The following is a 56390-nucleotide window of genomic DNA, read 5'->3' as shown; positions in this document are numbered from 1 at the left end:
GACCGGCTCGACACCTATGTCCCCATCGGCAATGCCGCGATGGACGATCGCACCTTCATCGAATGGGACAAGGACGACGTCGATGCGCTTCATATGATGAAGGTCGACGTGCTCGCCCTGGGCATGCTGACCTGCATCAGGAAATGTTTTGACTTGATCGACCAGCACAAGGGCAAGCGCTACGTGCTGGCGGATATCAAGGGGGAGGATGACGACGAAGTTTATCAAATGCTGCAACGAGGCGAGTCGCTCGGCGTGTTCCAGGTCGAGAGCCGCGCCCAGATGAACATGCTGCCGCGCCTGAAGCCGCGGACCTTCTACGATCTCGTCATCGAGGTCGCGATCGTGCGTCCGGGGCCGATCCAGGGCGACATGGTGCATCCTTACTTGAGGCGGCGAAACGGTCTGGAGAAGGTGACCTATCCCTCGCCATCCCCAGAGCATGGTCCTGCGGACGAGCTCTACAAGGTGCTGCACAAGACCAAGGGCGTGCCCCTGTTTCAGGAGCAGGCGATGCGCATCGCGATCGAGGCGGCGAAATTCACCTCCGAGGAAGCCAATGGCCTGCGCCGCTCGATGGCGACCTTCCGCAATGTCGGCACCATCGGCCAGTACGAGGAGAAGCTGATCGGCAACATGGTGGCGCGCGGCTACGATGCCAATTTCGCCAGAAGCTGTTTTGACCAGATCAAGGGCTTCGGCTCCTACGGCTTTCCGGAGAGCCATGCCGCGAGCTTCGCGCAACTCGTCTATATCTCGTCATGGCTGAAGCATCACCACCCCGACGCGTTCTGCTGCGGCCTGTTGAACTCGCAGCCGATGGGCTTTTACGCCCCGGCACAGATCGTCGGCGATGCCCGCAAGAATGGCGTCGAGGTGCGTGACATCGACGTGTCCCACAGCTTTGCGCAGAACACGCTGGAGAACACCGGCAAAAGATATTGCGCCGTGCGCCTCGGCTTCCGCCAGATCGACGGTTTCCACTGGCTCGATGAAGATGAGGAGAGGCTGAAAAGGAGCCAGGCGTTGCGCAAGCGAAGCGTGGATGAACAGGAGTCAGGGACGCACGAACGGATGGGTTCCCTCCCCCCTTGTGGGGGAGGGGTAGGGAGAGGGGTGAGCCGCACGGACGGTGGTCGTGGCTTACCCCTCTCTCCAACTCTCCCCCACAAGGGGGGAGAGAGCCCTACCACTTCCCGTGCGGCCTTAAGTGAGGTGGAGCAAGACTGGGCCGACCGCATCGTCGCCGCCCGCAACCGCCGTGCCTTCACCTCGCTCGAAGACTTCGCCCGTGACACCGGCCTGCCCAAGCCCGCGCTGATCCTGCTGGCGGATGCCGACGCGTTCCGCTCGCTCGGGCTCGACCGCCGCGAGGCGCTGTGGCAGGTGCGGCGATTGCCCGACGACGTGCCGCTGCCGCTGTTCGAGGCGGCGACCGCGCGCGAGCAGCCGGACGAGCACGCAAAGCCGCTGCCCGAGATGCCGCTCCCCGAGCAGGTTGTCGCGGACTACCAGACCATCCGGCTCTCGCTGAAGGGCCATCCGATGGAGTTTCTGCGCGAGATGTTTTCGCGCGAGCGCATCGTCGCCTGCAGGGAGATCAACCACGAGAACGAGCGGCGCCGCGTCCGCTGCGCCGGCGTGGTGCTGGTGCGGCAGCGGCCGGGCAGCGCCAGCGGCGTCGTCTTCATGACACTGGAGGACGAGACCGGCATCGCCAATGTCGTGGTGTGGCCCAAGGTCATGGAGCAGTATCGCAAGGAGGTGATGGGCGCGCGCCTCATCGAGGTCCAGGGCTATATCCAGAGCAGCCCCGAGAAGGTGACGCATCTGATCGCCCAGCGCATGATCGACCGCTCGCACGATCTGGTCAGCCTTGCCAACGACGCGCTGAGCCGCAAGCATCCGGTGCCGGCAGGCGCCACATTGGTCGAGCCGCTCAACGAAGACCCCCGCTCGCTCGCGGACATGCCCGCGCAAAAAATCCGCCACCCCCGCAACGTCCGCATCCTGCCGCCGTCGCGGGACTTTCATTGAGACCTGTTCAACGGGCGAAAATCTCTCACCGTCACCCTGAGGTGGCCGCTTCTTTAGCGGCCCTCGAAGGGCGACGGCCCGGCTGCATCGGGGCCGTGCATCTTTCGAGGCTCAGCCTGCGATGCCTCGCATCGCAAGCTTCGCACCTCAGGATGACGGGTGGGTTACGAACGTTGTCGCACCTCAAAAATTCACCCGGTTCGAGATCGCGCCGTCCACGACGAGATTGGACCCCGTCGTGAACCCCGAGACCGGGCTCGCCAGAAACACCGCGGCATTGGCGATGTCCTGCGGCGTTGCCATGCGTCCGGTCGGATTGCGCCTCATCGCGTCGTTGTAGCGGTCGGGCATGTTCTTCTCGATCATCTCCCAGACGCCGCCCTTGAAATAGACGGTGCCGGGCGAGACAACGTTCACGCGGATCTTCTTCCTGGCGTATTGCCGCGCCAGTCCCTTGGCCATGTGGATCAGCGCGGCCTTGATCGGGCCGTAGGAGCTTGCGGTGTCGGCCTGCGCCGCCGAGATCGACGAGATGATGACGAAGGCGGCATCGCCGCTTCCAGCGCCGCTCACTTCGAGAAATGGCCGCGCGGCATCGAACGCGTGCACGGCGCCGAGAACGTCGAGCTGGAAATTCTGCTGCCAGGATGCGGGATCGTGACCCTGCGCCATCGCGCCGGCATTGGAGAACAGCAGGTCGACGCCGCCAAGCTCCTTTGCGGCACCCTCGATCCAGGACTTCAGCGCCGCGCCGTCGGTGACGTCGACTGCGCCGCCGGTCGCCTTGATGCCGCTCGCCCTCAATTCAGCGACGGTGGTTGCGACCTGATCGGCATTGCGCGCGCACACCGCGACATTGGCGCCTTCGCCGGCGAGCGTTGCCGCGATCGCCCGCCCGATGCCGCGCGTGCCGCCGAGCACGATGGCGTTCTTTCCTTTGAGACCGAGATCCATTGTTGGCTTTCCTTTTTGTTGGTGCGGAGATTGTAGCTGTTTCGGGTGAGACACAGTAGTCTCCACGCCGTCATTGCGAGCGCAGCGAAGCAATCCAGAAATTCATCCGCGGAGGGATGCTGGATTGCTTCGTCGCAAAGGCTCCTCGCAATGACGTGGAGAGAGACTGGCATCACTCCGGCGCCGCCCCCACCGGCGGGCCGCCGGGCGGGCGGTGCAGGAAGGTCAGCGAGGCATAGGCGCCGGCCCAGGAGCCGATCGCGGCGAAGGCGACGTAGAAGGCGTTTTCGGTGTAGCTGATCACGGCGTAGGAGGAGAGCAGGTACCAGATCGCACTCCAGTTTGCCGCCGGCACGCGTCTTCGCGCGATGACGGCCGAGGTGAACATGACGTAGACGGCGTCGGTCGCGGCCGTTGCGACGAACACGGCACCGGCGATGAGGGGATCGATGGTGGCCATTGCATTCCTTTCTGCGATCATGACATGGTCGAGAAAAGTACAGCAAACGACGAGGGAGAGAAGCGGTCATGCAAAGCCCCGCCGATATTCTCAGCGATGTCTGGACCTCAGCCGGCGGCGATACGGCCGCGCTCGAACGCGTGCGGCTGACCGGCGAGGAGCCGCAGCTTCCGTCCTCGTTCCGTGTGGCCGTCGCCGGACAGACGACCATTGCCGCCGCGGGCCTTGCCGCTGCCGAGATCTGGCGGCTGCGCAGCGGGCAGGTACAAGACGTCTCCGTCGACATGCGCCACGCCGTCGCCGAGTGCCGCTCCGAACGCTATTTGCGCCTCGACGACAAGCCTCCGCCGCCGGCATGGGATGCGATTGCCGGCGTCTACAGGACCGGCGATGGCCGCTTTGTTCGCTGCCACACCAATTTCCCACACCATCGCGACGCCGTCTGCAGCGTTCTGGCCTGCGAACCCGAGCGCGAGAAGGTGCAGGCGGCGCTGATGCAATGGCGAGGTGAAGATTTCGAGACTGCGGCTTATGCCGCGGGCGGCGTGGTCGCGCTGATGCGCTCTTACGACGAATGGTCCGCGCTGCCGCAGGCGCACGCGCTCGCGCAATTGCCGCTGATCTCGATCGAGAAGATCGGCGAGGCCGCGCCGAAGCCGTGGCCGCAAGGAAACTCGAAGGACGATCGTCCGCTCGCAGGTCTTCGCGTGCTCGATCTCTCCCGCGTCATTGCCGGCCCCGTCGCCGGCCGTACGCTTGCCGCGCACGGAGCGGATGTGCTGCTGGTGTCGGGTCCGGAGCTGCCCGCCATTCCCTGGCTCACCATCGACACCGGCCGCGGCAAGCTCACCACCTTCATCGAGCTGAAGAGCGAGACGGGCAGGGCTCAATTGCGCGAACTGTTGAAAGACGCCGACATCTTCTCGCAAGGCTATCGCCCGCGTGCGCTCGCGGCGCTCGGCTTTTCGCCGCAGGATGCAGCGAGCCTCAATCCCGGCATCGTCTACGTCACGCTGTCCGCGTATGGCCATGCCGGCCCCTGGGCCGAGCGGCGCGGCTTCGATTCCCTCGTGCAGACCACGACGGGATTCAATCACGCCGAGGGGCGCGCTGCCGGCCTCGATGGTCCCAAGGAATTGCCGGCGCAGATGCTCGACCATGCCACCGGCTATCTGATGGCGTTCGGCGCGATGATGGCCAAGCTGCGCCAGGCTCGCGAAGGCGGCAGCTGGCACGTGCGCGTGTCACTGGCGCAGACCGGGCGCTGGTTGTGGAATCTCGGCCGGCTCGACGATGGACTGAACACCCCGGATCTTACGGGCGAGGCTGTACATGCTGCGTTCATCGAGAGCATGTCATCTGGCTTCGGCATGTTGAAGGCAGTTCGTCATTCGGCGATGCTGTCGACAACGCCGGCACATTGGTCGCGTCGGGCGATGCCACTCGGCAGTCATCCGGCACAGTGGCCGGCGCGAAGCTGACGTGAAGCTGACACGTCGCAAAAATTTAACGCAAACCGAAAGGCGTCCAGCGTTTTTTAGGTTGTTTGAAATCCCAATTCGGCACTATTAGCGCAACCGATAAGGCAGGGACCTGCCGAGATCGTCGCAGACACGACCGGGCTCCATGGTAGTTGAAAATACCAAGCGATTGCAGGTGTTTACAAAACAACGGGTGATCACGTCCGTAGTTCTACTAGTTCTTGCCGGCGCCGGTGCCTATGGCTTCCTCTCTTTGGGACCCAAGGAAAAGAAGCACTCCGAGATTTCCAGCCAATCGCGCAGGAATGCGCAGAACTTCACGCCGACAGCGTCCGAATGGGCGACGCTGACGATCGAGCCGGTCAAGGCCAGGGCCTTCCGCGCCGAATATGTCACCGAAGGCAAGGTCGCCGTCGACGAGGATCGTTCGACGCCGGTGTTCTCGCCCTATGCCGGCCGCGTCACCAAGCTGCTGGCCAAGCCGGGTGAGATGCTGAAGCAAGGTCAACCGCTGTTCACAATCGAGGCCGCCGACACCGTGCAGGCCCAGAACGACTTCATCGCGGCGATGACCTCGCAAAACAAGGCGAGGTCGGCGCTCGAGCTCTCCGACATCCAGTTCAAGCGTGCCAAGGACCTCTACGAGGGCCACGCCATTCCGCTGAAGGACTACCAGCAGGCGGAAGCGACCCAGGTGCAGGCGCGCAACGACATGCGCTCCTCCGGGACCGCGCTGGAAGCCGCGCGCAACAAGCTGCGCATTCTCGGCTTCACCGACGAGACCATCAAGACGTTCCAGGACAAGGGCGCCATCAATCCGGAAGTCACGATCTATTCGCCGATCGCCGGCACGGTCGTACAGCGCAAGATCGGTCCCGGCCAGTACGTCAATTCCGGCGCCAGCGATCCGGTGTTCGTGATCGGCGACCTCTCCACCGTCTGGCTCACCGCCTTCGTGCGCGAGAGCGACGCGGCCGCGGTGTGCATCGGTCAGGACATCACCGTCAACGTGATGGCGCTGCCGGGCCGCCCCCTGACGGCCAAGATCAACTACGTCGCCGCCGCGATCGATCCCACCACCCGCCGCCTGCTGGTCCGCGCCACCATCGACAACAAGGACGGCCTGCTCAAGCCGGAAATGTTCGCCAACGTCACGATCTACTCGGCCGGCGACCGCGCCGCGCCGGCCGTGCCGAAGCAGGCCCTGATCTATGAGGCCGACAAGGTCCGCATCTGGGTCGCGCGCGACGACAAGTCGGTCGAACTGCGCGAGATCAAGATCGGCCTCGTCAACGGCAACCTCGTCGAGGTCACCAGCAATCTCCGACCCGGCGAGCAGATCGTGGTCAAGGGCAGCCTGTTCATCGACCGCGCGGCGTCCGGTAGCTGATCGACGACCCAATAAACTCAAGACAAACCGAAGCTTGAATGGATCGTCTCGTCGCCCTTGCCGTCAACCGGCGCTTTCTGATGGTTGGAATGTTCGTCGCCGTGCTGATCGGCGGCGTGATCGCATTCAACCAGCTCAACATCGAAGCCTATCCCGATCCGACCCCGCCCATGGTCGACATCGTGACGCAGTCGCCGGGTCTGTCGGCGGAGGAGATCGAGCGCTACATCACGATCCCGATCGAGACCCAGGTCGCGGGCCTGAAGAACATCACGACCATCCGCACCATCTCGCTCTACGGTCTGTCCGACGTCAAAATCCAGTTCTCCTTCGCCTACACCTATGACGAGGCGTTGCAGCAGGTGTTGAACCGCCTGGCGCAGCTCGCGCCGCTGCCCGGCAACGTGCAGCCGCAGATCTCGCCGCTCAGTCCGATCGGCGAGATCTTCCGCTACCGTCTGGTCGGTCCGCCGAACTACAGCGTGCTCGATCTCAAGACCATCCAGGACTGGATCCTGCAACGCCGCTTCCGTGCCGTGCCCGGCGTGATCGACGTCACCGGCTGGGGTGGCAAGAGCAAGACCTATGAGATCCAGGTCGATTTCAACAAGCTCGTTGCCAACGGCCTGACGCTGCCGCAACTGCTGCAGGCGGTCGGCAATGCGAACGTCAATGTCGGCGGCAACACCGTCAATATCGGCCAGCAATCGGCCGTGGTCCGCGGCGTCGGCCTGATCCGTTCCATCGACGATGTCGCCAACACCATGGTCTCGCAGACGGGCGGAAATCCGGTGCTGGTCAAGGACGTCGCCACCGTCACCGTCGGGCAGAAGCCGCGCCTCGGCATTGCCGGCCTCGACGAGGCCGACGACATCGTGCAGGGCATCGTCCTGATGCGACGCGGTGAGCAGAGTTCGCCGACCATCAAGCGGGTCCACCACCTCGTCCAGGTCATCAACAATTCCAGCATCCTGCCGCCCGGCGTGCGCATCGAGCGCATCTACGACCGCGGCGATCTGATCGCGCTCACCACTCACACCGTGCTGCACAACATGGTGGTCGGCATCCTGCTGATCGTGCTGCTGCAGTGGATCTTCCTCGGCGACCTCCGCAGCGCGCTGATCGTCGGCGCCACGATTCCGTTTGCGCTGTTCTTCGCCGTCATCATTCTCGTGCTGCGCGGGGAATCGGCCAATCTGCTGTCGGTCGGTGCGATCGATTTCGGCCTGATCGTCGATGCCACCGTCATCATGGTGGAGGCGATCTTCCGTCGCCTGACGCAGACGACGCCGATGTCTGAATCCGAGCACATGTCCAACGAGACGCTGTTCGGCATGAAGAGCCACGCCATCCTCAGCGCGGCCGCCGACGTCTCGCGCTCGATCTTCTTTGCCGCGGCGATCATCATCGCGGCCTTCCTGCCGCTGTTCACGCTGTCCGGCGTCGAGGGCAACATCTTCGGGCCGATGGCCCGCACCTATGCCTATGCGCTCGCCGGCGGACTGCTTGCGACGTTCACGGTCACGCCTGCATTGTCCGCGATCATCCTGCCCGCGCATGTCGAGGAAACCGAGACCAGGGTCATGCGGATCCTGCATCGCCTGTACTCGCCGCTGCTGCAATGGGCGGTCGCCCATCGCGCCATCGTGCTCGGCGGCGCGGTCGGGCTCGTGCTGATGACGGTGGCGCTCGCCCGGCTGCTCGGCCTCGAATTCCTGCCGAAGCTGGAGGAGGGCAATCTCTGGATTCGCGCCACGCTGCCGCCGACCATCTCGCTTCAGGAAGGCAACAGCTACGTCAACGAGATGCGCAAGCTGATCCGCGCCCGGCCAGAGGTCGAGTCCGTCGTGTCGCAGCACGGCCGTCCTGACGACGGCACCGACGCCGCCGGCTTCTTCAACGCCGAGTTCTTCGCGCCGCTGAAGCCGATCAGCCAGTGGCCCGGCACCCGTGACAAGGAAGAGCTCACCGCGCAGCTGCTCAAGCAGCTCGACGGCCGCTTCCCCGGCGTCGAGTTCAACTTCTCGCAATATCTCCAGGACAACGTCTCCGAGGCCGTCTCCGGCGTGAAGGGCGAGAACTCGATCAAGCTGTTCGGCAGCGACCTTCAGGCGCTCACCGACACCGCCAACAAGATCAAGCAGGTGCTGTCGACCGTGCAGGGCGTCACCGACCTTGCCGTGTTCACCTCGCTCGGGCAGCCGACCGTCCAGATCGACATCAATCGCGCCAAGGCCGCGCGCTATGGCCTCTCGCCGGGCGACATCAACGCCACAATCAAGGTCGCGATCGGCGGTGACACGGCCGGCGATCTCTACGAGCCCGGTTCCGACCGTCACTTCCCGATCATCGTTCGCCTCGCGCCGGAATACCGCCGCAGTGCCGAGGCGATCCAGAATTTGCGCATCGGCGCACCCGGGCCGAACGGGACCGTCACCCAGATTCCCCTCAGCGAGGTCGCCACGATCAGCCTGGTCTCGGGCGCTGCCTACATCTATCGCGAGCAGCAGGAACGCTATCTGCCGATCAAGTTCTCGGTGCGCGAGCGCGACCTCGGCAGTGCGATCCGCGAGGCCCAGGACAAGATCGCCGAGCAGGTGCAACTGCCGCCGGGCTCGCACATGGAATGGGTCGGCGAATTCGGCAATCTCCAGGACGCGATCCGCCGCCTGTCGATCGTGGTGCCGATCTCGCTGGCGCTGATCGGCGTGCTGCTCTGGTTCAATTTCGGCTCGATGGCTGACACGCTGCTGGCGATGAGCGTGATCCCGATGGCGATCTTCGGCGGCGTGCTGGGCCTCCTGATCTCCGGCACCGCGTTCAGCGTCTCCGCGGCGATCGGCTTCATTGCGCTGTTCGGCATCGCCGTGATGGACGGCATCATCATCCTGTCGCAGTTCAACCAGCTCATCGAAGAAGGCATGGATCGCATGAGCGCGGTGGTGCGCACCGGCGAGCTGCAGCTCCGGCCGGTGCTGATGACCTGCGTCGTCGCCGGCGTCGGCCTGCTGCCGGCGGCGCTGTCGGAGGGCATCGGCTCGCAGGTGCAGAAGCCGCTCGCCGTCGTCGTCGTGACCGGCATGATGCTGGCGCCGGTCGTGATCCTCGTGACCTTGCCGGTCCTGATCTCGTTCTTCTCGCGCCGCGCGCGCTGACGTCAGAAGCCGTAAAGTCGCGCCGGGTTGTCGACCAGGATCTTCTTGCGCACGGCGGCATCGGGTGCCCACACCGGCAACTGGTTGAGCAGACGCCCGTCGTCGATCTGATAGAGTGGCGCGATGTCGGTGGCCTTGCGTCCTTCGACGCGACTGGAATCCGGATGCGGCCAGTCGGTGCCCCAGACGATGCGGTCCGCATTTGCCGCGATCAGCGCCTGTGCGTAAGGCACCATGTCCTGAAAATCGGGCGCGAGTTTCGAGGAGCAATAGGCACCCGAGATCTTCACATAGGCCTTGCCGGACTTCACCAGCGCGACGAGATCGGAAAAGCCCGGCTGCTCGAGGCCGCGCTCGGCTTCGAGGCCGCCGAAATGGTCGAACGCGACCGGCACCGGCGCGGCCTCGACGAGATCCTTGATCGCCGAGATCATGCCGAGCGTGGTGTAGAGCTGCACGTGCCAGCCGCGCGCCTTCATGCGCTCGACAGCGGCCGTGAAGCGCGGCCGGCCGACATTGGGATCGTTGACGCCCCCGGTCGCGAGATTGAGGCGGATGCCGCGGAAGCCTTCCTGCTGCATCGTGTCGAGCTGCGCTTCGGTGGTCTTGTCGTCGATCACGGCGACGCCGCACGCGGTCGCGCCGCGTGCCTTCATGCCGAACAGGGTGGAGGAGTTGTCGGTGCCGTAGACGCTCGGGGTGACGATCACCACGCGCTCGATATGCAGCGCCTTGTGCAGCGCCGCCATTTCCTCCGGGCTCGCCGGCTCCGGCGTATAGACGCGTCCTGCGAAGAACGGAAACTTTTCGGGATCGCCATGGATATGGGTGTGGCAGTCGCAGGCATGCGGCGGAACGTCGAAATTGATCGGTGTCGCGGGCTGCGCCGCGCGCGCGTGGGCTCTGTTGGTCATGGCTACTCCGGCGGCGAGGGAGGCGAGCAGAACACTGCGTCGATCGAGCACGGTTTCTCTCCCCGATTTTTTTTGGTCGCACGGGACGGTATCACATCGGCCCGACAGCCGCCGCCGCGCTTCGCTGCATGGCTGCTCGACAAACACCGCAAGCGGAGCTCGATGTATTGAAACTACTGCCCCGATGGCGTGCGCAGGCCGTGCCAGGCATCGCGGACCTGGTGGTAGTGAACCTCGGGCAGGTAATCCGGCGTGTTCAGGTTCAGCGTCTTGACGTCGAGATGGCCGATGGCGCTGAGCAGCGTGTAGGAGGCAATCACGCGATCGCGTTGCGCACCGATCAGGCGGGCCTTGGCCTGGATCAAATCGGCCTGCGAGTTCAAGACGTCGACTGTCGTGCGTTGCCCGCCGGCGGCCTCGCGCTGCACGCCCTGCAGCGCGACGGTCGCCGCCTTCACCTCTGACTCCGAGGCCGAGACCGCGACCTTGGCGCCTTCATTGGCAACCCAGGCGCTGACCGCCGCAGTGCGCGCCTGGTTGCGTATCTGGTCGAGCACGAGGCGGCTCTGCGCCGTGATCTCCTTGGCCTGCCGGGTCTGCGCGGCGGCCTGGCCGCCGTCATAGATCGGCGCGGTGACGCTGGCGACGATGGAAGCCTGGTCCTCGGCGAAGGTGCCGAGCGTCGGGTCGTTGTTGCGGCTCTTGCTGGCGCTGCCCTGGATGGTGGCGCTCGGCAGCAACGCGCCTTCGGCGATGCGGATGTTGGTGGAGGCGACGTCGACGTCGAAGCCGGCGGCCATCACCGCCGGGTGCTGGCGGATCGCCATCGTCATGGCGTCTTCGCGGCTCTTCGGCAGGTAGCGGTCGACGACGTCGGCGGGCCGCAGCTGCGACGGCGAATTGCCGATCACTTGCGCATAGGTCGCCTGGCTGACGGCGAGAGCGACTTCGGCGGCGTTGAGGTCGGAAAGGCCGCGGTTGAGGCGCGCCTCGGCCTGCGCGCTGTCGGTCGGCGTGACGTCGCCGGCGTTGAGGCGGCGCTGGGTGACCGAAAGCGTTTCGCGCAGGAAGGCGACGTTGGAACGCTGCGCTTCGACCAGCGACTGGTTGGCGAGCACGTTGGTGTAGGCAGTGACCGCGTCGAGCAGCACGCCCTGGCCGACATTGCGCAACGCCTCGCGGCCCGACTGCACCTGAAGTTCCGCGGCCCGTACGTTGTTCGCGGTGCGGAAGCCGTTGAACAGGGTCTGCGTCACGGTGACGCCGATGATCCAGGGCTTGAGGTTGCCGGTCTGGATCGTGTTGTCGGGCAAGAGATTGCGAACCGTTTGCAGCCCGGCGCTGAGGCTCGCCACGATCTGCGGCCGGTAGCCGGCGAGGGCCGCCGGCACGTTCTCGTCCGTGGCGCGTTGCCGCGCACGTTCGGCATTGAGCTGTGGATTGGTCTGATAGGCCTTGGCGAGCGCGTCCGGCAGGGCTTCGGCCCGGGCGGCGGAGGGCAGGGCGCAACAGAGCGCCAGCGTGGTCCATGTCGCAAGCACGGGACCCACGCCCGATCGGCGTCGCGTCATCACGCGACCAGCTCTGGCGGTACGCCCAATCATGTAATCCCGCTTAACCCCGGCTGTCCGCCCCCGCCGACGGGGCCTCTTAACTGTTTAACCAGCCGAGGTCCCGCAGGCAAACTGCCGCGGGGGAAACCCCCATGAAATCCGTGCTTGTTGCAGCTTCGTCACAGGGATCGTGCGGGAACGCGGCCGAGCCTTACACAAGCCTGACCGTCCGCCGAATTTACCGGTTCTTGTTCACCGGCTTGCGCTTCTCGATGAACGCCGCCATGCCCTCGGAGCGGTCCTCCAAAGCGAAGGTGGCGTGGAACAGGTTGCGCTCGACACTCATGCCCTCGGCAAGCGTGGTCTCGAAGGCGCGGTTCACGGCTTCCTTCGCCATCGCGACCGCGGGGCGCGACATCGACGCGATCTTCTCGGCTGCCGCCATCACTTCGTCCATCAGCTTGTCGGCGGGCACGATGCGGCTGACGAGGCCGGAACGCTCGGCTTCCGCCGCATCCATCATGCGGCCGGTGAGGCAGAGGTCCATCGCCTTGGACTTGCCGATCGCACGCGTCAGGCGCTGGGTACCGCCAATGCCGGGAATGGTGCCGAGCGTGATCTCGGGCTGGCCGAACTTGGCAGTGTCGGCGGCGATGATGAAATCGCACATCATGGCGAGCTCGCAGCCGCCGCCGAGCGCGTAACCCGCAACTGCCGCGATCGTCGGCTTGCGGCAACGCGCGATCCGGTCGCCGCCGATCGCGGCAAAATCCTCGGAGAACATGTCGATGAAGCCCTTCGGCTGCATCTCCTTGATGTCGGCGCCGGCGGCAAAGGCCTTCTCGCTGCCCGTCACGACGATGCAGCCGATGGCGTCATCGGCCTCGAGATCCTCGACGGCCGCAGCGATCTCGCGGAAGACGCCGAAGGAGAGCGCGTTGAGCATCTTCGGCCGGTTCAGCTTGATGATACCGACCGCGCCTTTGCTTTCGACGATGATGTGTTCGAACGTGCTCATGCTTCACCCACGCTTTTGATTGAGCGGGCAATGTGCCCGCTGGCGCGGATGCCTTCAAGAGGGGCCGGGAACGCAGGACGCGCCGGCCGCGCGTCCTGGTCCAACCGGCAATCAGGCCATGAATCAGGCCATGAACATGCGTGCGGCGGACGCCAGCGTCAGCAGCGTGCCGACGCCGATGAAGATCTTGCCGATCAGGGAGCTCTGGTCCCAGGCCGAGCTCTGCTGGCTGCTCGCCATCACCGGTGCCGGCCGGAGCTGGGCCTCGGTTGCGGCAAGGACCGTCTTCTGCGCCGGCGGGGTATCCTGTTGCAGGGCGCGATCGATGTCGTTGAGCTGATCGGGGGCGACGACCTGATTCTCGGCGTTCGGCGCGCTGGTATTGTCGGCGGCCGCCTGGACGTTGTCGTTGGCGCGATCCGTCATCGCGGAGGCCGCAGCCGCGGTCGGTGTATCGGTCGCGGCGAGCTGCGCGTTGGCGTTGGCGATTGCCGGCGGCATCTGGCTCGACGCCGGCAAGTCATTGTCGGCCTTGTTGTCAGCCGTCCTGCCATCAGCCGTCTTGCCATCGGGCTTGTTGCCATCAGACTTGTTGCCATCAGACTTGGCCTCGTCGGCCTTCGCCGGGGCTTCGGTCTTGTCGTCCGACTTCTGCGCCGTCTTCCTGCTGTTGGTGCGGCGTGACTCGTGGCGCCGGTGCTTGCTGGGCTTGGCCGTGTCGACCTGCTGGCCCGCGCTGTCCGATTTGCCGGTGGCTGAGCTTGGGGCCGCCTGTGCAAGGCCTCCGAACAGCAACAAAAGCCCGGCCAGAACGATCAGGGCCGCGCGCCCGCTGGCTTTCATCATGGCGATGATCTCCCCAATTCCGCCCGTCCCGGGATCGAACAGAGACCCTGGGGCGTGACGACAGCGGGGCAGAAAATGGGAATCTTCGGGTTACACCGGGCAAAAACGGGGCAAACCGATCCCGGACCGCCGGCCGCCGGATGCGGGACGAGCCGATCGGTGTTATGAGCCGTCGCGGAGAGTGACGGCCTAACGGTCGCGAGGTCCGGCGTTGATCACGAATTTGTGATCTCGTCCCGATCCGCGTAACAAATTGACCGAACGGCCGAATTGCATGGTGAGGGGCGCGCGTGCGCGGACGTGAGGACGAATGGACCGGCCTGATGCGGTCGGCCATGGCAGGCGATGATGCGGCATATCATCGCCTGTTGAAGGCGGTCACGCCGGTGCTGCGCGCCGCGGCGAGGCGCGGCCTGGCGCGGGCCGGGCAACCCCCTGATCAGGCCGAGGATATCGTGCAGGAGATTTTGTTGGCGGTGCACCTGAAGCGGCACACTTGGGACAGCGAAGCCCCCTTCGCGCCCTGGCTGTTCGCGATCGCCCGCAACAAGCTGATCGATGCGCTCAGGCGGCGCGGCAGGCGGGTCTTCGTCAATATCGACGATTTCGCCGAGACGCTGCCGGGCGAAGCGCCGCAGGAAACCGCTTCGGCGGGAGAGGTCGCGGCGCAACTGGGCACGCTGCCGCAGCGCCAGCGCGACGTGCTGCAGTCGATCGCGGTCGAGAGCGCCTCGATCAAGGACACGGCGGCGAAGTTTTCGATGAGCGAAGGCGCGGTGCGGGTCGCACTGCATCGCGGACTTGCCGCCCTGACGGCCAAACTGCGGGACCACTAGTCATGGATACCGATCAACTCATCCGCTCGCTCGCCGCCGACAACGCCCACCGCGCGCCGCGCGTCGGCGCCATGCTGACCATGGCGCTGCTGGTCGCCGCGCCCTTGTCGATCCTGATTTTCGCGACCTTTCTCGGCGTGCGGCCCGACGTGATGACGGCCATGCGCAACCCGTTCTTCGACATGAAGTTCGCGGTCACGCTGTCGCTCGCGATCCCCGCGATCATCGTCAGCCTGCATCTGTCACGTCCCGAAGCCTTGATGCGCGGCTGGGGCTGGCTGCTGCTGCTCCCCGTCGGGCTGCTTGCGGTTGCGATCGGGAGCGAGGCGATGATGGCGCCGGCCATGCCGATGACGATGCGGCTGGTGGGCAAGAATTCCAGGGTGTGCCTGATCGCGATCCCTGTGATGTCGCTGCCGCTGCTCGCAGGCGCGCTTTTCGGCCTGCGCCATGGCGCGCCCGCGCACCCCGCGCTGGCCGGTGCGCTCGCGGGCCTGGTGTCGGCCGGCCTTGCCGCGACGCTCTATGCCTCGCACTGCACCGACGATTCGCCTCTGTTCGTCGCGACCTGGTACACGCTGGCGGCGGCGCTCGTCGCGGCGGTCGGCGCGTTGGTGGGCTCGAAGGTCCTGAGATACTAGACTCTGCGGCCTCACGCCGCCGGCGTGGTGGTCTGCTGCATGCGGTGGAAGCGCAGCACCTGCTGCGCGGTCGATGAGCGCAGCGCCTCGTAAGTGTCGCGCAGCGTCAGCATGTCGGTCTGCGAGCCGCCCGAGAGCTTCTCGCGCATGGCGATGATGGCGCGTACGCTCGGCCAGGACATGCCCGCGACCTTGGCGAGGATCATGACGCCCTCGGTGCGGCTTTCGATCATCATGGTCTCGGCGGTCTCGACGGCAACGCCGGCGAGCGCGGCGAGCCCCGCATTGGTTTCGTCGAACTTGCCCTGCTCGGCAAAGGTGGTGACCTGGAATTCGGTGAGACGGCCGTCCTGGTGCAGCGACTTCACCAGCGCCCGCGCCATTTCGGTCTGCTTCGACATGGCGGCGGCGCGCACCCGCTGGGCCACTTCCTGGACCACGCTCGACACCTCGTCCGCGAGATCCGGATGCGCCGCCTCGAGCTTCCTGCGCACGCTCAGGGAGGCTTTCGCGACCAGCTTCAAATAGTGATGACGCGGCAGGTCCTTGCGCAGGCCGATGCAGGCGGCGAGGTCGTCGTCGCGTTCGGCGCGGGTGACGAGGTCGGACAGGCTTCCCTCGGAGAGCCGCGCGCCCGGATTGCCGACGGTCGATTGCACCACATCCTCATTGCCGCGGCTGACCAGCACGTCGGTCAGTGCTTCCGACAGCGTCCGCCGCAGCGAGATCGCCTTGAGATGCGCCTGGCCCCTCGTGCGCGCGATCTCGATCAAGGTCGTCTCGTCCAGCCGTTCCGATTTCGACAGCACGGGGCCGGAGACCTCGATGACCTCGTCGAGCGCGAGCGTGCGGATGATGTTCGGCGGCGCTGCCGCGATCGGTGCGAGGCGGTCGGCGAGCAGCGCCCTGGCCGAAACCTCGATCTGCTCGATCAGGCACTGGAACACGTCGTCGAACACGCGGATATGGTCGTCGGAATAGTCCACCGCATTGCCCACGAAGAGATCGGTGACACGGCGCAGCGTCTCGACCCGGCGCGCGACGGTGCCGTGCGACAGCGCAGCCTGCAATTCCTCGAGCAGATTCTCGGATGATTTTGCGGATTTGGATCTCATTGCCCTGTCCTGGAGCGTTCGGTCCGGCGTCGGCTTTCGTCGCACCGGGGAAAAATGGATTGGTCAGCTCGTTGCAATACGGTTGCGCCCTTGCGCCTTGGCGGAATAGAGCGCGCGGTCGGCGCGCGCGAGAAACGTGTCGGCAGTATCAGTCTCGCGCAGCGTCACGACGCCCGCGGAAATGGTCACGCGCATGCTGAGCGAGAAGGCGCTCCAGTCGAGATCGGCGACGATGCTGCGCAGGCGTTCGAGCATGCGCTGCGCGGCATCGCCCGACGTGTCCGGCAGCAGCAGCAGGAATTCCTCGCCGCCGTAGCGGCCGAAGCTGTCGGCCGGGCGGATGTTGGCGAAAATCGTGATCGCGAAGGTGCGCAGCACCTCGTCGCCGACGGGATGGCCGTGGGCGTCGTTGATGCGCTTGAACCAGTCGAGATCGATCAGTGCGATCGCGATCGGCGTCAACGTCTGCCGCGATTTTTCGATCTCGACGTCGAGAAGGCGCATGATGCAGCGGCGGTTGTAGGAGCCGGTGAGCTCGTCGAGCTCGGCCAGTTCCTCGATGCGCTGATAGGCGGCCTTCAGCTCGATGCTGCGCCGGTACAGGATCTTGCGCAGGGTGGCGCCGAACAGGCCGAGGAAGGCGCACTGGCCGATCACCAGCACGAAGCACAGCATCGAGGCGGTTCGCTCCAGGCGGGTCCTGACCGGCAGTCCGATTGGCAGGTCCGAGCCCAGGAAGACGATGGCGAGCCCGCAGGTGGCAAGGCCCCAGGTGACCACCGCCTGGCTCGAGGTCATCCGCAGCGTGCCGAACGCGAAGATCAGGAACAGCACGGCGATGAACGCGACCCCGACCGTCGGCACGGCGAGCAGGAACACCAGTTGCAGCGCCATATGCGCCGAGATCTGGAAAACGGTGAGATAATGATCTTCAAAGCGGTCACCGAAGCCGGCTTCCGACAGCACGGTAAACGTGCCGATGATCAGGAGCCCGCCAAGCCAGAACAGCGATGGAACGGCCATGGAGACCACGCCGCCATAGGCGTAGAGCAGCAGGACGGAGGCGCCCAGCGAATAGCTCGCGACCTGGCCGATATACATCTGGCGGCGCTGCCGGGCCCGGCGCGCCAGGACCTGGGGGGCCGCCGCCTCGGGCGTGAGGACGAGATCCGCGACCTCAGCGGCATTCCTCTCGGGAAAGGACGTCGCGGCCGTGCTCATGGTCCCGCCAATGGTGGATGTCAGCGGAAAAATCTACGTGGCAAGCCTTTAGGTTTGGTATCCTTTGAAATCGAATCCGAACCGTGCAGCGCGGAACAAGGTAATGGGCCGGCGGAAGAAATTTGCCGGCGACCGGGCATCAGTTTGCGATGCGATCGAGCCTAATGCGGGCTTGGCGAGACATATGTCGTGCAGGGCTGCTATGGAACCGGACGAGGCCGGGCCGCCTGTGCCGGACAGGCATTCCGCAGGGAAGTATCGCAGTATTATGTTACCGATCTGGATGATGGCGGCCGACCGCCGCGAGTGCGACAACAAAAGCGCGCGTATGTGGGGTGGATCACACAGAGGCCCGTATGACTGCGGTAGGCTGAACAATTTTGCACCCCCTGTCGAACCGTCCGCCGCGCCGACCCGACCAACTTTGCGAGACGGGCATTGAGCGTGACACAGGCGGCTTCGGACGAGGTCCTCATCGCCAGGATCGCTCAAGGTGACCGGCTCGCCATGCAGGTGCTGTACGGGCGGCACCATGTCAGGGTGTATCGTTTCGGGCTGAGGCTCGTGCGGGACGAGCAGGCGGCGGAGGACCTCATCAGCGAGGTGTTTCTGGACGTCTGGCGTCAAGCCGGCAAGTTCGAGGGCCGATCCGCTGTTTCCACCTGGCTGCTGGCAATCACCCGGTTCAAGGCCCTGTCTGCGCTCCGGCGCAGGAAGGATTTTGAACTGGACGAAGAAGCCGCCAACGCGATCGAGGATACGTCCGACGATCCGGAAACGGTGGTGCAGAAGAAGGATACCAGTGAAGCGTTGCGGGAGTGTCTGACGGGACTCTCGCCGGACCACCGGGAAATCGTCGATCTCGTCTACTACCACGAGAAGTCCGTGGAAGAGGTGGCTGAAATCGTCGGCATCCCGGAGAACACTGTGAAGACGCGCTTGTTTTATGCGCGCAAGAAATTGGCCGAACTGCTGAAGGCAGCCGGCGTTGAGCGAGGCTGGCCATGATGGCTTTGAGCAAGAAGATGCTGGAGCAAGAGCCCAGTGAAATTGAACTCCTGCTGCCGTGGCACGCCGCCGGCACCCTGAACGCGCGCGATGCGCGCCGGGTCGAGGAAGCGCTGGCGCGCGATCCCGAGCTTGCCAGGCAATATGCCGCGATCCGCGGCGAGTACGAAGAGACCATCCATCTGAACGAGAGCCTCGGGGCTCCGTCGGCGCGCGCGATGCAGAAGCTGTTCGCCGCGATCGACGCCGAGCCGGCGCGGGCGAGCGGTTCGCTGCCGCTGTCGGCGCGCATCGCGACCTTCTTCGCGAGCCTGTCGCCGCGCACGCTGGCCTGGTCGGCCAGCCTTGGCGCGGTCGCGCTGGTGCTGCAGGCCGGTATCATCGGCGCCGTGCTGATGAAGAAGCAGCCCGCGACCTTCCAGACCGCCTCGCTCTCGACCAGCGCGCCGATCACGCGCGAGCTCGGGTCATCCGCCGCACCGGCGCGCGCACTGGTGCGTTTCACGCCCGAGGCGCGCGTCGCCGACATCACTGCGCTGCTCGACAGCTATCAGGCTTCGATCATCGGAGATGCCAAGGGCGGTATGTTCCGCCTCCAGTTCGACAGGGCCTTGAGCCAGGACGAGCTTGCCTCGCTGCTTGGCAGGATGCAGCGCGAGAAGTTCGTCAACCTCGCCGTCGCGGCGCCGTAGGCGCGCCGCTGAGCCGATGACGGGCAAGTCCAAGAGCGGGTGCAAGAGCAGGTTGCGCGCCGGGGCCCACGCTTCATCGGTCGGCGCCGCGCTTCTGATCGCCGCCTGTCTCGGCGTCGAGATCGCGCAGGCGCAGGCGATCATGCGCACGCCCACGATCAGCTTGCCCTCGCGAACGCCGACCATCTCGTCGAACATCACCCCGCGCGTCAGTCCCAACCTCGCCGCGCGCGGGGTCAGTGTCGACCGCGGCCCGCGCACCATCGCGGCCATCCCCCATACCACGACCTCGCGCATCCGGCCGACCACGGTACTGCCCTATGCGCGCTACTCGCCGAACCTGTATCCGGCCTGCACCGCGCCCTATCGCGCTGCCGATGGCGAATGCCTTGCGCAGCCGAATGCCGGCGGCGAGGGCACCGGAAAATCCGGCAAGAAGAGCGCCGGCAAGGGGCGCGGCAGCAATACGCCGGCCGCGATGATTTCGACCAGCTTCGCCCATGAATTCGTCGCCGAGATCGACGGTGCACTGTCGCCGGCCGAGGCCGACGATCTGGCGCGCCGGCACGGCCTGACGCGCATTTCCTCGGAAAACTTCCCGCTGATCGGTGCCACGTTCGGCCTGTTCCGGATCACCGACGGCCGCCCGACCGAGACGGTGCGGCGGGAATTCGCGGCCGACGGCAGCGTGCGCGCGGTCCAGCCGAACTTCCGCTACCTGCTCCAGGACCAGAAATCGACGACCTTGAGCGAGGGCGATCCCGCGCAATACGCGCTGGCCAAGCTTCGCCTGCCGCAGGCCCATACGCTGGCGCACGGCGCCAACGTCACGGTGGCCGTGATCGACTCCGGCATCGACGCCGGACATCCCGAGCTTGCCAATTCGGTCTCCGACAATTTCGATGCGCTCGGCAGCGCCGAGGGACCGCACGTCCACGGCACCGGCATCGCCGGTGCGATCGTGGCGCATTCCCGGCTGATGGGCAGTGCGCCCGAGGCCCGCATCATCGCGATCCGTGCCTTCGGCGGCGCCAATGGCGGCGCCGAGAGCTCGTCCTACATCATCCTGCGCGCGCTGAATTATGCCGCCGAGCACGGCGCGCAGATCGTCAATATGAGCTTTGCCGGTCCCAAGGACGCCGTGATCGAGCGCGCCATCGCGGCGACCGCCGCGCGCGGCCTCGTGCTGATTGCCGCGGCCGGCAATGCCGGCGCGAAATCGCCGCCGCTCTACCCGGCCGCCAATCCGAACGTGATCGCGGTCAGCGCGACCGACCAGCAGGACCGGTTGTTCAGCGCGTCCAACCGCGGCAATTACATCGCCGTCGCCGCACCTGGCGTCGACATCTTCCTGCCGGCGCCTGACGGCAAGTACCAGATGACGTCGGGAACCTCGTTCTCAGCCGCCTATGTCTCCGGCATCGCGGCGTTGCTGCTCGAGCGCAACTACGCCTTGAAGCCGGAAGCGCTGCGCATGACGCTGACGAAGACCGCGCGCGACCTCGGCTCGCCCGGCCGCGACGAGCTCTTCGGCGACGGCCAGACCGATGCGTTTGCCGCGGTCATGGCTATTCCCGCCGACAGCGCGACGCCGGTTGCGGCTGCGTCCGGTACAACAAAACGTGAAGATGCCGCGAGGCGTCGCGATGAGCCCAATAGCCGCGCGATCGAACAACCCTCGCTGTCGAGCGCGGACGATAAATCCACGATTTCTCAGGCGGATAGGCCGGCGGCGCGATAGCCGCTGCGCCGAGGATGCGCGCGGGATCGCAGGTCAAAAAAGCGCCCCCCGCGTTGAACGTTCAGCTGGCTGCCACGACCAAATTATGTGGGAGCGGTCATCCCTCCCCATCAGTCATATCAGGCGCGAGCGCCCATCCACCCCAAGCGCCCATATGGCTCGACCCGTCCGGTTGTCCCCCCGGACGGGTCTTTTCTTTTCAGCGCGTTTTCGAGCGAAGTGGATTCCGACTCGCGGGGAGAAACCGCGCCGGATTCTTTGAAACTTCGCATGCGCTCAGCTTTCGGTTGAAAGGTCGCGCCGGCGTCGACGACCGTCGCTCGGGCAACACGCGGCACGTCCGCTATGCTTGTGCGAAGCTTGACTCGAAAACACAGCAAATCTCCGCACGACTACGGTGTTTGACGACGCGCGCCGTGTCGTTGCTGGACAAGTCAAAACTTTTCCACAAAATATTCATGTCGCGTCTAAATTGATTCGTGTGCGTTGCGTCCCCCGCGTCCGTGTTTTCTCCTGACGGGCTGGTTTATGACACTTCGCCAAGAATCTGACTGCACGTCCGTTCGTGCCGTGGCTGTTGGTCGCGACGTTGCGGCGCGCTGGTGCGCCCTTGCCGAGCAGCGGCTGCAGCATCTCTCCGAAATGTTCGAGACGGGTCGCTGGCGCCGTTATCATTCCGAGATCGCGTTCCTCGAAAACATCCAGGAAGCCAAGCGCGCCGTCCAGACCTGGCGCGCGCTCGCAACCGGCGCTGACGTTGCCGAGGCGGCTGCAAGCGTGACGCCCGCCTTCGGCTGGTCGCCGGCGACCATGCCCCGCGTGTTTCCGCGTGAGCCGCAGGCGCAGACCCTGCAGCCCAAGACTCTGCAGCCCAAGACACTGCAGCCAAAGGCCGTCCACATCGCCCCCGAGACCGCCGTCCCGGTCAGTCTCGATCCGATGCCGGACGTTCTCGCCGAGGTCACCGAAGCCCCGATCGCGCCGCTCGCCGTACCGGCGCCTGCGGCAATCGCGTCTTTCATCGCGCCCGCCGAGATGCCGCCGCTGAAGGCTCCCGCCGCGCGGGCGCCGTTCATTGCACCCGTTGTGAGGCCGCCGCTGGCGCCTAGCGCACTGGCGCCATTCACCGGGCCGGAAGTGAGGCCGCCCGCCGCGGTGGCTGCCGCTACGCCGCCGAAGGCCGCGCCTGCCGTGATGGCGGCGCTCCTGCCGCAGTTCGCCCCGCCGGCCGAGGAGATCGTCGCTGCCCCCGAGCGCGTCGTCGAATTCACCTTCAGCCTCGACGGCCTCGAAGCCAAGTACCCGCTGCTGAGGAACGCGTTCTAGCGTCGGGCAGACAGAGGCGAGGGGCGGACCTTAGCGCCGCACCGCATTCCCGCCGAGCACCACCTGGGCAAATCGTTGCGCGCCATCGGCCGACAGGTCTGGGGTCACGGCACGGGCGTGATCGAGCCCGACGACGGCGCCGCGCGGGGTTTCCGAGATCATGTTGTTGTTGACCAGCGCGATACCGGCGCCCGGCACGACGGAGACGCCGACGCCGGCCAGCGCCTTGCGGATCACGTTGCCGGTGATGGCGACGTCGCGCAGGTATTTGCCCCAGCCGGCGACGATGCCGTAGGAAGGCGCGTTCTCGATCACATTGCCGGTCACTGACGTGTCGGCCTCGATATAGATGCCGACGCCGGCATCGTCGTCGGGCGCGGTGCCTATGGGGCGCTTCGGGATCAGATTGCGGATGATATTGCCTTGAACGACCGCAATACGTCCGCCTTCGTTGAAATTGCAGACGGAGACGCCGACCGCGGCGCCGTCGACCGTGTTGTTGGCGATCACCGCGGCCTCGAACGAGAACTCCGAATAGAGCGCGACCTCGCGCACGTCGCTGACGCTGTTGCCCGATATCTGGATGTTCGAGGCGGAGTTGCCGCGTACCGCGGAGTAATCGCAGTTCCGGATGCGGTTGCCGCGCACGATCACATTGCCGGCGCGGAAGGCGTTGATGGCGTTGCCGTACTGGCCGGAGCCGCCGGGACCGGCCTTGATGTTCTCGATGCGGTTGTCGGCGACCAGCGTGCCGTCGTCACCGATCGCCGTGCGCAGGATCTCGATGCCATTGTCGTTGGTGCCGAGAATCGTGTTGCGGCAGACGCTGAGGCCTTTGGCGTCGAACGAGACTACCGCCGTCGCGGCGATGTCCGTGAAGATGTTGCCGGAGATGTCGCCCGAGACCTGTTCGAGCCAGATGCCGCTGCCGCCGGAGTTCGCGATCTCGCAATCGGTGATGCGGACGTCGCGCCCGCCGAGGACATGGATCAGCCCGCGCCGCGCGGCCAATGGAATGCTGCCGCCGTCGAAGGTGATGCCGGAAAGTCCGATGGAGTCCGCAGCATCGCTCTGGATCGCCGAGGCGCCGCCGGTGAAGATGAATTTGGTCGCGCCGCGGACGCCGATCAGTTGCGCACCGTTCGGCAGCCGCAGCAATCCGCTGCGGTAGACGCCGGGCGGCAACGCCAGCGGCATCTGCATTCGCGCGGCCTCGTCGATCGCACGTTGCAGCGCGCGGGTCTGGTCCTCGCTGCTGCCGGGTCGCACGCCAAATTGCGTGGCATCGCGGCCGAGCAGCGACGTCAGCGGCGCCCCGCGCGCAGCGTCAGCCGGCATGGCAAGCGCGCCGGCGATGCCAGCGGTGGAAGCTCCGATGAGATGGCGGCGATTGAGGTCCATGACGCGTCCTCCGGCGGACGCGGGGGTCCGCGAGGACTAGGTAGCGCAGGGCAGGCGAGGGTGCGGGGATTGTTCGCGGTAGGGTTAAATGTTTACCCCAGCGGAGGTGCCGTAGGGTGGGCAAAGCGCTAGCGTGCCCACGTTATCGCAAATCGGAACGAGATGGTGGGCACGGCGCAAGGGCGCCTTTGTCCACCCTACGAAACCTGTGTGTTCCGCCGCTTTCTTGCCAACCCCACCATCTCCATCAGCATCGCTTCCCCCGCATCCACCAGTTCTTCCAGCGTGATCCGGGGCGCGCCCTTGCGGCGCACGGCGCCGCTGCGTGCCAGCAGGGGAATATGGATGAACGCCGCAAGCTGCGGCCCGCCGGACCGCACGTTCTCGATCGCGCGCCAGCTTAAGTAGTTGCACAGATAAGCGCCGGCATCGCGCGAGGCGCGCGCGTCGATGCCCGTGAGGCGGGCGGCGCGCAGCAGCCTTGCCGTGTGCGGGCCGAATGTCATGGCGTCGGCATGGCCTGCGATGCCGCGCTTGCTGGAGCGGGTGTTGGCGGCGTCGGGCCAGAGCATGGTGACGGCGTTGCGGGCGCGGGTCTCGATGCGCAGGTAAGGCGTGCGTGCGGCGAGGCCGAACATCAGCACTGCGTCCGGCTTCACCTTCTTGAGCACGTCAGGCAATTGCCGGTCGACCGCGGCATAGGTGACCGGAAAGATGTGGCTGGACAGCTCGACGTCATCGAGCGCTGGCCGCCGCAATTGCGTCAGCCGCGCCACCAGCGGCTGGGTCGGATTATAGGGCGCGCCGGGGAAGGAGCCGAAGCCGGTGAGGAGGATGCGGAGCTTCTTGCTCATTGCAGCAACTCCAGGATCTGCTCGGCGGCGAGCGCCGGCGTGAGATGACCGTCAGCCACTTCGGCTTCGATCTTCCGGACCTTCGTGCGCACCGATGCCTCGCTACGGAGCCGCGCCAGCATGCGCTGCTCCAGCATCGACCACATCCACTTCACCTGCTGTTCGCGCCGCCGCGCCGCGAACTCGCCGGATGCGTTCATGGCCTTGCGATGGTCGAGGACCTTCTGCCAGAGCTCGGCGATGCCGGTGCCGGCCAGCGCCGAATAGGTCTCGACCGGCGGATGCCAATGCTCGGATCGGGGCGCCAAAATGTGCAGCGCGCCGCGATAGTCGGCCGCCGTGATCTTGGCGCGCTTGAGGTTGTCGCCATCCGCCTTGTTGATCGCGATCATGTCGGCGAGTTCGACGAGCCCCTTCTTGATGCCCTGCAATTCGTCGCCGCCGCCCGGCAGCATCAGGGCAAGAAAGAAATCGGTCATGTCGCAGACCGCGGTCTCGGACTGACCGATGCCGACGGTCTCGACCAGCACGACGCCGAAGCCGGCGGCCTCACACAGCAGCATCGCCTCGCGCGTCTTGGCCGCGACGCCGCCGAGCGTGCCCGAGGACGGCGAGGGGCGGATGAAAGCGTCGTTCGAGGCTGACAACCGGGCCATCCGCGTCTTGTCGCCGAGGATCGAGCCACCGCTGCGCGCCGAGGACGGATCGACCGCGAGCACCGCGATCTTATGGCCTTGCTCGATGAGGTAGGTCCCGAGCGCGTCGATGGTGGTGGACTTGCCGACCCCGGGCGAGCCGGTGATGCCGACGCGGAACGCCTTGCCAGTGTCGGGCAGCAGCGTCTGCACCAGCTCGCGCGCCAGCGCCTGGTGGTCGGCGCGGCGGCTCTCCACCAGCGTGATGGCGCGGGCAAGTGCTGCGCGGCTGCCGGCGCGCAAGTCACGGGCGAGGGTCTTGATGTCCAGCGGGGCCTTCTTCTCAGTCATGCCCCTGCTTTACAACGCCGAGCCGGAGCATGCGAGAGCTGCCCGCCCGATATCACCGGCTCGTGGCCGCCGCAGCTTGCGGCGGTTTCACCTTGCGCCAGACCCACACCATCACCGGCCACAGCAGCGCGCCGATCGCCATGGCGGCGAGGATGGCGGCGACCGGGCGCTCGAAGAACGGCAGGATACTGCCGTCCGACTTGATCAGCGAGGTGACGAAGGCCTGCTCGACCATGGTGCCCATGACGATGCCGAGTACCATGGCGGCGACGGGATAGCCGTTCGCCTCCATCACGTAGCCGATCACGCCGAAGGCGGCGACGGTGACGACGCCGAACATGTTGTTGCCGATCGCGAACGAGCCGACCGCGCAGCACAGCATGATGATCGGCATGATGGCCGAGCGCGGCGCCAGCAGGATGTAGGCGGCGATCCGGATCATGGCGATGCCGAGCGGGATCATCAGGATGTTCGCGATGATGAACATCAGGTAGATCGCGTACATGCTCGACGCCTTCTCGGTGAACAGCGTCGGGCCGGGATTGAGGCCCTTCATGTAGAGCACGCCGATCGCGATCGCGGCGATGGTGTCGCCGGGGATGCCGAACAGCAGCGAGGGCACCCAGCCCGAGGCGATGCTGGCATTGTTGCTGGCGCCCGCCTCGACCAGGCCCTCGACATGCCCGGTGCCGAACTTTTCCGGCTCCTTGGAGAAGCGCTTCGACATCGCGTAGGACACCCAGGCGGCCATGTCGGCACCTGCGCCCGGCAGCACCCCGATGATGATGCCGACGATATTTCCGCGCGTCATCTGCCAGTGATACATCTTGGTCAGCTTCCACTGGCCAGCCATGATGCTTCCGAACTTGCGCCGCGGCAGCGGCGGCGGCTCGGGCGTCAGCATCGCGCGCATCACCTGCGCGACCGCGAAGACGCCGACCAGCGCCGGGATCGGCTCGATGCCGCCGAAGAGATCGGTGAGGCCGAAGGTGAAGCGCGGCACGCCGCCGGGATTCTCGATGCCGACGCAGGACACCAGCAGGCCGATGAACATGCCGGCGATCGCCTTCACCGGCGAGGAGCGCGCGACCAGGGTGGCGCACATCAGGCCGAGCAGCGCCAGCCAGAAATATTCGAAGGTCGAGAACGACAGCGCGATCTCGGCGAGCGGCGGCGCCAGGATCATCAGCGACAGCACGCCGGCAATGCCGCCAACGGCGGAGAACCAGACGCCGGCACCCAGCGCCAGCTCGGCCTGGCCCTTGCGCGTCATGGCGTAGGCTTCATCCGCATACGCCGCGGAGGCGGGCGTGCCGGGAATGCGCAGCAGCGCGCCGGGGATGTCGCCCGAGAAGATCGCCATCGAGGACGCCGCGACGATGGTCGCGATCGCCGCGATCGGCGACAGATAGAAGGTGACGGGGACGAGCAGGGCGGTCGCCATCGTCGCCGACAGGCCCGGCAGTGAGCCGATCACGAGGCCGTACACGGAGGCTGCGAACATCGCGACGATGACCTCCCAGGTGGAGATCAGCGCGAACGCGTCAAGCAAGGTTTTGAGCATGGGATTACCAGGGCGTCGGCAGCAGGCCGGCAGGCAACGGCACGCGCAGCAGCTTGCCGAAGATGAGGTGAATGGCGAAGGGCGAGAGCGCCGCGAGCGGCAGCGCCAGCTTCCACTTGGCGCCGAGCGCGGTCGAGGTGACGTAGACCATGATCGCTGCGGTGATGATGAAGCCGAGCCGGTCGGCCGCAAGCACGTAGAACAGCAACAGCGCCGGCGGCAGCAGCGCGCGCAGACCGTAGAGCTTTCCTTGCGGCGGCGGGGCTGCGGCCTGGCCGTCCTCCAGCGGGATCAGCTCTTCCTCCTCCTCGAAGGAGTGTCCGATCCCGAACACGATCGCGAGCCCGCACAGCGCAAGCCCCGTGCCGATCACCAGCGGAAACACGTTGGGGCCGACCGGCTGGCCCGGCACCGGCGGCAGCAGCCAGCCGCCATAGGCGGCCGCAGCACCGAGCACGACGAGAAATGATCCCGTGACGGAGTCGGGAAGACGCATGGGAGGGTCCTAGCCTTCTCCCTCTCCCCGCCTGCGGGGAGAGGGTATAGGCGGCCTTGGCCGCCGTGGTTAAAGAACGTCGATGCGTAGCATCGGCTTTGGTGAGGGGGAGTCTCCGCGGGGACGGAGATGGTTGGATTCGCGGAGAGTCTCCCTCACCCGAATTCGAGCTTTGCTCGAATTCGACCTCTCCCCGCAGGCGCGGAGAGGTGAAGGAGAGCTCGGAGCTGCGACCGGCATCATCTCAGCCAGAGCAGGGACGTCACGCCTTGCTCAGGCCGGCCGCCTTCATCGCCCCGCCCATCTGGGCGTCGCCCTTGTCCATGAAGCCGGCGAACTGGCCGGCATCGCCCCAGACGGTGCCGAAGCCGCGGTTGCTCATGAAGTCCTTGAACTCGGCGGAGTCGTAGACCTTCTTCAGCGCCGCGGTGAGCTTGGTTGCGATCTCCGGCGGCAGGCCCTTCGGCGCGCCGATGCCGCGCCAGGCGCCGGTCGCGTAGTCGATGCCCATCGCTTCCTTCAGCGTCGGCACGTCCTTGAAGACCGGATTGCGCGCGGGCGCCATGATGGCGAGGCTCTTGGCCTTGCCTGCCTCGATGATCGCGCGCGCCTCCGGCACCGAGCACGTCGTGAGGTCGAGGCCGCCGGCGGCGAGATCCTGCATCGCGGGCGCGGCGCCGTTCGACGGCACCCAGGCGACCTGGTTGGCGGGCAGGCCCATCGCCTGCATCCAGCCGACCAGAGCCAGATGCCAGATGCCGCCCTGACCGGTGCCCGACGCCTTGAACTTGCCGGGAGGCGCCGCCTTGATCGCTTCTGCGAGCTCCTTGACCGTCTTGTAGGGCGAGGAGGAGGAGACCTGGATGCCCGGGGGATCCTCGTTCATCAGGGCCAGCGGCGTATAGCTCTTCGGCGTCAGCTCGGTGAGTCCCTGCCAATGCATCATCGAGATTTCGACGGTGAGCATGCCGATGGTGTAGCCGTCGGGCTGCGCGGTCGCGATCGCGCTATGGCCGACCACGCCGGAGCCGCCGGTGCGGTTGACCACGTTGAAGGGCTGGCCGAGGTCCTTTTCCAGCAGCGCCGCGACAATGCGCGCGGTCGCGTCGGTTCCGCCGCCTGCGCCCCAGGGCACGATCACGGTGACCGGCCGGGCCGGATAGGCCTGAGCGAGTGCGGGCTTGAAGCCGAATGCGGCGGATGCCGCAACAGCGGCGGTTGAAGCCGCAAAGGTGCGGCGCGAAATTTTGGACATTGAATGCCTCCCAGCGGCGCCCGTGACGTCGGGCGCTCTTGTCAATGGCGACATTCTAGTCGGCTTTGCAGCGCCGCCGCAAGGTAGCGCTACCAAGGAGATCGACATGTTGTGTGAAAACTGCATGCCCATCAGACGGGCAGTCGGAAACCGGGTGGGTTTTGCCCGCGCGCTTCGCCAACCTGCACGCGTAACGAAAGCCAAAGGCAAGCCATCGATGACCCAAGCCTATTACAGCGCCGTGCTGGATCGCCCCATGGACGAAGTCTGGTCGCTGATCCGCGATTTCAACAACTATCCCGCCTATATCGATGGCGTGAGCGAGAGCGTGATCGAAGACGACAGGCGCGGCGATGAAGTCGGCGCCATCAGACGCTTCTGCTATCTCGGAAACTGGATCCGCCAGCGCCTGGTCGATCACTCGGACGGGCAGCACACCCTGACCTATGCCGGTCTCGAAGCGCTGCCGTATCCGCAAGACGACGGAAGCCGGACGCCGGCGCCGACGCGCTATCAAGGCACCATGCATCTGCGCCCGATCGTTGAAGGCGACCGCACCCTGATCGAATGGTCGGTCGCCCTCGAGACCGAACCTGCAGACGCCGATCGCTGGCAAGCCCTGTTTGCGTCCTGGATTCCGGACTGGACGGATTCACTGGCGCGAACGTTGGCGCGATCCGGCTAGCGATCGTTCACGGCTGCTCCGCGTCGCCCTTCGGCCGCGCGCCGCCGAAGATGCGGGCGCCTTCCGCAGTGAGATAAGGCTTCAGCGTCTCCCACGGCACGAAGGCGACATACTCGCCCTCGGCATAGGGGCCGACGGCGTAGGGCGGATAGTGGAAGGTGAGGCCGGAGCTCTTGCCGGCTTCGGTTGACGGCGCCAGCGTCACCGCGCCGACCTTGAGCAGGCTCGGCGCGACGCTCTTGAACCATTCCTCGGTTGCGGTCTCGCTGGCGTCGCGCTTCTTCTTCTCCGCCTTGAGCGAGGCGATGATGGCCTTCACCATCGCCTTCATGGTCACGCCGTTGTCGGCGGTCTCGGTGAAGAACGGGCGGATCGAGATGCGCTTGTTGTCGGCCTTGTCCCACAGGATCGTGTTGACGTCTGAATTGGGATGCGCGCCCCGGGTGTTCATGTAGTCGTTGCGGAGGACGCTGACATAGCGGTCGGCAACGACGGCGCGGATTTCGTATTTGCGCTCGAACTCCCAGCCGCCGTCCTTGAAAAACTGCGGATCGGCCTTGCGCGCGGCGGCAGCCTCCGCCGCATTCTTGTCGAGCCATTTCTTGCCCTCCGCGAGGCAATCGGCCGCCAGCGCCGCGTCCGCCTTGATCCTGTCGTCGAGGAACACGCGCGCCTCGATGCTCTTGGTCTTGACGACGGCGTCGGGCTTGGGGTCGGCGGCGTGGGCGGAAAATGCGCATGTTGCGCTCAGCGCCAGGGCGACGCTCAAACGGGTCATGAATTTCAAGGATGGTGCTCCTGCGTGAGCGTCAGAATATTTCGACAATGTCATCTGCGCTGTGCGGCGCAAAGCGGGGGTCCATCGAGCGGCGAACGGTTGCCTGCGCCTGCAGGCCGGTCGCGTCCTCGATGATGTGTTCGACATCGATCAGGTTGAGTAGCGAGAAGGTGGTGTCCGGTTCGACCTCGACCAGGATGTCGATATCGCTGTCGGCGCGATAGTCTTCACCGGCTCGCGAGCCGAGGATGGCGAGCTTCGACACGCCCTTGCCTTTGATGGCATCTTCGTTCTTGCGGATCGCCGCGATGATCTCGTCACGTGTCATGGACGCAATCTGGCCGGTTGCGCGGCCAGTGTATCATCTACTCCGCCGCCTCGCTATGTCCGAGCCGGGTGTTCAGCTTGCGGATCAGCTCCTCGGCCGCGTCCGCGATCACGGTGCCCGGCGGGAAGATCGCTTCGGCGCCCGAAGCGTAGAGCGCGTCGTAATCCTGCGGCGGGACGACGCCGCCGACGATGATCATGATGTCGTCGCGACCCTGCTTCTTCAGCGCGGCCTTCAGCTCCGGCACGGCAGTGAGGTGGGCGGCGGCAAGCGAGGAGACGCCGAGGATGTGCACGTCGTTCTCGACCGCCTGCCGCGCCGCTTCGTCCGCGGTCGCGAACAGCGGTCCGATGTCGACGTCGAAGCCGATGTCGGCGAAGGCGGACGCAATCACCTTCTGGCCGCGGTCGTGGCCGTCCTGGCCGATCTTGGCGACCAGGATGCGCGGGCGGCGGCCCTCCGCCTCCTCGAAGGCGTCGATCAGCGCCTGAACCTTCTCGACCTGGTTGCCCATGCTGGACGCCTCCCGCTTGTAAACGCCGGTGATGGACTTGATCTCGGCGCGGTGCCGGCCGAACACCTTCTCCATGGCGTCGGAGATCTCGCCGACGGTCGCCTTGGCGCGCGCCGCATCGATGGCGAGCGCGAGCAGATTGCCATTGCCTTCGCCGGCCGAACGCGTGATCGCCGCGAGCGCGGCATCGACGTCCTTCTGGTTGCGCTCGCACTTCAGCCGCGTCAGCTTGTCGATCTGCAGGCGGCGGACATTGGTGTTGTCGACCTTGAGGATGTCGATGGGCACCTCGTCGGTCGGCTTGTACTTGTTGACGCCGATCACGGCCTGCTTGCCGGCATCGATGCGCGCTTGCGTCTTGGCCGAGGCCTCCTCGATGCGCAGCTTGGGCACGCCGGCCTCGATGGCTTTTGCCATGCCGCCGAGCTCCTCGACCTCCTGGATGTGGCCCCAGGCCTTGGCCGCGAGGTCACGCGTCAGCCGTTCGACATAATACGAGCCGCCCCAGGGATCGATGATGCGCGTGGTGCCGCTCTCCTGCTGCAGGAACAGCTGGGTGTTGCGGGCGATGCGCGCCGAGAAGTCGGTCGGCAGCGCCAGCGCCTCGTCGAGCGCGTTGGTGTGCAGCGACTGGGTGTGGCCTTGCGTCGCCGCCATCGCCTCGACCGTGGTGCGCATCACGTTGTTGAAGACGTCCTGCGCGGTCAGCGACCAGCCCGAGGTCTGGCTATGCGTGCGCAGCGAGAGCGAGCGCGGGTCTTTCGGGTTGAACGGCTTCAGGAGCTTCGCCCAGAGCAGGCGCGCGGCGCGCAGCTTGGCGACTTCCATGAAGAAGTTCATGCCGATTGCCCAGAAGAACGACAGCCGCGGCGCGAAGCGATCGACGTCGAGGCCGGCGGCAAGGCCGGCACGCAAATATTCGACGCCGTCGGCGAGCGTATAGGCGAGCTCGAGGTCCTGCGTCGCGCCGGCCTCCTGCATGTGATAGCCGGAGATCGAGATCGAATTGTATTTCGGCATCTTTTGCGAAGTGTAGGCGAAGATGTCCGAGATGATCCGCATCGAGGGCGCGGGCGGATAGATGTAGGTGTTGCGCACCATGAACTCTTTCAGAATGTCGTTCTGAATGGTGCCCGACAGCTTCTCCGGCGGTACGCCCTGTTCTTCGGCCGCGGCGACATAGAGCGCGAGGATCGGCAGCACCGCGCCGTTCATGGTCATGGACACGCTCATCTGGTCGAGCGGAATCCCCGCGAACAGCGTGCGCATATCGTAGATGGAATCGATGGCAACACCGGCCATGCCGACGTCGCCGCCGACCCGCGGATGGTCGCTGTCGTAGCCGCGATGGGTGGCAAGGTCGAAGGCGACCGAGAGGCCCTTCTGTCCGGCAGCCAGGTTGCGGCGATAGAACGCGTTGGAATCCTCCGCCGTGGAGAAGCCGGCATATTGCCGGACGGTCCAGGGCTGGTTGACATACATGGTCGGGTAGGGGCCACGCAGATAGGGCGCGATGCCCGGATAGGTCTCGAGGAAATCGAGCCCGGCCAGATCAGCCTCGCCATAGGCCGGCTTTACGAGAATGCCCTCGGGCGTCAGCCAGGGCTCGGCGCTGCCTGACGGTGCGGCGGTGGTTGCTCGCGCGAAGGCGACGTCTGCAAAGTTCGGAATGCGGCTCATGGCTTCAACCATATCATCAATCATGATCCGGATGCTGATGGCTGACGATGGTCGCCATCTTCTCCGGTCCGTAATTCTGTTGCGTGGTCTGGCTCGGCAGATTGGCGATGCCGACCACCCAGCCGAGGCGGGACTCGGTGCCGAACTGCCGGGTCGGGATCACCCGGTCGGGGCGGTCGAAGGCGCCGGTCATGATCTCGATCCGGTCGCCGTCGATACGGCCGAAGCTCAGCGGCGTGCCGCAGGCGGGGCAGAAGCCGCGCTCGGCGATAGTGGAGGAGCGGAAGAACGACGGCTGCCCCTTGGTCCAGGCGAAGTCGGTCTTGTTGATGTCGGCAAAGGACGCAAAGGGCGCGCCGGCCGCCTTCTGGCACATCCGGCAGTGGCAGATCGAGACCCTGTTCGGCGCCATCGAGACGCCGAAGCGCACCGCCCCGCATTGGCAGCCGCCGGTGAGAACGGGCTTGCTGGTGTCGGTCATGGCTGCTCCATCCGTCCGTAGGCGTCTTGCAGCGTGGCAAGCGCATCGCCTCCGGCGAAGACAAAACCCGTGACGCCGGCGGCCCGCAGCGCCGCCTCGGCTTCCGTCGGGCGGCCTGCCAGATAGATATGTCGGCCGCCTGCGGTTTGCAGGGCCTTCGCGGCAGGTTCCGCCTGATCGGCGTAGACCTTGTCGCTGGAACAGAGGCAGGCGAGCTCGGCGCCGGAGGCCTTGAAGGCCGCAGCCAGCTTCGCCGGGTCGGCAAAACCTTCGCTGTCGAGGGCCTGAATGCCGCCGGCTTCGAAGAAGCTCTTGGCGAAGGTCGCGCGCGCCGTGAAATCGGCGGGCGTGCCGAGATTGGCCAGGAAGACTTTGGGCCGCGACCTGCGCGCCTTCAGCATCGCATCGGATTTGTCGCGCAGCGCCTCGAACGGTTCCGCGAGCCGGATCGGCGGCAGCGGCTCGAACTTGTATTTCTGCTCGCCATAGGGGGCGAGCGTGACCGGCGTCGCCGTCAGCACGGTGGCTTCGCGCTCGTGCAGGTTCGGAAACTCGCTGGCGCCGGTCAGAACGTCGCGACGCTTGGCGATGTTGGCGTCACGCGCCTTGCGTGCTGCCGCGACCTTGCCCTGGAACAGGCCTTGCTGAAGCGCGGCAAAGGCGCCGCCGGCTTTTTCGCTCTCCTGGAACAGCGCCCAGGCGGCCTCGCAAAGCTGCGCGGTCAGCGTCTCGATGCCGCCGGCGCCCGCCGCGGGATCGCTGACCTTGGCGAGGTTGCTTTCCTCCAGCAGCAGAAGTTGCGTGTTGCGCGCCACGCGGCGCGCGAACGCATCGGGCAGGCCGAGCGCCAGCGTGTGCGGCAGCACGGTGATCGCGTTGGCACCGGCGAGTCCCGCCGAGAATGTCGCGATGGTCGCGCGCAGCATGTTCACATAGGGGTCGCGCTGCGTCAGCATGCGCCAGGCCGTGTCGGCGGCGATGAACAGCGGTTTGGGCGTGAGCCCGCAGGCGGTCTCGATCCGCGCCCACAACAGCCGCAGTGCGCGGAATTTGGCCATGGTCAGGAACTGGTCGGCATCGGCGGCAAGCCGCGCATAGACCATGCCTTGCGCGGCTTCCAGCGGAATGCCGGCGCCTTCGATCGCGCGCAAGTAGGCGACGCCGCAGGCGAGGACGAAGGAAAGCTCTTGCACCTCGGAGCCGCCGGCATCGTGGATCACGCGTCCGTCGGCGGAAGCGAACGGCCCCTTGAAGCCGAGCCCGGCAAGGCCCTTGATGGCGCCTGTGATCGCGGGGGCGATTTCGTCCCAGGTATAGGGGCTGTGGCCCCACACCGCGCCGGCCGCGAGCGGATCGAGGCCGAAGCGGATGTTGCAGGCGGCGGGATCGAGACCCTTGCTCTTCACATATTCCGCGACGTGGATCGCGGCCATCCGCGACTGCGGACCGATCTCGAGCTCGATGCCGATGTCGGCGTCGAGATGGATGTCCTTCAGGACTTTTGCGACCGCCTCGGCCGAAGGTTCCAGGCCGAAACCGCGCGCGCCATTGGCACCGGCGAACACCAGCGCGAGCCCGGTCGCGCCGTTCTCCAGATCCTGCAACGCCTGCGCATTCGCGAGCGCCGCATCGGGATGGTCGATCCGCTGCACGATTTGCCACGGCGCCGCGGCCGCTCGCCCCACCACGGGCGCGACAGCCTTGGCGCGCGGATAGAGCGGATCGATCTTGAGCCCGTCATAAGTCTTGCCGACCAGCTTCTCGAACGGCGCGCCCTTGAGCACGCCGTCGACCAGCTTGCGCCAGTCCTCGACGGTTGCTTGGGGAAAATCGGCCGCCAGCTTCGGGTCGTCAGTCACGGAGGTCATACGGCCAAGGGCTCCCAAACGTATCGTTATTCGCGGGGCGAATTTGCCACGGCGGGCCGTCCCTGCAAACGGTCGATTTTGGTTAACCGGTATCCGGAAGCCGCTCAATGCCTTGCGTCGAGACGCTGGCGAGCCCGTCACGCACACGAATGCCGGAAATGACGCGGTCGGGCGCTATTTCTGCCAGCGGCACCAGCACGAAGGCGCGCTCGAACAGGCGCGGATGCGGCAAGGTCAGGTCCGGCTTCTGCAAGGAGACGTCGTCATAGGCGATCATGTCGAGGTCGAGCGTGCGCGGCCCCCAGCGCCGATCCTTGTGCCTTGTGCGGCCGAATTTCTGCTCGACCTTCTGCAGCACGAACAGCAGCGCGTGCGGATCGAGGTCGGTCTCGATCTCGATGCAGGCATTGATGAAGGGATCCTGGTCCTCGTCGCCCCAGGGCGGTGTGGCATAGTCCGAGGAGCGCGCGATCAGGGCGCCTTGCGCCATGCCGCAGATATGGGCGATCGCCTTGCGGAACGTCGTGCGGACATCGCCGACATTGCCGCCGAGTGCGATCAGCACGCTCGCCATCAGGGATGCCGCGAGCGCGTCAGCATGATGCCGACGTCGTCGAAGATCGCCGCGATCGGCGCATGCGGCTTGTGTACGGTGATCTTCACGGCGCGGATGCGCGGAAAGTGCGACAGGATGGCGTCGGCGACCGCGCCGGCCGCGCGCTCCAGCAGCTTGTAATTGGTGTTCTTGAACGCGGCCGTCGTGGTCGCCACGACGTCGGCATAGGACACGGTGTCGGAGAGGCGGTCGCTGCGCGAGGGCTCCGACAAATCGGTATAGAGCTCGAGGTCGATGACGAAGCGCTGGCCGACTTCGGTCTCGTGATCCATCACGCCGTGGCGGGCGTGGATCGACAGGCCGGTGACGAAGATCGTATCGGTCATTGCTTGCCCTCGATTGCGTTCGCCACAAGCAGCGCCTGCAGGGTCTCGGCGACGTCATGGGTCCGGATGATCCTGGCGCCGCGCTGCGCGGCGATCAGGTGCGCGGCGATCGAGCCGGCGAGCCGCTCCTTCGGCTCCGACGGCGACACCGAGGCGATGAAGCGCTTTCGCGAGGCGCCGACCAGGATCGGCAGGCCGAACATCTCGAATTCGCGCAGGCGCGCCAGCGCGGTCATGCTCTGCTCGGCGGTCTTGCCGAAGCCGATGCCGGGATCGAGCACGATCCTGTCGCGCGCGATGCCGGCCTTTGCGGCGATATCCAGCGAGCGCAGGAAGAACGTCTTCATGTCCGTGATGATGTCGATGGCAGGATCTGCATCGTCGCGGTTGTGCATGACGATGACGGGGACGCCTCTTGCGGCCACCAGCGGCGCCATCGCGGGGTCGCGTTGCAGGCCCCAGACATCATTGGCGATCGCCGCGCCCTGGTCGAGCGCGTAGGCCACCACCTCCGCCTTCATGCTGTCGATCGAGACCGGCACGCCGAGGGCCACCACGCCTGCGAGCACCGGCTTCAGCCGGGCAAGCTCGTCGCCCGCCGTCACAGGCTTTGCGCCCTTGTAGGGCCGGGTTGATTCCGCGCCGATGTCGATGATGTCGACGCCGGCCTCGACCATCGCCCGCGCCCGCGCGAGCGCCTGCTCGGGCGCGATGAACTCGCCGCCATCGGAAAAGGAGTCCGGGGTGATGTTGAGCACGCCCATCACCGCGGGAAGCGGCCGTTCCAGCAATGTCCGCAGCGCATCCGGCCTGGCCGAGCCGGCCGGCGGGACGGTTTTGGAGGGCGAGGCATTCATGCGGGTGGCTTTAGCGGTCGGGGAGGGCGAGTTCAAGGCCAACGCCCCGCTGTCATTGCCCGCGAAAGCGGGCAATGTCGATATTATGGCCGTTCGTGCGGCACCCCAGCTGTCGTCCCGGCCTAGTGCGCAATTGCGCACGGGGCGCCGGGACCCATACCGCGGAATCCATCGATGCGGAAAGTTGCGGTACCGAACGACTGGTCTTCGCCAAACCACTCTCTGTGGCTATGGGTCCCGGCGTTCGCCGGGACGACACCCAGGGTGGCGTGGCTGAATCCGTATGCGGAAAGCGCAATCTAATACGTGATCTTCGGCTGCAGCTTCTTCGCCTTGGCGATGATGTCGCCGACCGACTTCTCGGTGGGCAGGATGCGCAGCAGCTTCTTCTTCTCGTTGGCGTCGCGCATGCTCTGGGCGAGCCTTGCCGGATTCCGATAGGCGAGCTCGCGCACGGTGGTGACGCCGGCGGCGCGGACCAGGCCGACCTTGGCGCGGCCCATGCCGGGGATGCGCATGTAGTCGGACACGTTGGCCCATTCCAGCAGCAATTGCTCGCTGATGCCGGTCTTTGCGGAGAGCGCCTTGCGGCCCTTCACCGTGCCGGCCGCCTCGAGCAGCGCATCGGTGGTGCGGATGCCCTGCGCCTTCAACTTGTTGGCGGCAAAGACCGACAGGCCCTCAATCTCGGAGATGGGATATGTCATGGTACTCGATGTGAAATGCGACAGCTTCAGGCGAACTGGCTGAGGCCCGGCGTCCCCGCAATGATCTTGCCCATCTGATCTGCTCCGATTTTGTCTCGGCCGTAGCGGAAAAGTTCACGGGCGACGTTTTGAATCTCGGACATGCCGAGCCCGAGACCCATCAGGCGCGTGCCGACCGCCATCAGGCCGCCGCCCATCAGCCGCGACAGTCCGCCGCCGCTCCTGGATGCCTCGATTGCGGCTTCCGCTCCGGGAATCTGATCGATCAGGGCCTGCACGCTGTCGGAGGGACCCTCATTGCGGAGGAAGCCCAGGATAATGCCGACGGTCTTTTCAGCGACAGCACTATCTATGCTGGCGTTTGTCGCCAGCCGCCCGATCAGCTCGTCCATAAAGCCCGCCCCTCAGCCGGTTTGCATGCCGGAGTATTTCTTTCGAAAATGATCTTGAGCCGGTGTGATGTGAAATTCAAGCGATGAACGCAATCGTCGTCGCGATTCATCTTCGAACACGCAAAAAGTGTTGCAGCGGTGCAAGAGCGGAGATGGAATCGGCGAAAAATTGCCGCGTTGCGAACAGCTCGTTCCTACTTTCGGCTGATACCGTCCGTCTGTTTCCGACAATGTCGCATGCGCGGAAGCGCGTTGAACCGTTTTAATCGGTAGGCGACATGCGTTAAACTACGGAACTGGAGCATTCGAGTTTCGGTAACCGAAACCCGGCAAGAAGAGATCAGAGAGAATAATGACCGCACAGGACAGCAAGCTCGGCGATACCGATGACAAGATCTTCGTCGGCAAGGGAGACGAGCAGGCCTGGCTGACGCTGGCGCTCGCCAATCGCCATGGTCTCGTCACGGGTGCAACCGGAACCGGCAAGACCGTGACGCTGCAGGTGATGGCGGAAGGATTTGCGCGCGCCGGTGTTCCGGTCTTCGCCGCAGACATCAAGGGCGACCTCTCCGGCATCTCCGAGGTCGGCGAAGCCAAAGACTTCATCGTCAAGCGCGCCACCGCGATGGGGCTGAATTTCCAGCCTGACCAGTTCTCGACGGTGTTCTGGGACGTGTTCGGCGAGCAGGGTCATCCGGTGCGCGCGACCGTCACGGAAATGGGGCCGCTTCTGCTCGCGCGCATGCTCGACCTGAACGATGTGCAGGAAGGCGTGCTCAACGTCGCTTTCCGCGTCGCCGACGACGCCGGCTTGACCCTCATCGATATGAAGGATTTGCGCGCGCTGCTCGATGCCATCGTCCCCGATAGCGGGAAGAAGGGGGCGGATGCGGAGGAGGATCCGCTCGCCGCCATCCGCAAGGCTGCGCAAGGGTTCGGCAACGTCACCAAGGCCACCGTCGGCACCATCCAGCGCCAGCTTCTGGTGCTGGAGAACCAGGGCGCCACCAAATTCTTCGGCGAGCCGGCGCTGACGCTGAAGGACTTCATGAAGACCGACCGCGATGGCCGCGGCATGGTCAACATCCTGGTCGCCGACAAGCTGCTGCAGAGTCCTAGGCTTTACGCGACATTCCTGCTCTGGATGCTGTCGGAGCTGTTCGAGGAGCTGCCCGAGGCCGGCGACCTGCCCAAGCCGAAGCTGGTGTTCTTCTTCGACGAGGCGCATCTGCTGTTCAACGACGCGCCCAAGGCGCTGATGGACAAGATCGAGCAGGTGGTTCGCCTGATCCGCTCCAAGGGCGTCGGCGTCTATTTCGTGACGCAGAACCCGATCGACGTGCCCGATCGCGTGCTCGGCCAGCTCGGCAACCGGGTGCAGCACGCGCTGCGCGCCTTCACGCCGCGCGACCAGAAGGCGGTCGCGGCTGCGGCCCAGACCTTCCGGCCCAACCCGAAACTCGACACCGCCAAGGTGATCATGGAGCTCGGCAAGGGCGAGGCGCTGGTGTCCTTCCTCGAAGGCAACGGCACGCCGGCCATGGTCGAGCGCGTGATGATCCGACCGCCATCGGCGCGCATCGGGCCGATCACGCCGGACGAGCGCAAGGCGATCTTGGCTGCGAGCCCGGTGAAGGGCAAATACGACACCGCGGTCGATGCCGAGTCCGCCTACGAGATGATCCAGAAGCGCATCGCCGGCACGGCGGCGACCGCCGACGGCTCAGGGGACGGAAGCGGCGGCGGCCTTCTCGGCCAGATCGGCTCGATCGTCGGCACCGTGTTCGGCACCAACGTCAAACGCGGCCGCCTGTCGACCGGACAGGTCATTGCGCGCGACGTGACGCGATCGGTCACCAACCAGGTGATCGGCGGCATGGCGGCCAATATCGGCAAATCGCTCGGCGGCCAGCTCGGCGGCTCGATCGGCCGCACCCTGGTGCGCGGTGCGCTCGGCGGTCTGCTGCGGCGGTAGGCAGGCCACCACCGCTACAATTTCGGGTGAGGGGCTCTCCAAGCCTGCGCCGGTCTGCTACGTCCTGTTCGTCGCCGAACAGGACCCGTCCGTGACCTCGCTCGCCCCGCTCGCCAAGCCTGACGCGCCAAGACGCCTGTCGTTGCGCGCGCCGCTGGACCTGCTGTTTCTGTTCTGCTGCGTCCTGCTCACCGCCGACGTGCTCGTCCCCGAGATCTTCGGCAGCGGCAAGACCAAGGACTACCCCCTGTGGTACTGGGCCGGGCAGCAGGTCCTGCACGGACAGCCGCTCTATCCCGCCACGGCCGTCGAATATTTCGACTACATCTATCCGCCGCCTCCGGCGATCCTGCTGGCGATCCCGAGCTGGTTCGGCAAGATCCCGCTTTACGTCGTCCTGTCGATCCTGAATGCCCTGGCGTGGTGGTACACCGGAACGCTCTCCCACGTCATGACCGGCTCGGACCGCAAGCCGGGTCCCTGGCTGGAAGCGCTGCCCGCTGTCGTCACCGTGCCCTTGGTGTTCGACATGTTCGACCTCGGCCAGCCCAACCTCGTCCTGCTGGCGATGGTGCTGTTCGCCTTCTGGAGCCTGCGGCATCAACGGTCATGGCTCGCCGGCTTCGTGTTCGCGCTCGCCACGGCTATCAAAGTGTTTCCCATCGCGGTGCTGCCCTATCTGCTCTGGCGTCGGAAGTGGACGGCTGCCGCCAGCATGATCGCTTTCACCGGCATCCTTCTCTACCTCGTGCCGGCGCCGATCCGCGGCTTCGAGCGCAACGCGGCCGAACTGGCGGTCTGGTATCAGGGCATGGTCGGAACGAGCTCGGAAAAAGGCTTCGGCCAGCGCGACGAGCAGAACTGGTCGTGGGTCAACCAATCCCTGATCGCCGTCACGCACCGACTGGTTCGTCCGATAAACTACAATCAGGACAACCCCAAGAAGCCGCCGCGCACGATGAATGTCATCGCCGTCGACTACGGCACGGCGAACTGGATCGTGCTGGCGGTGTCGGCCTTGCTCGGGCTCGGCTTCCTCGCGGTCATGCCGCGGCAAGCGCGGCGAACGGCGCGCTCCGATGCCGAGGAGCTCGGCATCCTGCTCTGCCTGATCACCGTGGCCTCGCCCCTGGCACGGCAATACTACTTCATGTGGCTGTTCTTCCCGATGACGGTGCTGATGCATCGCGCCGCCTTCGACGAGCGGGCGAAGGTGCGCCTCGGAACCTGGCTCGCACTCGGCGCGGCCGGCATTCTCCTGCTGCTGGCGCTGCCGTGGTTTCCGACGGTCCTCCAGGCGTGGGGCAATAATTTGCTCGCGACCGCCGTGCTTGCAGGTTGCCTTGCATGGCACATCCGCCATCCGCCGGTTGCGGCTGGTACCCAGCCTGCGACGGGGTTAAAACCCGCAGATCTCGAGAAGCCGACTTAAGTCTCAAACGTCAGGAATCCGACCATGGCCAATGCGCAGCTTCAATCCGTGCTCGATCACATCGACAAGGATTTCGACAACAGCCTGGAGCGCCTGTTCGCGCTGCTGCGGATCAAGTCGATCTCCGCGGATCCAGCCTTTGCCGGAGATTGCAAGGCGGCGGCGGAGCATCTTGCCAAGGACATCGCAAGCCTCGGTGTCACAACCGAGGTGAGGCCGACCGCGGGCCATCCCGCCATCGTCGGCAAGACCGGCGCCGGCGGACGGCCGCATGTGATCTTCTACGGCCACTACGACGTGCAGCCGGTCGATCCGCTCGATCTCTGGCACCGTCCCCCGTTCGAGCCCGTGGTGACCGACCATGCCGACGGCCGCAAGATCATCGTCGCGCGCGGCGCCGAGGACGACAAGGGCCAGGTGATGACCTTCGTCGAGGCCTGCCGCGCCTGGAAGAAGGTGACGGGCTCGCTGCCGATCGACGTCACCTTCCTGATCGAAGGCGAGGAGGAGGTCGGTTCGAAGAATTTCGTGCCCTTCATCGAGGCCAACAAGGACGAGTTCAGGGCGGACTACGTGCTGGTCTGCGACACCGGCATGTGGGACCGCAACACGCCGGCGATCACGACCTCGCTGCGTGGCCTGCTCTATGAAGAGCTGAAGATCACCGCCGCCAACCGCGATCTGCATTCCGGCGTGTTCGGCGGCAGCGCGATCAACCCGATCCGGGTGCTGACGAAGATTCTGGGCGGCCTGTTCGACGACGACAACCGCATCACCATTCCTGGCTTCTACGACGGGGTGAAGGATCTGCCGCCCGACATCCTCGAGCAGTGGAAGAAGCTCAATCTGACGCCGGAGATGTTCCTGAAGCCGATCGGCCTGTCGATCCCCGCCGGCGAGAAGGGGCGGCTCCTGATCGAGCAGGCTTCGTCGCGCCCGACCTGCGACGTCAACGGCATCTGGGGCGGCTATATCGGCGAGGGCTCCAAGACCGTGATCCCCTCGCATGCTTCCGCCAAGGTCTCGTTCCGCCTGGTCGAAGGGCAGGACCCACAGAAGATCCGCAAGGCGTTCCGCGACTACGTGACCGCGCGCCTTCCCGGCGACTGCAAGGTCGAGTTCGGCGACCACTCCGCCGCGCCCGCGGTCGCGCTCGACTGGAACATGAAGCCGCTCGCCGCCGCCAGCAAAGCGCTCACGGAGGAATGGGGCAAGGAGACCGTGCTGATGGGCTCCGGCGCCTCGATCCCGATCGTCGCCGACTTCAAGCGCACGCTCGGTCTGGACTCGCTGCTGGTCGGCTTCGGCCTCGACGACGACAACATCCATTCGCCGAACGAGAAGTATGACCTGCGCAGTTTCCAGAAGGGCATCCGCTCCTGGGCGCGCATCCTCGCGGCGCTGGCGGAGGTGAAGTAGCCACAGTGCCGTAAGGTGGGCAAAGGCGCAAAGCGCCGTGCCCACCACTTCTCAATGATTGCGGAAGAACGTGGGCACGTTTCGCTTTGCCCGCCCTACGAGACCTATGCCCGTCATTGCGAGCGTAGCGAAGCAATCCAGGAATCTCGCCGCGGAATCAGTCTGGATTGCTTCGTCGCCTGCGCAAATTGCTTCGCAATTTGTCGCGAGCTCCTCGCAATGACGAGCGGAGAGACCGGCGGCCCAAATAAAAACGCCGCCCGGAATTGGGCGGCGTTTCATTCCATGACGTGCAGAGGTAGTTGGCATCTACCTTACACGAAACCCCGAAAATCTCAAGACCGGTAGCCCGGCAGCTCGCGGTCGAGCTTGCGTAGCAAGGGGGGCCAGACGAGGTTGGTGGCGCGCAGCTCGGCGCGGTCGCGGTTGGCGAGCAGCTCGGTGTTCTTCTCGATCGCGATCTCCTCCACCGGATAGACTGGCGTGCCGAGCGCGCGCGTGCGGACCTGCATCGAGCAGGCGCGCTCCAGATGGTACATGCGCTCGAAGGCGGAGGCGACCGAGCGGCCGACCGTCAGCGTGCCGTGATTGCGCAGCAGCATGTGGTTGTGGTCGCCGAGATCCTTCTGCAGGCGCGGCCGCTCGTCGTGGTCCAGAGCGATGCCTTCATAGTCGTGATAGGCAAGATCGTGGGTGACGAGCTGGGCGGTCTGGTTCAGCGGCAACAGGCCCTCGGCTGAGCTCGACACCGCGGTGCCGTCGAGCGTGTGGAGATGCAGCACGCAGATCGCATCCTCGCGCACCTCGTGGATCGCCGAGTGAATGGTGAAGCCGGCCGGGTTGATGCTGTACTCGCTCTCGGAGAGCTGGTTGCCGTGCAGGTCGACCTTGACGAGGCTGGATGCGGTGATCTCGTCGAACATCAGCCCATAGGGGTTGATCAGGAAGTGATGATCTGGGCCGGGGACGCGCGCGGAGATGTGGGTGTCGACCAGATCGTCCCAGCCATACAGCGCGACCAAGCGATAGCAGGCGGCGAGATCGACCCGTTGCTGCCACTCGGCCTCCGTCATGTCAGACGGCACTTCCTTCAGGCGCGCTTCCGCTGGCGACATGGCTTGTCTCTCCGAACATCGTTGTTGCGGGGAGGGAGCCTAGTACCGCTCACCGCGAGCGGCAAGGCGCGTCAGGAGCGCGGCAGTTCAGCGTAGCCTGCATGGAGCCAACGGGTCGGCGCGAAGCGCTGCCCGATGACAGACTCCGCGGAATGCGGGGCCGCTGTCCCCGGATTTCGCTGCGCTCCATCCGGGCTACAAGGCGGGCGGATCTTACGGCGCAGGGATCGACAGCAGGCTGGAAATGCTGCGGCCGCGGATGTCGTAGACGCGGGCAAACACCACGTCGTCGCGCTTGATCTCGACCATGACGGGCGCGGTCAGGCCCTTGCAGTAGAATTCGCCGAGCGTCATGGCGAAATCAGCCGCGTTGGAATCCCAGCCGATGGTGAAATCGGGGCCGAGCGCGACCTGTGCCGGACGCTGCGGACCGCACACCGCGACCTTCCATTTGCGGCCAGCCGGCGGCACTTCCTGGCGTTCGACCAGCTGCTCGCGCAGCTCATCGGAGGCCTGCTTCAGCGCGAGGCCCCAATAGTCCAGCATGAAACGGTCGTCGGCGCCGCGCACGGTGCCGGCGATGTGGTTGAAGTGCGTGTATTGATAGGGATGCAGGCGGATCATCTCGGCGAGCGAGAGCGCAAGGCCGAAGCAGAAGGTGGCGAGCACGACCGGCTGCCAGGTGCGGTGATTGGCGCGCAGGCGCTCCATGGCCCAGGCGAACGCGACGCCACCGAGCACCGCCATCGGCGGAATCACGAAGACGAAATGGCGGATGCCGTTGTACAGCGCCGGCCGCTTCACCATCGCGATCGCCAGCGGCAGGGTCGCCGCCAGCGTCAGCATCAGCATGATGGTCTTGCGCCGTGCGGGAACCTCGCTTCGCGGCAGCATGGCGAAGGTGCTGAACACCGCGCCGCCCATCAGCACCAGCAGCACCTCGGGCAGCTGCAGTGCGAACAGCGTCGGCAGATAGGACCAGGGCATGTCCGGCACCGACACGATCGCGCCGTCGAACATCTCCTTCCACGGCTTCTCGAAGAAATGCGAGAAGTAGGTGAGCGCCTCGAACGGATTGCCGGGCTCCATGATCGACCAGGGCCAGATCAGGCCCATCACGAGGTAGCCGAACACGAGGCCGGGCAGCAGCACATAGACGACGTGGGCGAAGCGGCGCACCGACTCGCGAAGACCCTCGGTGCGCAGCTCCTCCAGGAACAGCGGGATGAAGCCGAGCATGGCGTAGACCAGCGCGAGCCCGCCGAGAACGCGGCAGCCGAGCGAAAGACCGGCCCCCAAGCCGACGATGAGGATCGTGCGCGGCGACGGCTGCGGATATTCCTCGGCGAGGCGGACGAGGCCGAGCATCAGGATGATCATGGCTACCGCGAAGGGTGCGTCCTTCGGGTTCATGAACATGTGGCCGTAGAAGATCGGGCACAGCGCGAGCAGCAGGAGCGCGGCAAGACCGGCCAGCGGCCCGCCGATGCGGCGTGCGAGGCGCCAGGTCACTGCAAGTCCGATCACGCCGACAATGGCGCCGAGCAAACGTCTCGTTTCGAACAATTCGAGCGGAATGATCTTGTGCAGGAGGGCCGCGACCATGTCGAAGCCGCCGCCATACATGTAGAGATTTGCGAAGGAGAGCGCCGCGGTGTCCTTGAAGCCGGAACCGAACATGCGCAGCAGCAGATCGGCATATTCGGCGTGGGTGTAGTCGTCCCAACCAAGGCCGTAATCGCGGAACGTCAGGCCTGCAACGACGGTGACCGCAGCCAGCACCAGCATGGCGAGATCGTCGCAAGTCCGTTCGACCGAGCGCCGCTGAGGCGTGTCGATCGCCGAAGTCGTGATGGATGTCATGGCTATCGGTGCCCCGGAATCCCCTCTTGGCCCCGCTGGTGCGCGCGGGCCTGCTCCCCGGACTCCCTATAGCGCAGTTCCATTACCAAGTAATTGGGCATTATGGCTAAATTCCTGATGCGACGCAGCAATTCCGGATTTCGAGCACGAACCAGCAGTAGCGGGCCGTAGCTGAAGGGAATGTGAATAAGTCCCTGATTTCCTTCCTCTTAGGAACGCTGCCTGCAATTGGCCGTTGGCGTGGAACACCGTATGACGGTATCGTGTGTGACGGGTCGCGTGTGGATGTGCGGCCGGGGGTGAGTTCGATGACCTTGGCACTGTTGATCGCAGGGGTTTTCGCCGTCGTGGCGGGCTTCCTTTCGATCCTGTTTGGCTTCTCCGTCAGGGAGTTCAGCCTCGGCAGCCCCCTCATAATCTCAGGCACCATCGGCGTCTGCTCCGGGATGTTACTGGTCGGCCTCCGTGTCGTGGTCATGGAGCTGAAGGCCATTGCGGGCCGGCTGGCGGGCGCGCCCTCCGAAGTGCGGGTCAGGCCCGTGTTGCCGGGGCTTGCTGGATCAGGCGCTGCTGCGCCTGAGCTGATGCCGTCCGCAGCGGCAAGGAGCGAGACCAGGATGGAGCCGGCGCCGCCGCCACCACCACCGGCCGGAGGTCCGCCGCCATGGCAGGGTGAAGCTGCTGCGCGCGAGCGTCCGCGTGTCGAGGTGCCGCCGGAGCCGGAGGCTCCGACGCCGCCGGCAGCACCTGACGCGCCGCGCCGGCGCAATTTGCTGTTCGCTTCGACCTCGCGCAAGGAGCGCGAGCGCGCGGAGGCGAAGGCCACCGAGGGTGCGCCGCCACAGCTACCTGCGGAGCCGAGTGAAGTCCTGGACGCTCCGCCTGCAAGCTTTGACGATGCGTGGCCGAAGCCGGACCGCATGCGCACGCCGGAACCGCCGGCCGCCTTGCGTCGCCCGTCGGCGCCGCCGCGCTCGCCATCGACCTTTGCGGAGGCCGCACCGCCGCCTGCTCCCGAACCTCCGCCGCCGCCTGGACCTCCGCCGCCCCCGCCGCCCCAGGCCGAGCAGCCGCCCGTGACCGTGCTCAAATCAGGCGTCGTCGACGGCATGGCCTATTCGCTCTATTCCGACGGCTCGATCGAAGCGCAGATGCCGGAGGGCATGATGCGCTTTGCCTCGATCGACGAGCTGCGCACCCATCTCGACCAGCGGGGTTGAGCCCGCGCGTTGGCGCGCGGTCATGACTTGTTTCGTCGATGTCCACTCGTATTCGCTGGCCGTCTTATTTCAGCCGAACGTATTGTTGACACGGAATAGTTGAGCGTCGTCTATCCCGAGAGGCGCAAGGTGGAGCGAGGGGCGGGCCCATGTCGGACGCGGGGGCTAAGAATTTCATCGAGCTGACGGCGGGCATCGTGTCGGCTTATCTCAGCAACAATCCGACGCCGGCCGCGGAGATTCCGAACCTGATCAGCCAGGTGCATGGCGCCCTGGTGCGGGTGTCCTCGGGCCGCACGGAGTCCGCGCCGCTCGAGCCGGCGAAGCCGGCGGTGTCGCTGAAGAAGTCGATCGCGCCCGATTATCTGGTCTGTCTGGAAGACGGCAAACGCTTCAAGTCGCTGAAGCGGCATCTGCGCACGCAGTACAACATGACGCCGGAGCAGTACCGCGAGAAATGGGGCCTGCCGGCCGACTATCCCATGGTCGCGCCGAACTATGCGGTGGCGCGCTCGCAGCTCGCCAAGCAGATGGGTTTGGGTCAGCAGCAGCGGAAGAAGGGGAAGTAGAGCCGCGCGCTGGATCTCGTAGGGTGGGCAAAGGCGCTCTTGCGCCGTGCCCACGAATATTCTCCGATCACTCAGAACGTGGGCACGCTGCGCTTTGCCCACCCTACCGCGGTCGACTGCTTGGCTGGATGCGCGCGCTCCCCACCCGAGAAGCGTTTTCTACGACGCTTCCGCGAGCGCCTCTTTCGCGTCGGTCTTGATGCGCTCGATCATAGAGCGCAGGCCGTTGGAGCGCTGCGGCGTCAGGTGATCGCGAAAGCCGAACTCGTTGAACACGGCGATCGCGTCGGTATCGAGAATCTCCTGCGGCGTGCGGCCCGAATAGAGCGAGAGCACGATGGCCACCAGCCCACGCACGATATGTGCGTCGCTGTCGCCGCGATAGCTCAGGATCGGTGCGCCCTTGCTGCGGTCGACCAGCTTCTGCAGCCAGACCTGGCTGACGCAGCCGTTGACCTTGTTCTCAGCGGAGTGCTCGGCCTCGGGCATCGGTTCCAGGGTACGACCGAGCTCGATGACGTACCGGTAGCGGTCGTCCCACTCGTCCAGAAGCTCGAAATTGTCCCTGATTTCGTCGATCGTCGTCATGTCGGCCCAAGGTTCCCGCTTCCCGCTAATATAGGGATGCGAGGCGCCGAAATCGATAGGGTTTGGGGGCTAATTCGCCGGCTGCGGGCCGCGCCATTCCAGCGCGAGGTCGTCCTGGCTCAGCGTGTCACGCGGCGCTTCGCTCGAAATGGCCTCGCCTTCGCCGACCATCGCGATCGAGCCGGTATGGTCGGGCGCCTTCTTGTCGGGCTTGTCGTTCTTCTCGTTTCCGATCTGCTCTTTCTTGTCGTTGATGATCTGGTAGATCTTGCGCGCGCCGTCCTGGGCGCGCTGGCCGATGATGGTCGCGGCCTGTCCGCCGACCTCGCAGGCCGCCGGCTGGCGTTTGCAGAACTGGGTCATGTCGGAGACGGCCGCGGTCGCAGCCTGCACCGCGTCGGCGGCGCCGATCTGCGGCAGCTTCTCCGATTCGGGTGTCTTGTCCCTGGGCAGGAGCACCAGCACCAGCCCGAGCCAGAATGTGATGCGGAGCAGAAAGCGCATCTTCGCGACCTGTACGTTCGATCCCGTCCGCGGCGATCTCCGCGGAAGTCGGACCTAGCAACTCTCGATAAATCGCAAGTGATTGCCTTGAGCTTAATTCGCGGAAAACTTACGCAAAAATCTTCGCGATCGAAGGTGTCGTAAATTTTCGATTGACGCCGGCTCCCGTGATTCTGCTGGCATGCATGTCCACCAATTCGAAACCATGAAAAGGACGGTGAAACCCTGTGTTCACCATCCTCGCCGAAGACGCCGTCAAATCGTCTAAAAAGCCCCGCGATGTCCCGGCGTCCGGCCGCACGCCGCGCCGCCTTAGCACTCGTTTAAGGTCGCTCTGACACGGTGGCTCAACGACAAGGAGGCGTTCCGGCGCGTCTTCATCAAGACGATTGAGCCGAAGCGCGAGACCCGTGACAGTTTTGAGTATCATCCGCGATTGTCTCGATGCGCTGCTGCATCCCTCCGCGCGTTACGATGCGCTGATGCGAGCGCGCCATCGTGCCTTCATGGCGCCGCGGCTGCTCGGCAGCCTGGCCGCCTTTGCCGCATTCCCGGTCTATCTCGCCATGCGCGGCGCGCCGAATGCGGTCGAGGTCGCCGCTTTCGCATGGCTGATCGCCCCGATCCTGTTGTCCTGGTTCCTGTCACGCACCGGCCGCTATGAAGGCGCGCATGTGCTGTCGTCGCTGGCGCTGGCCGGCCTGATCATGGCGGTCGCGGGTTCCACGGGCGGCATCGACTCATTCGCTGCGGTCTGGCTGGTCGTGGTTCCCCTCGAGGCCGCGCTGTCGGCCTCGCGCCGCGTCGCCGCCTTCGCGTCCTTGCTCGCGTTGTCCTGCGCGGGACTGCTGATTCTCGGCAGCCAGCTCGGCTGGCTCCCCTCCGCAGACACCAGCGCCGCAGAACGCGGCGTGCTGATGGCATTCGGCGTCGCCTCGGCAACGCTCTATGCCGCGGGCCTCGCCTTCGGCGCGGAATCGCTCGCGCGCACCAGCGTGGGGCTGCTGTCGCGCGAGGAGGAGCGTTACCGCCTGCTGGCGCGCAACATGAGCGACGTCGTCTCGCGGCATCAGCGCAACGGTGCGGTCCAGTTCATCTCGCCGGCGGCGGAAGCCATGCTCGGCATATCAGTGGCGCAACTGCTCGGTCATGGCCTGTTCGACCGCGTCCATGTCGCCGATCGCCCGGCCTATCTCACCGCGCTGTCCGATGCCGCACGCGGAGACGTGCGCAGCGTCGAGTTCCGGCTGCGGCGTGAGCCTGACGGTTCCGAGCGCAGTCAGATCGATTTTCTCTGGGTCGAGATGCGCTGCCGGCCGCTCGATCCGCAGACGGGACGCGACGTCTCGGGCGAGGCCGAAGTCGTCGCCGTGATGCGCGACGTCACCGACCACAAGCTGTCCGAGCAGGCGCTGGAGCAGGCACGCAGCGCCGCTGAAGCCGCCGACGCCGCCAAGACGCGCTTCCTCGCCACCATGAGCCACGAGCTGCGGACGCCGCTCAACGCCATCATCGGCTTCTCCGAGATGATCGCGCAGGAGCAGACCTTGATGCTGGGTGCGGCCCAGCGCAAGGAATATGCGGAGCTCATCAACGCATCCGGCCAGCATCTGCTGTCGGTCGTCAACGGCATCCTGGACATGTCGAAGATGGAATCGGGCAATTTCGAGATCGCGTCCGAGCCGTTCGCGCCGCGCGCCTCGCTCTTGCATTGCTGCAATCTGCTGGCGTTGAAGGCGCGGGAGAACGGCATCGACCTCATCACCGACGCGCCGCAGGACTTGCCGGTCATGACCGGCGATCCCAGGGCCTTCAAGCAGATCGTGCTCAATCTCGTCGCCAACGCCATCAAGTTCACCGAGCGCGGCGGCCAGGTTTCCGTTTCCGCTGCGGTGACCGGATCGCAGCTGACGCTGCGCATCAGCGACACCGGCGTCGGCATTGCGCCCGACGACCTCAAGCGCATCGGTGCGCCGTTCTTCCAGGCGGGCAAGACCTATCAGCGCCGTCACGAAGGCACCGGCCTCGGACTTTCGATCGTGAAGAGCCTCGTGGCGTTGCATCTCGGCGAATTGACGGTACAAAGCAAGCTGGGCGAGGGCACCGCCGTCACGGTCAGGCTGCCGCTCGTCTACACGCCGCCGCAAGTCAAGCCGGCCGATGAGAAGGCGAGCGAGAGCAAGATCGCGACCCTGACGCCGGTGTTGCGCCAGGAGACTCAGGACCAAACTCAGGACCAACCCGCTCTGGTGAAGAAAAGTGCCTAGGAAGTCGAACAAGGACGGAGCCGCTCCGCGCCGCCGTGGTGCCAAGGCCGCGGTTGTCGATGTCGAGACCGAGCGCAACCTCGTGATGCGCGTGCTGCTGCACAGCCCCAAGGATACGCTGGCCGGCCTCGTCGCCGTCGCCGCGATCGGTGCGATCGTCGCCAACGCGCTGTTCCTGCAGACCGGGCGGCATCCGGCGCCGATGTTCGGCACCGTGATCAATCTTCCCGCGCCGTCGTCCGTGTCGCTGCCCAATCCTCTCCCGCGTCCGCGCCCCGTCGGCGCCGACACCTCGCCGCTCGAGCCGCGCGCGACCGAGTTCCGCGCCGAGCCCAAACCTGCTGAACGAGCGGCCGAGAAGCCCGTGGAGAAACCGGTCGAGGCGACCGCATCGACGCGCGCCAACGATCCCATGACCAATCTGGTCAAGGCGACGACCTCGACGCCGCAATCCGCCATGCGCCCGCCGGCCCCGATTCCCCTACCGCAGAGCCCCGCCGCACGGCGCATCGCCGGCGTGCAGCGTGCGCTGTCCGAATATGGCTACGGCAATCTGAAGATCACGGGCACGATGAGCGGCGAAACCCAGTCCGCGATCCAGAAGTTCGAGCGCGAGCACAAGATGCAGGTCACGGGTCAGCTGTCCGACCGACTGCTGCGCGAGCTCGGCGCTGCGATCGGCCATCCCGTCGAATAGCCGCGCCGTCCGCTGTCATTGAGGCGGATCAATCTTCAGGCTCTCGCGCCGGCAGATCAGGCCGCGTCCCGCAGGCGCGATTTGCTCGGGATCAATGACGGCCGCCAGCTTCGGGGATCATGATCGCCCATCTTCAACGAAGAAGAGAGGGTGTCATGTTCAAGGTCTCGGTCCTGGTCTGGATCATGCTGGGTACAGTGCTGGCAGGCGTCAGTTTGATCGTCGTGCTGATGGTGCCGAGTTTCGCCGCCGACGCCATCAGGAACATCCCTTACGCCGTGGCTGTGGGATTTGCGCTCGCGATTCCGCTGTCATACCTCGTCGCACGCCAGATCCGCGGAGGGCAGGGCCTGCGCAACGTCTGACGGGTACGAGCTGAGACTGGCGGCGCGCGCCACGCTGGCCTATCGTCCGACTCATGCGTTTGAAATCCAACATATGGGTCGCGGCCTATCTGCGCCGCTGCCAGGCCGAAGGCGTGTTCGGCGCGGTGCGCCGTCGTGGCGCCGAGGAGGCGGGGGCGGTCTTCGTGAAGGTCTCGCTGCTCGACGGTCAGGCCATGCTCTACGCGCCGGCGCCGCAGACCTCCTACGACGACGGCCGGCCCGTCGATCGCTTCTTCGTGCCGGTCGCGCCGCAACCCTTGCCGGAGCACACCGTTGAGGAACGGCTGACCAAGGAGATCCGCTTCGATCCGGACGCCTGGATCGTCGAGACCGAGGACCGCGCCGGGCGGCATTTCCTGGAATTGGCGAAGACGTAGTTGCTGCCTCGCTGTGTCCCGGACAAGCGGCGAGGCGTCAGCGTTGCCGCGCAGAGCCGGGACCCAGAAAGCGGCATGAACGGATGCGGTGAGATGGGCGCCGGCTCAGCAGCGCATCACTATGTGCTGCGCTGCGTCCGGGGCACGAGCGGAAGCTGCCCCAGGGCTGGCGCTACCGCTCCGACGATCCGTCGGTGCCGGTGCGGCGCGGCATCGCGCCGGGCTGTACGCCCGGCCGCGTCTGGCTCGCGCCGGCGCGGGCGCGCTGGCGTTCGCCGTCGTGCAGTGCCGACTGGTACTTGGCGCGGGTGACGGCGAGCGTCGAGCCGCGCCAGGCGGCCAGCAACACCAGCGCCGAGCGGTCGCTGAGACGGTCGTAGAGCCGCGACAGCCGGTACACCTCGTTCACGGAGGTGCCGATCGCCGGTTTGAAGAACAGCAAAATGCGCTGGAAGTTCGGGCTCGGCATGTCGAGCGCGCGCGCGGCGACGGCGAGCGCTTCGCCGCCGGGATCGTCGACGATCTGGGCTGCAACGCGCGATGGCAGAATCAGGCTGTCGCCGAGCTCGAGGGCGAAGTTCTCGACGTCGCCCGCGATCGCCGCCATCTCCAGGATCTGGATCGCGCGCTTGGCACGCACGGTCGGAATGCGCGGCGCGGCCTTCAGCGGGGTTTGCGCCAGATTGTGCAGGATCAGCGCGCGCTCGGAAGGACCGGCGCGGAAGAACATGTCGTGGATCTCGGCGGCGTCCTTCGGCTGCATCGCCATGTTGGCGGCCATGCGCTGCTCGGCCTCGGTCGGCGCGCGGACCGGCGCAGGGGCAGGGGCGGGCACCGGGATCTCGCGCGCGAGCGGAATCCTGCGGCCTTCCTGGGCGGCGACCAGCCCGAGCTTCTGCAGCACCGGAACGGGCGTTTGCGGATAGATCGCGAGCTTGGCCTTGACGGAAGCGCGCGTGGCATCGTCGACCTGGTCGATCAGCCGCGTCGCAAGCTCGATGAACTGGCGCTGTTCGTCGTCGCTGTGGACGCGCGTCTGGACATAGAGGTCGGTCAGCACGCGCAGCAGCGTCGGCCGAACATCGACGCCTTCGCGACGGGAGAGGCTCATCAGCCCGTCGAATCCGGGAAACAGCGACTTGGTCATGGAGGCGTACGCAACTCGGAAAAGATACTCGGGGCGAGCCTAGCGCAGGTTCCTTTAAAGGCTCGTTAAGGAAAACGAGGCGTGAAGCGGATCCTTAAATTTGAGGCCTTTTCGTGCCGCAACGGGACGGCGGGGCCGGCCCGTGCGGCTACGGTCCGAGGGGCACGTTTACACCCCGTTAACCATGAGCTGATCTTAATGATCGCCATGTTGCAGGAGCGTATTTGATCGCGCGGCAATTGAGAGAGCTGACATGGGGACCATCATCGAATTTCCGGCCGGTCGCCGGGTAGGCTCGTCGGAGGACGTCACACCGCGCGCGGACATGGGAACGATTCTGATCCTCCCGGTGATCCGCATCGAGCGCGAGAGCGACGAAACCAGCGGCGATCGCGGACCGGAGCAGGGCACAGCGCCGGGGCGCCGTCGTCGCCGTCGCTGACATCCGGCTTCGTGCAATGCCGGACACCATCCGCCAGATCCGGCCCGTTCTATCGGCCGTCGTGCTCGCACTGCTCGCTGCGACCCTTGGCGCGTGCAGCGGTGGCGATTTCGGCCGCACCCGCGCCGACATGCGCAGCGACGACATGCATCGCTGGCTCGGCACCGAGGTTACCGGCAGCGTCGGCCTGAAGCCTTCGCAATTCCAGCTGACCGACGAGGAACGCCAGCTGCGCGACCTCGCCTATCCCATGATCGAGCCGCCGCTGTCGCGTCCCGCCTGGAAGAGCGTGTTCGGCGACTACAAGGCCATGCCCTCGCCCTGGCGGCAGAAGATCGTGTTCGACCGCACCATGTACGGCCGCACGCTGATCGACGAGCCGCACCGCTCGCATTCCTCGCGCTATGCGCAGCTGATGGAAGACGTGCGCAACGACATCACCCGCTTCGAGCCGTTCTTCGCTTCCGCGATCCGCGTCATCGACCTCGACAGGAAGCGCGACGCCAGCATGGCGCGCGTCTCCGCGCTCTCGCCGAGGGAGAAGGACGATGCCGTCGCGCGCATGCAGGAGAACTCGCTGATCGTGCAATGGGTGCAGCAGTGCCTGGAGCAGCGCGTCTCGTCCTATCGCTGGGCCCTGGAGCGCCTGGTGATCCAGGCGCCCGACGGCATGGCCGCCGACGCCGACCGCCTGATCGGCGAGCTCGCCGCCCAGACCGCCAATCCGCCGGTCCAGGCGCAGCCGCCTTACGGCCGCGCGGTCATCTCGAAGGGCTGAGCTTTTTGCGCGGGCCGGGCCGTCGTCCGCTCCGATCGGGCCTGCGCCGCTGCTTCTGCAGCTTTCCGACAAAATCCTTCAACGCATCCGCGAGCGGCACTGACGCGCGATAGGCAAGGCCGACCTCGCGCTTCACCTTGACCTCGATCTCGCGCACGGCGACATCGGGGTTGCCGCGCGCCACGCCCTCGGGGACGATGGCGATTCCGACGCCTGCGGCGACCAGTGCAATCGCCCAATCTTCCGATTGCGCGATCGCCGCGGTCTGGCGCCGCTGGGCGCCGGGGCCGAAGAACGCGCTCTGCTCGCAATGGCAGCGGTCGATCAGCGGCGCGCCGGCGAGATCGGCGGTGCGAAGCTTGTCCTTCAGCGTCAGCGGATGCGACGGCGGCAGGGCGGCGACATAGCGCTCGCTCCATAGCGCGACGAACTGCTCGTCCTTGCGCAGCATGCTCCGGGAGATGATGCGCGCATCGGCGGGCTCCTCGCTGCCGACGAGCCGGAGCGAAACGTCGCTGCGTGCCGTCAGCGGCTTCAGCAGCGCGATGGTCCGGGGCACGTCGAGCGTGCGCATCAGCCCGAGCGTGACATGCGTCTTCGTGCTCGGCTTCCTGAACAGGCTGCGCGCGGCATCGGTCTCGTCGATGATGCGGCGGGCGAGGGCGTGAAATTGCTCGGCCGAGGCGGTCGGCGCGACACCCTTCCTGTGCCGGACGAACAGCGTGGTGCCGAGCTCGGCCTCCAGGTTGGTGATCGCGGTCGAGATCGAGGGCTGCGACACGAAGCAGGCCCGCGCGGCCGCGGTCAGGTTGCGTTCGCGGTAGACGGCGGCGAAGTAGCGAAGCTCGCGGATATCCATAGGTACAGCCTAGAGATAACATCAATACTCAATATTTTACCTATGGATCATAGGATGACAAGAACGTCCTGCTCATGAACCGGCAGGACACGCGATGAAAATCCACCATCTCAACACCGGCACGATGTGCCCGATCGGCCGCCGCCTGGTGAACGGTAGCGGCAGCCTGTTCCGGCGCGCCCGCCTGGTCTGCCACTGCCTGCTGATCGAGACCAATGACGGGCTCGCTCTGGTCGACACCGGCATCGGTCTCGACGACATCGCAGCGCCCGCGCGGCTGGGGCGACGCTGGGTCCGGCAGACCGCGCCGAGGCTCGATCCTGCGGAGACGGCGGCCGAGCAGGTGAAGGCACTCGGCTACTCACCGAAGGACGTGCGCCACGTGCTGCTGACACATCTCGACCGCGATCACGCCGGCGGCGTGCCCGACTTTCCCAACGCCGCGATCCACGTCCACCGCGCCGAATACGACATGGCGGTGCTGCGCAAGCCGGCGCCGCCCGAAGGGCGCTACGTCACGGGACAGTGGAGCCACGGCCCGCATTGGTCATTCTATGGTGAAGCCGGCGAGGACTG

At 65.8% G+C, this 56390-nt stretch carries 53 protein-coding genes (2 of these 53 running past the window's edge); 23 read left to right on the top strand and 30 right to left on the bottom strand.

Going from position 1 to position 56390, the window contains the following annotated elements; translation table 11 throughout:
* A protein-coding gene (locus Q0743_RS11875) for an error-prone DNA polymerase (protein WP_298241703.1) crosses the window boundary here: on the top strand, positions 1–2037 show its 3' portion. 1506 nt of this gene lie to the left of the window's left edge; the window shows 2037 of its 3543 coding nt (coding positions 1507–3543); its start codon lies beyond the left edge, outside the window; its stop codon occupies positions 2035–2037.
* A gap of 183 nt (positions 2038–2220) precedes the next feature.
* On the opposite strand, the gene Q0743_RS11870 is transcribed toward Q0743_RS11875, so the two are convergent.
* Together Q0743_RS11870 and Q0743_RS11865 are read right to left on the bottom strand one after the other, a co-directional pair.
* On the bottom strand, positions 2221–2991 hold the full coding sequence (locus Q0743_RS11870; protein WP_298241702.1) for an SDR family oxidoreductase: 771 nt from the start codon (positions 2989–2991) through the stop codon (positions 2221–2223).
* Between the two features lie 172 nt (positions 2992–3163).
* On the bottom strand, positions 3164–3451 hold the full coding sequence (locus tag Q0743_RS11865) for a hypothetical protein (protein WP_298241701.1): 288 nt from the start codon (positions 3449–3451) through the stop codon (positions 3164–3166).
* A gap of 68 nt (positions 3452–3519) precedes the next feature.
* Between Q0743_RS11865 and Q0743_RS11860 the strand changes: the two genes are divergently transcribed.
* From Q0743_RS11860 to Q0743_RS11850, 3 genes are all read left to right on the top strand, one after another.
* Positions 3520–4932 carry a CoA transferase gene (locus Q0743_RS11860; RefSeq protein ID WP_298241700.1) on the top strand — a complete coding sequence of 471 codons (1413 nt, stop codon included), beginning with the start codon at positions 3520–3522 and terminating at the stop codon, positions 4930–4932.
* Between the two features lie 145 nt (positions 4933–5077).
* On the top strand, positions 5078–6322 hold the full coding sequence (locus tag Q0743_RS11855) for an efflux RND transporter periplasmic adaptor subunit (RefSeq protein ID WP_298241699.1): 1245 nt from the start codon (positions 5078–5080) through the stop codon (positions 6320–6322).
* 38 nt (positions 6323–6360) lie between these two features.
* Positions 6361–9477 carry a CusA/CzcA family heavy metal efflux RND transporter gene (locus Q0743_RS11850; RefSeq protein ID WP_298241698.1) on the top strand — a complete coding sequence of 1039 codons (3117 nt, stop codon included), beginning with the start codon at positions 6361–6363 and terminating at the stop codon, positions 9475–9477.
* 2 nt (positions 9478–9479) lie between these two features.
* Here Q0743_RS11850 and Q0743_RS11845 read toward each other — a convergent pair whose 3' ends face one another.
* From Q0743_RS11845 to Q0743_RS11830, 4 genes are all read right to left on the bottom strand, one after another.
* Positions 9480–10442: an amidohydrolase family protein gene (locus tag Q0743_RS11845; protein ID WP_298241697.1), complete on the bottom strand. Its 963-nt coding sequence runs from the start codon at positions 10440–10442 to the stop codon at positions 9480–9482.
* Between the two features lie 122 nt (positions 10443–10564).
* Positions 10565–11962, bottom strand: coding sequence for a TolC family outer membrane protein (locus tag Q0743_RS11840; protein ID WP_298241696.1), 1398 nt, complete (start codon positions 11960–11962; stop codon positions 10565–10567).
* A 220-nt stretch (positions 11963–12182) separates the two neighbouring features.
* The gene (locus Q0743_RS11835; RefSeq protein ID WP_298241695.1) at positions 12183–12962 is read right to left on the bottom strand and encodes an enoyl-CoA hydratase; all 780 of its coding nucleotides are present in this window, start codon (positions 12960–12962) and stop codon (positions 12183–12185) included.
* Between the two features lie 123 nt (positions 12963–13085).
* Positions 13086–13808, bottom strand: coding sequence for a hypothetical protein (locus tag Q0743_RS11830; RefSeq protein WP_298241694.1), 723 nt, complete (start codon positions 13806–13808; stop codon positions 13086–13088).
* Positions 13809–14098: 290 nt separating this feature from the next.
* Here Q0743_RS11830 and Q0743_RS11825 point away from each other — a divergent pair, with 290 nt between their 5' ends.
* Together Q0743_RS11825 and Q0743_RS11820 are read left to right on the top strand one after the other, a co-directional pair.
* Positions 14099–14644: a sigma-70 family RNA polymerase sigma factor gene (locus tag Q0743_RS11825; protein WP_298241693.1), complete on the top strand. Its 546-nt coding sequence runs from the start codon at positions 14099–14101 to the stop codon at positions 14642–14644.
* A gap of 2 nt (positions 14645–14646) precedes the next feature.
* Positions 14647–15285 (top strand): DUF1109 domain-containing protein, encoded by a 639-nt coding sequence (locus Q0743_RS11820; protein WP_298241692.1) that lies wholly within the window; start codon positions 14647–14649, stop codon positions 15283–15285.
* 11 nt (positions 15286–15296) lie between these two features.
* Here the strand turns inward: Q0743_RS11820 and Q0743_RS11815 are convergent, their stop codons facing one another.
* Positions 15297–16400, bottom strand: coding sequence for a DUF2336 domain-containing protein (locus tag Q0743_RS11815; RefSeq protein ID WP_298241691.1), 1104 nt, complete (start codon positions 16398–16400; stop codon positions 15297–15299).
* A gap of 63 nt (positions 16401–16463) precedes the next feature.
* Positions 16464–17621 (bottom strand): GGDEF domain-containing protein, encoded by a 1158-nt coding sequence (locus tag Q0743_RS11810; RefSeq protein ID WP_298241690.1) that lies wholly within the window; start codon positions 17619–17621, stop codon positions 16464–16466.
* Between the two features lie 438 nt (positions 17622–18059).
* On the opposite strand from Q0743_RS11810, the gene Q0743_RS11805 reads away from it, so the two are divergent.
* The 4 genes from Q0743_RS11805 (at position 18060) to Q0743_RS11790 (ending at position 22388) form a co-directional block, all read left to right on the top strand.
* The gene (locus Q0743_RS11805; RefSeq protein ID WP_298241689.1) at positions 18060–18629 is read left to right on the top strand and encodes a sigma-70 family RNA polymerase sigma factor; all 570 of its coding nucleotides are present in this window, start codon (positions 18060–18062) and stop codon (positions 18627–18629) included.
* Positions 18626–19321: a hypothetical protein gene (locus Q0743_RS11800; RefSeq protein ID WP_298241688.1), complete on the top strand. Its 696-nt coding sequence runs from the start codon at positions 18626–18628 to the stop codon at positions 19319–19321. Before Q0743_RS11805 ends, Q0743_RS11800 begins: the two co-directional genes overlap by 4 nt.
* 16 nt (positions 19322–19337) lie before the next feature.
* Positions 19338–21062, top strand: coding sequence for a S8 family serine peptidase (locus Q0743_RS11795; RefSeq protein ID WP_298241687.1), 1725 nt, complete (start codon positions 19338–19340; stop codon positions 21060–21062).
* 570 nt (positions 21063–21632) lie between these two features.
* A complete protein-coding gene (locus Q0743_RS11790; protein ID WP_298241686.1) occupies positions 21633–22388 on the top strand; it encodes a TIGR03809 family protein in 756 nt (251 codons plus the stop codon).
* 30 nt (positions 22389–22418) lie between these two features.
* On the opposite strand, the gene Q0743_RS11785 is transcribed toward Q0743_RS11790, so the two are convergent.
* The 6 genes from Q0743_RS11785 to Q0743_RS11760 all read right to left on the bottom strand — a co-directional run bounded on the left by Q0743_RS11785 (position 22419) and on the right by Q0743_RS11760 (position 28944).
* A complete protein-coding gene (locus Q0743_RS11785) occupies positions 22419–23789 on the bottom strand; it encodes a TIGR03808 family TAT-translocated repetitive protein (protein WP_298241685.1) in 1371 nt (456 codons plus the stop codon).
* A 197-nt stretch (positions 23790–23986) separates the two neighbouring features.
* Positions 23987–24643, bottom strand: a complete 657-nt coding sequence (locus Q0743_RS11780) for a pyroglutamyl-peptidase I (RefSeq protein WP_298241684.1) — start codon at positions 24641–24643, stop codon at positions 23987–23989.
* Positions 24640–25629 (bottom strand): methylmalonyl Co-A mutase-associated GTPase MeaB, encoded by a 990-nt coding sequence (gene meaB / locus Q0743_RS11775; RefSeq protein WP_298241683.1) that lies wholly within the window; start codon positions 25627–25629, stop codon positions 24640–24642. The genes Q0743_RS11780 and meaB overlap by 4 nt, the downstream gene beginning before the upstream one ends.
* 52 nt (positions 25630–25681) lie before the next feature.
* Positions 25682–27193, bottom strand: coding sequence for a tripartite tricarboxylate transporter permease (locus Q0743_RS11770; RefSeq protein WP_298241682.1), 1512 nt, complete (start codon positions 27191–27193; stop codon positions 25682–25684).
* A gap of 4 nt (positions 27194–27197) precedes the next feature.
* A complete protein-coding gene (locus Q0743_RS11765; protein ID WP_298241681.1) occupies positions 27198–27689 on the bottom strand; it encodes a tripartite tricarboxylate transporter TctB family protein in 492 nt (163 codons plus the stop codon).
* 262 nt (positions 27690–27951) lie between these two features.
* Complete coding sequence (locus tag Q0743_RS11760) at positions 27952–28944, bottom strand: tripartite tricarboxylate transporter substrate binding protein (RefSeq protein WP_298241680.1); 993 nt, start codon at positions 28942–28944, stop codon at positions 27952–27954.
* A gap of 22 nt (positions 28945–28966) precedes the next feature.
* Between Q0743_RS11760 and Q0743_RS11755 the strand changes: the two genes are divergently transcribed.
* Positions 28967–29629 (top strand): SRPBCC family protein, encoded by a 663-nt coding sequence (locus tag Q0743_RS11755; protein WP_298241679.1) that lies wholly within the window; start codon positions 28967–28969, stop codon positions 29627–29629.
* 7 nt (positions 29630–29636) lie between these two features.
* On the opposite strand, the gene Q0743_RS11750 is transcribed toward Q0743_RS11755, so the two are convergent.
* The 10 genes from Q0743_RS11750 to Q0743_RS11705 form a co-directional block, all read right to left on the bottom strand.
* On the bottom strand, positions 29637–30407 hold the full coding sequence (locus Q0743_RS11750) for an RsiV family protein (RefSeq protein WP_298241731.1): 771 nt from the start codon (positions 30405–30407) through the stop codon (positions 29637–29639).
* A gap of 31 nt (positions 30408–30438) precedes the next feature.
* The gene (locus Q0743_RS11745; RefSeq protein WP_298241678.1) at positions 30439–30735 is read right to left on the bottom strand and encodes a nucleotidyltransferase domain-containing protein; all 297 of its coding nucleotides are present in this window, start codon (positions 30733–30735) and stop codon (positions 30439–30441) included.
* Positions 30736–30772: 37 nt separating this feature from the next.
* Positions 30773–32929 carry a methylmalonyl-CoA mutase gene (gene scpA / locus Q0743_RS11740; RefSeq protein ID WP_298241730.1) on the bottom strand — a complete coding sequence of 719 codons (2157 nt, stop codon included), beginning with the start codon at positions 32927–32929 and terminating at the stop codon, positions 30773–30775.
* Between the two features lie 16 nt (positions 32930–32945).
* Positions 32946–33410 carry a GFA family protein gene (locus Q0743_RS11735; RefSeq protein ID WP_298241677.1) on the bottom strand — a complete coding sequence of 155 codons (465 nt, stop codon included), beginning with the start codon at positions 33408–33410 and terminating at the stop codon, positions 32946–32948.
* Positions 33407–35278, bottom strand: a complete 1872-nt coding sequence (locus Q0743_RS11730) for a methylmalonyl-CoA mutase family protein (RefSeq protein ID WP_298241676.1) — start codon at positions 35276–35278, stop codon at positions 33407–33409. The genes Q0743_RS11735 and Q0743_RS11730 overlap by 4 nt, the downstream gene beginning before the upstream one ends.
* An 82-nt stretch (positions 35279–35360) precedes the next feature.
* Complete coding sequence (gene folK / locus Q0743_RS11725; protein WP_298241675.1) at positions 35361–35852, bottom strand: 2-amino-4-hydroxy-6-hydroxymethyldihydropteridine diphosphokinase; 492 nt, start codon at positions 35850–35852, stop codon at positions 35361–35363.
* Positions 35852–36220, bottom strand: a complete 369-nt coding sequence (folB, locus tag Q0743_RS11720; protein ID WP_097662915.1) for a dihydroneopterin aldolase — start codon at positions 36218–36220, stop codon at positions 35852–35854. Before folB ends, folK begins: the two co-directional genes overlap by 1 nt.
* On the bottom strand, positions 36217–37077 hold the full coding sequence (gene folP, locus Q0743_RS11715) for a dihydropteroate synthase (protein ID WP_298241729.1): 861 nt from the start codon (positions 37075–37077) through the stop codon (positions 36217–36219). Before folP ends, folB begins: the two co-directional genes overlap by 4 nt.
* A gap of 299 nt (positions 37078–37376) precedes the next feature.
* A complete protein-coding gene (locus Q0743_RS11710; RefSeq protein ID WP_142252815.1) occupies positions 37377–37784 on the bottom strand; it encodes a DUF4332 domain-containing protein in 408 nt (135 codons plus the stop codon).
* 26 nt (positions 37785–37810) lie between these two features.
* Positions 37811–38176: a hypothetical protein gene (locus Q0743_RS11705; RefSeq protein ID WP_084803599.1), complete on the bottom strand. Its 366-nt coding sequence runs from the start codon at positions 38174–38176 to the stop codon at positions 37811–37813.
* 352 nt (positions 38177–38528) lie between these two features.
* On the opposite strand from Q0743_RS11705, the gene Q0743_RS11700 reads away from it, so the two are divergent.
* From Q0743_RS11700 to Q0743_RS11690, 3 genes are all read left to right on the top strand, one after another.
* Positions 38529–40151: a helicase HerA-like domain-containing protein gene (locus Q0743_RS11700; RefSeq protein ID WP_298241674.1), complete on the top strand. Its 1623-nt coding sequence runs from the start codon at positions 38529–38531 to the stop codon at positions 40149–40151.
* Positions 40152–40242: 91 nt separating this feature from the next.
* Positions 40243–41583 (top strand): glycosyltransferase family 87 protein, encoded by a 1341-nt coding sequence (locus Q0743_RS11695; RefSeq protein ID WP_298241673.1) that lies wholly within the window; start codon positions 40243–40245, stop codon positions 41581–41583.
* 24 nt (positions 41584–41607) lie between these two features.
* On the top strand, positions 41608–43002 hold the full coding sequence (locus Q0743_RS11690) for a M20/M25/M40 family metallo-hydrolase (protein ID WP_298241672.1): 1395 nt from the start codon (positions 41608–41610) through the stop codon (positions 43000–43002).
* 335 nt (positions 43003–43337) lie between these two features.
* On the opposite strand, the gene Q0743_RS11685 is transcribed toward Q0743_RS11690, so the two are convergent.
* Together Q0743_RS11685 and Q0743_RS11680 are read right to left on the bottom strand one after the other, a co-directional pair.
* On the bottom strand, positions 43338–44117 hold the full coding sequence (locus Q0743_RS11685) for a class II aldolase/adducin family protein (protein WP_298241671.1): 780 nt from the start codon (positions 44115–44117) through the stop codon (positions 43338–43340).
* 213 nt (positions 44118–44330) lie between these two features.
* Complete coding sequence (locus tag Q0743_RS11680) at positions 44331–45980, bottom strand: glycosyltransferase family 39 protein (RefSeq protein ID WP_298241670.1); 1650 nt, start codon at positions 45978–45980, stop codon at positions 44331–44333.
* A gap of 308 nt (positions 45981–46288) precedes the next feature.
* Between Q0743_RS11680 and Q0743_RS11675 the strand changes: the two genes are divergently transcribed.
* Entirely contained in the window at positions 46289–47200 is a 912-nt protein-coding gene (locus tag Q0743_RS11675; protein ID WP_298241669.1) for a DUF308 domain-containing protein, read from the top strand.
* 149 nt (positions 47201–47349) lie between these two features.
* Positions 47350–47769 carry a MucR family transcriptional regulator gene (locus Q0743_RS11670; RefSeq protein WP_298241668.1) on the top strand — a complete coding sequence of 140 codons (420 nt, stop codon included), beginning with the start codon at positions 47350–47352 and terminating at the stop codon, positions 47767–47769.
* Between the two features lie 159 nt (positions 47770–47928).
* Here Q0743_RS11670 and Q0743_RS11665 read toward each other — a convergent pair whose 3' ends face one another.
* The gene (locus Q0743_RS11665) at positions 47929–48357 is read right to left on the bottom strand and encodes a SufE family protein (protein ID WP_298241667.1); all 429 of its coding nucleotides are present in this window, start codon (positions 48355–48357) and stop codon (positions 47929–47931) included.
* 69 nt (positions 48358–48426) lie between these two features.
* Positions 48427–48861 carry a DUF5330 domain-containing protein gene (locus tag Q0743_RS11660; RefSeq protein WP_298241666.1) on the bottom strand — a complete coding sequence of 145 codons (435 nt, stop codon included), beginning with the start codon at positions 48859–48861 and terminating at the stop codon, positions 48427–48429.
* Positions 48862–49271: 410 nt separating this feature from the next.
* Here Q0743_RS11660 and Q0743_RS11655 point away from each other — a divergent pair, with 410 nt between their 5' ends.
* From Q0743_RS11655 to Q0743_RS11640, 4 genes are all read left to right on the top strand, one after another.
* On the top strand, positions 49272–51128 hold the full coding sequence (locus Q0743_RS11655; RefSeq protein ID WP_298241665.1) for a PAS domain-containing sensor histidine kinase: 1857 nt from the start codon (positions 49272–49274) through the stop codon (positions 51126–51128).
* Positions 51121–51825, top strand: a complete 705-nt coding sequence (locus tag Q0743_RS11650) for a peptidoglycan-binding domain-containing protein (protein WP_298241664.1) — start codon at positions 51121–51123, stop codon at positions 51823–51825. Before Q0743_RS11655 ends, Q0743_RS11650 begins: the two co-directional genes overlap by 8 nt.
* Positions 51826–51980: 155 nt before the next feature.
* Positions 51981–52190 (top strand): hypothetical protein, encoded by a 210-nt coding sequence (locus Q0743_RS11645; protein ID WP_298241663.1) that lies wholly within the window; start codon positions 51981–51983, stop codon positions 52188–52190.
* Positions 52191–52243: 53 nt separating this feature from the next.
* On the top strand, positions 52244–52588 hold the full coding sequence (locus Q0743_RS11640; protein ID WP_298241662.1) for a DUF1491 family protein: 345 nt from the start codon (positions 52244–52246) through the stop codon (positions 52586–52588).
* A gap of 172 nt (positions 52589–52760) precedes the next feature.
* On the opposite strand, the gene Q0743_RS11635 is transcribed toward Q0743_RS11640, so the two are convergent.
* Entirely contained in the window at positions 52761–53735 is a 975-nt protein-coding gene (locus tag Q0743_RS11635) for a DUF2336 domain-containing protein (RefSeq protein ID WP_298241661.1), read from the bottom strand.
* 253 nt (positions 53736–53988) lie between these two features.
* Here Q0743_RS11635 and Q0743_RS11630 point away from each other — a divergent pair, with 253 nt between their 5' ends.
* Together Q0743_RS11630 and Q0743_RS11625 are read left to right on the top strand one after the other, a co-directional pair.
* Positions 53989–54177 (top strand): hypothetical protein, encoded by a 189-nt coding sequence (locus tag Q0743_RS11630; protein WP_298241660.1) that lies wholly within the window; start codon positions 53989–53991, stop codon positions 54175–54177.
* 16 nt (positions 54178–54193) lie between these two features.
* Positions 54194–54955 carry a hypothetical protein gene (locus Q0743_RS11625; protein WP_298241659.1) on the top strand — a complete coding sequence of 254 codons (762 nt, stop codon included), beginning with the start codon at positions 54194–54196 and terminating at the stop codon, positions 54953–54955.
* Here Q0743_RS11625 and Q0743_RS11620 read toward each other — a convergent pair.
* On the bottom strand, positions 54939–55814 hold the full coding sequence (locus Q0743_RS11620) for a LysR family transcriptional regulator (RefSeq protein ID WP_298241658.1): 876 nt from the start codon (positions 55812–55814) through the stop codon (positions 54939–54941). The two genes, Q0743_RS11625 and Q0743_RS11620, sit on opposite strands and share 17 nt — an antisense overlap.
* Before the next feature lie 94 nt (positions 55815–55908).
* On the opposite strand from Q0743_RS11620, the gene Q0743_RS11615 reads away from it, so the two are divergent.
* On the top strand, positions 55909–56390 hold the 5' portion of the coding sequence (locus Q0743_RS11615) for an MBL fold metallo-hydrolase (RefSeq protein ID WP_298241657.1). The gene runs 346 nt beyond the window's last position; 482 of the gene's 828 nt are visible here — the first part of the coding sequence; the start codon lies at positions 55909–55911; the stop codon falls past the right edge of the window.

Origin of the sequence: uncultured Bradyrhizobium sp. (assembly GCF_936943645.1) — a bacterium.
Lineage (GTDB): Bacteria > Pseudomonadota > Alphaproteobacteria > Rhizobiales > Xanthobacteraceae > Bradyrhizobium.
Note: the sequence above shows the minus strand (reverse complement) of the source record. Positions and strands in the feature narration are given on the sequence as shown.

Bases quoted from the DNA above. Each gene is read 5' to 3' on its own strand.
- Q0743_RS11870 (WP_298241702.1), bottom strand. From the start codon at position 2,991: ATGGATCTCGGTCTCAAAGGAAAGAACGCCATCGTGCTCGGCGGCACG.
- Q0743_RS11865 (WP_298241701.1), bottom strand. From the start codon at position 3,451: ATGGCCACCATCGATCCCCTCATCGCCGGTGCCGTGTTCGTCGCAACG.
- Q0743_RS11860 (WP_298241700.1), top strand. From the start codon at position 3,520: ATGCAAAGCCCCGCCGATATTCTCAGCGATGTCTGGACCTCAGCCGGC.
- Q0743_RS11855 (WP_298241699.1), top strand. From the start codon at position 5,078: ATGGTAGTTGAAAATACCAAGCGATTGCAGGTGTTTACAAAACAACGG.
- Q0743_RS11850 (WP_298241698.1), top strand. From the start codon at position 6,361: ATGGATCGTCTCGTCGCCCTTGCCGTCAACCGGCGCTTTCTGATGGTT.
- Q0743_RS11840 (WP_298241696.1), bottom strand. From the start codon at position 11,962: ATGACGCGACGCCGATCGGGCGTGGGTCCCGTGCTTGCGACATGGACC.
- Q0743_RS11835 (WP_298241695.1), bottom strand. From the start codon at position 12,962: ATGAGCACGTTCGAACACATCATCGTCGAAAGCAAAGGCGCGGTCGGT.
- Q0743_RS11830 (WP_298241694.1), bottom strand. From the start codon at position 13,808: ATGATGAAAGCCAGCGGGCGCGCGGCCCTGATCGTTCTGGCCGGGCTT.
- Q0743_RS11820 (WP_298241692.1), top strand. From the start codon at position 14,647: ATGGATACCGATCAACTCATCCGCTCGCTCGCCGCCGACAACGCCCAC.
- Q0743_RS11815 (WP_298241691.1), bottom strand. From the start codon at position 16,400: ATGAGATCCAAATCCGCAAAATCATCCGAGAATCTGCTCGAGGAATTG.
- Q0743_RS11810 (WP_298241690.1), bottom strand. From the start codon at position 17,621: ATGAGCACGGCCGCGACGTCCTTTCCCGAGAGGAATGCCGCTGAGGTC.
- Q0743_RS11800 (WP_298241688.1), top strand. From the start codon at position 18,626: ATGATGGCTTTGAGCAAGAAGATGCTGGAGCAAGAGCCCAGTGAAATT.
- Q0743_RS11795 (WP_298241687.1), top strand. From the start codon at position 19,338: ATGACGGGCAAGTCCAAGAGCGGGTGCAAGAGCAGGTTGCGCGCCGGG.
- Q0743_RS11785 (WP_298241685.1), bottom strand. From the start codon at position 23,789: ATGGACCTCAATCGCCGCCATCTCATCGGAGCTTCCACCGCTGGCATC.
- Q0743_RS11780 (WP_298241684.1), bottom strand. From the start codon at position 24,643: ATGAGCAAGAAGCTCCGCATCCTCCTCACCGGCTTCGGCTCCTTCCCC.
- meaB (WP_298241683.1), bottom strand. From the start codon at position 25,629: ATGACTGAGAAGAAGGCCCCGCTGGACATCAAGACCCTCGCCCGTGAC.
- Q0743_RS11770 (WP_298241682.1), bottom strand. From the start codon at position 27,193: ATGCTCAAAACCTTGCTTGACGCGTTCGCGCTGATCTCCACCTGGGAG.
- Q0743_RS11765 (WP_298241681.1), bottom strand. From the start codon at position 27,689: ATGCGTCTTCCCGACTCCGTCACGGGATCATTTCTCGTCGTGCTCGGT.
- Q0743_RS11760 (WP_298241680.1), bottom strand. From the start codon at position 28,944: ATGTCCAAAATTTCGCGCCGCACCTTTGCGGCTTCAACCGCCGCTGTT.
- Q0743_RS11750 (WP_298241731.1), bottom strand. From the start codon at position 30,407: ATGACCCGTTTGAGCGTCGCCCTGGCGCTGAGCGCAACATGCGCATTT.
- Q0743_RS11745 (WP_298241678.1), bottom strand. From the start codon at position 30,735: ATGACACGTGACGAGATCATCGCGGCGATCCGCAAGAACGAAGATGCC.
- scpA (WP_298241730.1), bottom strand. From the start codon at position 32,929: ATGAGCCGCATTCCGAACTTTGCAGACGTCGCCTTCGCGCGAGCAACC.
- Q0743_RS11735 (WP_298241677.1), bottom strand. From the start codon at position 33,410: ATGACCGACACCAGCAAGCCCGTTCTCACCGGCGGCTGCCAATGCGGG.
- Q0743_RS11730 (WP_298241676.1), bottom strand. From the start codon at position 35,278: ATGACCTCCGTGACTGACGACCCGAAGCTGGCGGCCGATTTTCCCCAA.
- folK (WP_298241675.1), bottom strand. From the start codon at position 35,852: ATGGCGAGCGTGCTGATCGCACTCGGCGGCAATGTCGGCGATGTCCGC.
- folB (WP_097662915.1), bottom strand. From the start codon at position 36,220: ATGACCGATACGATCTTCGTCACCGGCCTGTCGATCCACGCCCGCCAC.
- folP (WP_298241729.1), bottom strand. From the start codon at position 37,077: ATGAATGCCTCGCCCTCCAAAACCGTCCCGCCGGCCGGCTCGGCCAGG.
- Q0743_RS11710 (WP_142252815.1), bottom strand. From the start codon at position 37,784: ATGACATATCCCATCTCCGAGATTGAGGGCCTGTCGGTCTTTGCCGCC.
- Q0743_RS11705 (WP_084803599.1), bottom strand. From the start codon at position 38,176: ATGGACGAGCTGATCGGGCGGCTGGCGACAAACGCCAGCATAGATAGT.
- Q0743_RS11700 (WP_298241674.1), top strand. From the start codon at position 38,529: ATGACCGCACAGGACAGCAAGCTCGGCGATACCGATGACAAGATCTTC.
- Q0743_RS11690 (WP_298241672.1), top strand. From the start codon at position 41,608: ATGGCCAATGCGCAGCTTCAATCCGTGCTCGATCACATCGACAAGGAT.
- Q0743_RS11685 (WP_298241671.1), bottom strand. From the start codon at position 44,117: ATGTCGCCAGCGGAAGCGCGCCTGAAGGAAGTGCCGTCTGACATGACG.
- Q0743_RS11680 (WP_298241670.1), bottom strand. From the start codon at position 45,980: ATGACATCCATCACGACTTCGGCGATCGACACGCCTCAGCGGCGCTCG.
- Q0743_RS11675 (WP_298241669.1), top strand. From the start codon at position 46,289: ATGACCTTGGCACTGTTGATCGCAGGGGTTTTCGCCGTCGTGGCGGGC.
- Q0743_RS11670 (WP_298241668.1), top strand. From the start codon at position 47,350: ATGTCGGACGCGGGGGCTAAGAATTTCATCGAGCTGACGGCGGGCATC.
- Q0743_RS11665 (WP_298241667.1), bottom strand. From the start codon at position 48,357: ATGACGACGATCGACGAAATCAGGGACAATTTCGAGCTTCTGGACGAG.
- Q0743_RS11660 (WP_298241666.1), bottom strand. From the start codon at position 48,861: ATGCGCTTTCTGCTCCGCATCACATTCTGGCTCGGGCTGGTGCTGGTG.
- Q0743_RS11645 (WP_298241663.1), top strand. From the start codon at position 51,981: ATGTTCAAGGTCTCGGTCCTGGTCTGGATCATGCTGGGTACAGTGCTG.
- Q0743_RS11640 (WP_298241662.1), top strand. From the start codon at position 52,244: ATGCGTTTGAAATCCAACATATGGGTCGCGGCCTATCTGCGCCGCTGC.
- Q0743_RS11635 (WP_298241661.1), bottom strand. From the start codon at position 53,735: ATGACCAAGTCGCTGTTTCCCGGATTCGACGGGCTGATGAGCCTCTCC.
- Q0743_RS11630 (WP_298241660.1), top strand. From the start codon at position 53,989: ATGGGGACCATCATCGAATTTCCGGCCGGTCGCCGGGTAGGCTCGTCG.
- Q0743_RS11625 (WP_298241659.1), top strand. From the start codon at position 54,194: ATGCCGGACACCATCCGCCAGATCCGGCCCGTTCTATCGGCCGTCGTG.
- Q0743_RS11620 (WP_298241658.1), bottom strand. From the start codon at position 55,814: ATGGATATCCGCGAGCTTCGCTACTTCGCCGCCGTCTACCGCGAACGC.